At 41.8% G+C, this 57,671-nt stretch carries 64 protein-coding genes (2 of these 64 cut by a window edge); all 64 read left to right on the top strand.

The annotated features are described in order from the left end of the window. On the top strand, positions 1 to 733 hold the 3' portion of the coding sequence (rnc, locus tag ACR65F_RS00565) for a ribonuclease III (protein ID WP_039041899.1). The gene continues 35 nt to the left of window position 1, outside the view; only the last 733 of its 768 coding nucleotides appear in the window; its start codon lies off the left edge, out of view; it ends in the stop codon at positions 731 to 733. Positions 734 to 735: 2 nt separating this feature from the next. After that, positions 736 to 4,299: a chromosome segregation protein SMC gene (gene smc, locus ACR65F_RS00560; RefSeq protein WP_440502761.1), complete on the top strand. Its 3,564-nt coding sequence runs from the start codon at positions 736 to 738 to the stop codon at positions 4,297 to 4,299. 23 nt (positions 4,300 to 4,322) lie between these two features. Continuing rightward, positions 4,323 to 5,339: a signal recognition particle-docking protein FtsY gene (gene ftsY, locus ACR65F_RS00555; RefSeq protein WP_440503200.1), complete on the top strand. Its 1,017-nt coding sequence runs from the start codon at positions 4,323 to 4,325 to the stop codon at positions 5,337 to 5,339. A 63-nt stretch (positions 5,340 to 5,402) separates the two neighbouring features. Further along, complete coding sequence (locus tag ACR65F_RS00550; RefSeq protein WP_025785080.1) at positions 5,403 to 5,735, top strand: putative DNA-binding protein; 333 nt, start codon at positions 5,403 to 5,405, stop codon at positions 5,733 to 5,735. A 13-nt stretch (positions 5,736 to 5,748) separates the two neighbouring features. Next, positions 5,749 to 7,104 (top strand): signal recognition particle protein, encoded by a 1,356-nt coding sequence (gene ffh / locus ACR65F_RS00545; protein WP_039041902.1) that lies wholly within the window; start codon positions 5,749 to 5,751, stop codon positions 7,102 to 7,104. Positions 7,105 to 7,206: 102 nt separating this feature from the next. After that, the gene (rpsP, locus tag ACR65F_RS00540; RefSeq protein ID WP_039041903.1) at positions 7,207 to 7,479 is read left to right on the top strand and encodes a 30S ribosomal protein S16; all 273 of its coding nucleotides are present in this window, start codon (positions 7,207 to 7,209) and stop codon (positions 7,477 to 7,479) included. 15 nt (positions 7,480 to 7,494) lie between these two features. Next, positions 7,495 to 7,728: a KH domain-containing protein gene (locus ACR65F_RS00535; protein WP_440502759.1), complete on the top strand. Its 234-nt coding sequence runs from the start codon at positions 7,495 to 7,497 to the stop codon at positions 7,726 to 7,728. A gap of 92 nt (positions 7,729 to 7,820) precedes the next feature. Beyond that, positions 7,821 to 8,336: a ribosome maturation factor RimM gene (rimM, locus tag ACR65F_RS00530; protein WP_440502758.1), complete on the top strand. Its 516-nt coding sequence runs from the start codon at positions 7,821 to 7,823 to the stop codon at positions 8,334 to 8,336. Continuing rightward, positions 8,336 to 9,070, top strand: a complete 735-nt coding sequence (trmD, locus tag ACR65F_RS00525) for a tRNA (guanosine(37)-N1)-methyltransferase TrmD (protein WP_039041998.1) — start codon at positions 8,336 to 8,338, stop codon at positions 9,068 to 9,070. Before rimM ends, trmD begins: the two co-directional genes overlap by 1 nt. 124 nt (positions 9,071 to 9,194) lie before the next feature. Beyond that, positions 9,195 to 9,539, top strand: a complete 345-nt coding sequence (gene rplS, locus ACR65F_RS00520) for a 50S ribosomal protein L19 (protein ID WP_039041905.1) — start codon at positions 9,195 to 9,197, stop codon at positions 9,537 to 9,539. Positions 9,540 to 9,640: 101 nt separating this feature from the next. Then, complete coding sequence (gene lepB / locus ACR65F_RS00515) at positions 9,641 to 10,198, top strand: signal peptidase I (RefSeq protein ID WP_440502757.1); 558 nt, start codon at positions 9,641 to 9,643, stop codon at positions 10,196 to 10,198. Between the two features lie 17 nt (positions 10,199 to 10,215). After that, the gene (gene ylqF, locus ACR65F_RS00510) at positions 10,216 to 11,070 is read left to right on the top strand and encodes a ribosome biogenesis GTPase YlqF (RefSeq protein ID WP_039041907.1); all 855 of its coding nucleotides are present in this window, start codon (positions 10,216 to 10,218) and stop codon (positions 11,068 to 11,070) included. 103 nt (positions 11,071 to 11,173) lie between these two features. After that, positions 11,174 to 11,956 carry a ribonuclease HII gene (rnhB, locus tag ACR65F_RS00505; protein ID WP_440502756.1) on the top strand — a complete coding sequence of 261 codons (783 nt, stop codon included), beginning with the start codon at positions 11,174 to 11,176 and terminating at the stop codon, positions 11,954 to 11,956. Continuing rightward, the gene (locus ACR65F_RS00500; RefSeq protein WP_440502755.1) at positions 11,953 to 13,944 is read left to right on the top strand and encodes a TP0910 N-terminal domain-containing protein; all 1,992 of its coding nucleotides are present in this window, start codon (positions 11,953 to 11,955) and stop codon (positions 13,942 to 13,944) included. The genes rnhB and ACR65F_RS00500 overlap by 4 nt, the downstream gene beginning before the upstream one ends. Beyond that, a complete protein-coding gene (locus tag ACR65F_RS00495; RefSeq protein ID WP_440502754.1) occupies positions 13,941 to 14,222 on the top strand; it encodes an EscU/YscU/HrcU family type III secretion system export apparatus switch protein in 282 nt (93 codons plus the stop codon). Before ACR65F_RS00500 ends, ACR65F_RS00495 begins: the two co-directional genes overlap by 4 nt. Positions 14,223 to 14,350: 128 nt before the next feature. After that, the gene (gene sucC / locus ACR65F_RS00490) at positions 14,351 to 15,511 is read left to right on the top strand and encodes an ADP-forming succinate--CoA ligase subunit beta (RefSeq protein WP_440502753.1); all 1,161 of its coding nucleotides are present in this window, start codon (positions 14,351 to 14,353) and stop codon (positions 15,509 to 15,511) included. An 18-nt stretch (positions 15,512 to 15,529) separates the two neighbouring features. Then, positions 15,530 to 16,432: a succinate--CoA ligase subunit alpha gene (gene sucD / locus ACR65F_RS00485; protein ID WP_025785062.1), complete on the top strand. Its 903-nt coding sequence runs from the start codon at positions 15,530 to 15,532 to the stop codon at positions 16,430 to 16,432. 64 nt (positions 16,433 to 16,496) lie between these two features. Beyond that, the gene (gene dprA / locus ACR65F_RS00480) at positions 16,497 to 17,348 is read left to right on the top strand and encodes a DNA-processing protein DprA (protein WP_039041909.1); all 852 of its coding nucleotides are present in this window, start codon (positions 16,497 to 16,499) and stop codon (positions 17,346 to 17,348) included. Between the two features lie 120 nt (positions 17,349 to 17,468). Further along, positions 17,469 to 19,547 carry a type I DNA topoisomerase gene (gene topA, locus ACR65F_RS00475; RefSeq protein ID WP_025785060.1) on the top strand — a complete coding sequence of 693 codons (2,079 nt, stop codon included), beginning with the start codon at positions 17,469 to 17,471 and terminating at the stop codon, positions 19,545 to 19,547. A 24-nt stretch (positions 19,548 to 19,571) separates the two neighbouring features. Next, entirely contained in the window at positions 19,572 to 20,882 is a 1,311-nt protein-coding gene (gene trmFO, locus ACR65F_RS00470; protein ID WP_440502752.1) for an FADH(2)-oxidizing methylenetetrahydrofolate--tRNA-(uracil(54)-C(5))-methyltransferase TrmFO, read from the top strand. A gap of 283 nt (positions 20,883 to 21,165) precedes the next feature. Further along, complete coding sequence (xerC, locus tag ACR65F_RS00465; RefSeq protein ID WP_039041911.1) at positions 21,166 to 22,065, top strand: tyrosine recombinase XerC; 900 nt, start codon at positions 21,166 to 21,168, stop codon at positions 22,063 to 22,065. A 12-nt stretch (positions 22,066 to 22,077) separates the two neighbouring features. Continuing rightward, positions 22,078 to 22,623, top strand: a complete 546-nt coding sequence (hslV, locus tag ACR65F_RS00460) for an ATP-dependent protease subunit HslV (protein ID WP_039041912.1) — start codon at positions 22,078 to 22,080, stop codon at positions 22,621 to 22,623. After that, positions 22,620 to 24,020, top strand: coding sequence for an ATP-dependent protease ATPase subunit HslU (hslU, locus tag ACR65F_RS00455; RefSeq protein WP_440502750.1), 1,401 nt, complete (start codon positions 22,620 to 22,622; stop codon positions 24,018 to 24,020). The genes hslV and hslU overlap by 4 nt, the downstream gene beginning before the upstream one ends. Before the next feature lie 81 nt (positions 24,021 to 24,101). Beyond that, complete coding sequence (gene codY / locus ACR65F_RS00450) at positions 24,102 to 24,878, top strand: GTP-sensing pleiotropic transcriptional regulator CodY (protein ID WP_039041914.1); 777 nt, start codon at positions 24,102 to 24,104, stop codon at positions 24,876 to 24,878. A 365-nt stretch (positions 24,879 to 25,243) separates the two neighbouring features. Beyond that, positions 25,244 to 25,636, top strand: coding sequence for a flagellar basal body rod protein FlgB (gene flgB, locus ACR65F_RS00445; protein WP_440502749.1), 393 nt, complete (start codon positions 25,244 to 25,246; stop codon positions 25,634 to 25,636). Positions 25,637 to 25,638: 2 nt separating this feature from the next. After that, on the top strand, positions 25,639 to 26,100 hold the full coding sequence (gene flgC, locus ACR65F_RS00440; RefSeq protein WP_025785053.1) for a flagellar basal body rod protein FlgC: 462 nt from the start codon (positions 25,639 to 25,641) through the stop codon (positions 26,098 to 26,100). A gap of 22 nt (positions 26,101 to 26,122) precedes the next feature. Beyond that, complete coding sequence (fliE, locus tag ACR65F_RS00435; protein WP_125102060.1) at positions 26,123 to 26,425, top strand: flagellar hook-basal body complex protein FliE; 303 nt, start codon at positions 26,123 to 26,125, stop codon at positions 26,423 to 26,425. Between the two features lie 62 nt (positions 26,426 to 26,487). Further along, positions 26,488 to 28,086 carry a flagellar basal-body MS-ring/collar protein FliF gene (gene fliF / locus ACR65F_RS00430; protein ID WP_440502748.1) on the top strand — a complete coding sequence of 533 codons (1,599 nt, stop codon included), beginning with the start codon at positions 26,488 to 26,490 and terminating at the stop codon, positions 28,084 to 28,086. A gap of 13 nt (positions 28,087 to 28,099) precedes the next feature. After that, positions 28,100 to 29,113 (top strand): flagellar motor switch protein FliG, encoded by a 1,014-nt coding sequence (gene fliG / locus ACR65F_RS00425; protein ID WP_025785050.1) that lies wholly within the window; start codon positions 28,100 to 28,102, stop codon positions 29,111 to 29,113. Then, positions 29,106 to 29,879, top strand: a complete 774-nt coding sequence (fliH, locus tag ACR65F_RS00420; protein ID WP_440502747.1) for a flagellar assembly protein FliH — start codon at positions 29,106 to 29,108, stop codon at positions 29,877 to 29,879. Before fliG ends, fliH begins: the two co-directional genes overlap by 8 nt. A gap of 2 nt (positions 29,880 to 29,881) precedes the next feature. After that, the gene (gene fliI, locus ACR65F_RS00415) at positions 29,882 to 31,213 is read left to right on the top strand and encodes a flagellar protein export ATPase FliI (RefSeq protein WP_440502745.1); all 1,332 of its coding nucleotides are present in this window, start codon (positions 29,882 to 29,884) and stop codon (positions 31,211 to 31,213) included. Then, positions 31,210 to 31,662, top strand: a complete 453-nt coding sequence (fliJ, locus tag ACR65F_RS00410; protein WP_440502743.1) for a flagellar export protein FliJ — start codon at positions 31,210 to 31,212, stop codon at positions 31,660 to 31,662. The genes fliI and fliJ overlap by 4 nt, the downstream gene beginning before the upstream one ends. Positions 31,663 to 31,666: 4 nt before the next feature. Continuing rightward, a complete protein-coding gene (locus tag ACR65F_RS00405; RefSeq protein WP_440502741.1) occupies positions 31,667 to 32,272 on the top strand; it encodes a MotE family protein in 606 nt (201 codons plus the stop codon). A 45-nt stretch (positions 32,273 to 32,317) separates the two neighbouring features. Beyond that, positions 32,318 to 33,598: a flagellar hook-length control protein FliK gene (locus tag ACR65F_RS00400; RefSeq protein ID WP_440502739.1), complete on the top strand. Its 1,281-nt coding sequence runs from the start codon at positions 32,318 to 32,320 to the stop codon at positions 33,596 to 33,598. A gap of 3 nt (positions 33,599 to 33,601) precedes the next feature. Continuing rightward, positions 33,602 to 34,249, top strand: a complete 648-nt coding sequence (flgD, locus tag ACR65F_RS00395) for a flagellar hook assembly protein FlgD (protein WP_440502737.1) — start codon at positions 33,602 to 33,604, stop codon at positions 34,247 to 34,249. Between the two features lie 22 nt (positions 34,250 to 34,271). Then, positions 34,272 to 34,646, top strand: a complete 375-nt coding sequence (locus tag ACR65F_RS00390) for a TIGR02530 family flagellar biosynthesis protein (protein WP_440502736.1) — start codon at positions 34,272 to 34,274, stop codon at positions 34,644 to 34,646. Positions 34,647 to 34,746: 100 nt separating this feature from the next. Then, entirely contained in the window at positions 34,747 to 35,646 is a 900-nt protein-coding gene (gene flgG, locus ACR65F_RS00385) for a flagellar basal body rod protein FlgG (RefSeq protein WP_440502735.1), read from the top strand. Positions 35,647 to 35,723: 77 nt separating this feature from the next. Further along, a complete protein-coding gene (locus ACR65F_RS00380; RefSeq protein ID WP_440502734.1) occupies positions 35,724 to 35,945 on the top strand; it encodes a flagellar FlbD family protein in 222 nt (73 codons plus the stop codon). After that, on the top strand, positions 35,935 to 36,363 hold the full coding sequence (gene fliL, locus ACR65F_RS00375; RefSeq protein WP_125102071.1) for a flagellar basal body-associated protein FliL: 429 nt from the start codon (positions 35,935 to 35,937) through the stop codon (positions 36,361 to 36,363). The genes ACR65F_RS00380 and fliL overlap by 11 nt, the downstream gene beginning before the upstream one ends. Before the next feature lie 37 nt (positions 36,364 to 36,400). Beyond that, positions 36,401 to 37,402 carry a flagellar motor switch protein FliM gene (gene fliM, locus ACR65F_RS00370; RefSeq protein ID WP_440502732.1) on the top strand — a complete coding sequence of 334 codons (1,002 nt, stop codon included), beginning with the start codon at positions 36,401 to 36,403 and terminating at the stop codon, positions 37,400 to 37,402. Further along, on the top strand, positions 37,395 to 38,564 hold the full coding sequence (gene fliY, locus ACR65F_RS00365) for a flagellar motor switch phosphatase FliY (protein ID WP_440503199.1): 1,170 nt from the start codon (positions 37,395 to 37,397) through the stop codon (positions 38,562 to 38,564). The genes fliM and fliY overlap by 8 nt, the downstream gene beginning before the upstream one ends. Before the next feature lie 18 nt (positions 38,565 to 38,582). Next, complete coding sequence (locus ACR65F_RS00360; RefSeq protein WP_025785037.1) at positions 38,583 to 38,945, top strand: response regulator; 363 nt, start codon at positions 38,583 to 38,585, stop codon at positions 38,943 to 38,945. Then, a complete protein-coding gene (locus tag ACR65F_RS00355) occupies positions 38,926 to 39,627 on the top strand; it encodes a flagellar biosynthetic protein FliO (protein ID WP_440502730.1) in 702 nt (233 codons plus the stop codon). The genes ACR65F_RS00360 and ACR65F_RS00355 overlap by 20 nt, the downstream gene beginning before the upstream one ends. Then, positions 39,620 to 40,285, top strand: a complete 666-nt coding sequence (gene fliP, locus ACR65F_RS00350) for a flagellar type III secretion system pore protein FliP (RefSeq protein ID WP_125102073.1) — start codon at positions 39,620 to 39,622, stop codon at positions 40,283 to 40,285. The genes ACR65F_RS00355 and fliP overlap by 8 nt, the downstream gene beginning before the upstream one ends. Positions 40,286 to 40,297: 12 nt before the next feature. Continuing rightward, positions 40,298 to 40,567, top strand: a complete 270-nt coding sequence (gene fliQ / locus ACR65F_RS00345; RefSeq protein WP_025785034.1) for a flagellar biosynthesis protein FliQ — start codon at positions 40,298 to 40,300, stop codon at positions 40,565 to 40,567. A 5-nt stretch (positions 40,568 to 40,572) separates the two neighbouring features. Further along, a complete protein-coding gene (gene fliR, locus ACR65F_RS00340; protein WP_440502728.1) occupies positions 40,573 to 41,349 on the top strand; it encodes a flagellar biosynthetic protein FliR in 777 nt (258 codons plus the stop codon). A gap of 4 nt (positions 41,350 to 41,353) precedes the next feature. Further along, a complete protein-coding gene (gene flhB, locus ACR65F_RS00335; RefSeq protein WP_039041932.1) occupies positions 41,354 to 42,433 on the top strand; it encodes a flagellar biosynthesis protein FlhB in 1,080 nt (359 codons plus the stop codon). Between the two features lie 25 nt (positions 42,434 to 42,458). Next, entirely contained in the window at positions 42,459 to 44,492 is a 2,034-nt protein-coding gene (gene flhA / locus ACR65F_RS00330; RefSeq protein ID WP_440502726.1) for a flagellar biosynthesis protein FlhA, read from the top strand. Then, entirely contained in the window at positions 44,489 to 45,607 is a 1,119-nt protein-coding gene (gene flhF, locus ACR65F_RS00325) for a flagellar biosynthesis GTPase FlhF (RefSeq protein WP_440502724.1), read from the top strand. Before flhA ends, flhF begins: the two co-directional genes overlap by 4 nt. After that, positions 45,600 to 46,466 (top strand): MinD/ParA family protein, encoded by an 867-nt coding sequence (locus ACR65F_RS00320; protein WP_039041935.1) that lies wholly within the window; start codon positions 45,600 to 45,602, stop codon positions 46,464 to 46,466. Before flhF ends, ACR65F_RS00320 begins: the two co-directional genes overlap by 8 nt. Next, positions 46,463 to 47,593, top strand: coding sequence for a protein-glutamate methylesterase/protein-glutamine glutaminase (locus ACR65F_RS00315; RefSeq protein WP_440502723.1), 1,131 nt, complete (start codon positions 46,463 to 46,465; stop codon positions 47,591 to 47,593). Before ACR65F_RS00320 ends, ACR65F_RS00315 begins: the two co-directional genes overlap by 4 nt. A 12-nt stretch (positions 47,594 to 47,605) precedes the next feature. Beyond that, positions 47,606 to 49,636, top strand: coding sequence for a chemotaxis protein CheW (locus tag ACR65F_RS00310; RefSeq protein WP_440502722.1), 2,031 nt, complete (start codon positions 47,606 to 47,608; stop codon positions 49,634 to 49,636). A 15-nt stretch (positions 49,637 to 49,651) separates the two neighbouring features. Then, positions 49,652 to 50,125 carry a chemotaxis protein CheW gene (locus ACR65F_RS00305; protein WP_039041938.1) on the top strand — a complete coding sequence of 158 codons (474 nt, stop codon included), beginning with the start codon at positions 49,652 to 49,654 and terminating at the stop codon, positions 50,123 to 50,125. Next, on the top strand, positions 50,115 to 50,747 hold the full coding sequence (locus ACR65F_RS00300) for a chemotaxis protein CheC (protein ID WP_039041939.1): 633 nt from the start codon (positions 50,115 to 50,117) through the stop codon (positions 50,745 to 50,747). Before ACR65F_RS00305 ends, ACR65F_RS00300 begins: the two co-directional genes overlap by 11 nt. Before the next feature lies 1 nt (position 50,748). Beyond that, positions 50,749 to 51,243, top strand: a complete 495-nt coding sequence (locus ACR65F_RS00295; protein ID WP_231567219.1) for a chemotaxis protein CheD — start codon at positions 50,749 to 50,751, stop codon at positions 51,241 to 51,243. A 149-nt stretch (positions 51,244 to 51,392) separates the two neighbouring features. Then, positions 51,393 to 52,172, top strand: a complete 780-nt coding sequence (locus ACR65F_RS00290; RefSeq protein WP_440502719.1) for a FliA/WhiG family RNA polymerase sigma factor — start codon at positions 51,393 to 51,395, stop codon at positions 52,170 to 52,172. After that, positions 52,169 to 52,477 carry a hypothetical protein gene (locus tag ACR65F_RS00285; protein WP_440502717.1) on the top strand — a complete coding sequence of 103 codons (309 nt, stop codon included), beginning with the start codon at positions 52,169 to 52,171 and terminating at the stop codon, positions 52,475 to 52,477. The genes ACR65F_RS00290 and ACR65F_RS00285 overlap by 4 nt, the downstream gene beginning before the upstream one ends. 4 nt (positions 52,478 to 52,481) lie before the next feature. Then, entirely contained in the window at positions 52,482 to 53,000 is a 519-nt protein-coding gene (locus ACR65F_RS00280; protein ID WP_440502716.1) for a hypothetical protein, read from the top strand. Between the two features lie 141 nt (positions 53,001 to 53,141). Then, entirely contained in the window at positions 53,142 to 53,876 is a 735-nt protein-coding gene (gene rpsB / locus ACR65F_RS00275) for a 30S ribosomal protein S2 (protein ID WP_025785020.1), read from the top strand. Between the two features lie 93 nt (positions 53,877 to 53,969). Then, positions 53,970 to 54,854, top strand: coding sequence for a translation elongation factor Ts (tsf, locus tag ACR65F_RS00270; protein ID WP_039041943.1), 885 nt, complete (start codon positions 53,970 to 53,972; stop codon positions 54,852 to 54,854). Between the two features lie 80 nt (positions 54,855 to 54,934). Beyond that, the gene (gene pyrH / locus ACR65F_RS00265; protein WP_025785018.1) at positions 54,935 to 55,657 is read left to right on the top strand and encodes a UMP kinase; all 723 of its coding nucleotides are present in this window, start codon (positions 54,935 to 54,937) and stop codon (positions 55,655 to 55,657) included. Positions 55,658 to 55,659: 2 nt separating this feature from the next. After that, on the top strand, positions 55,660 to 56,217 hold the full coding sequence (gene frr, locus ACR65F_RS00260) for a ribosome recycling factor (RefSeq protein ID WP_039041944.1): 558 nt from the start codon (positions 55,660 to 55,662) through the stop codon (positions 56,215 to 56,217). 127 nt (positions 56,218 to 56,344) lie between these two features. Next, positions 56,345 to 57,139 carry an undecaprenyl pyrophosphate synthase gene (uppS, locus tag ACR65F_RS00255; protein WP_039041945.1) on the top strand — a complete coding sequence of 265 codons (795 nt, stop codon included), beginning with the start codon at positions 56,345 to 56,347 and terminating at the stop codon, positions 57,137 to 57,139. Continuing rightward, positions 57,136 to 57,671 carry the 5' portion of a phosphatidate cytidylyltransferase gene (locus ACR65F_RS00250; RefSeq protein ID WP_039041946.1) on the top strand. 259 nt of this gene lie beyond the right edge of the window, so 536 of the gene's 795 nt are visible here — the first part of the coding sequence; its start codon is at positions 57,136 to 57,138; its stop codon lies beyond the right edge, outside the window. Before uppS ends, ACR65F_RS00250 begins: the two co-directional genes overlap by 4 nt.

The following is a 57,671-nucleotide window of genomic DNA, read 5'->3' as shown; positions in this document are numbered from 1 at the left end:
TAAGACCGTGTTACCAGTAGCGGTACGGAAAAAGTTTGAGGAGCTGCAAGAACGACTTGAAGTTCGCTTTGAGAATGTATCCTTGCTGTACAACGCATTTACCCATTCATCCTATGTGAATGAGCATCGAGGTAAGAAGTACTCGGACAATGAACGGTTGGAGTTTTTAGGAGATGCTGTTCTTGAGCTGGCTGTGTCGCAATATTTATTTGCAACTGAACCGAACAAAAGTGAAGGAGAGCTAACGAAGTTGCGTGCAGCTATTGTTTGTGAACCGTCCCTTGTGACGTTCTCTACCGAACTTAACTTTGGAGAGTATATCCTTTTAGGAAAAGGCGAAGAGCTAACTGGCGGACGCACACGACCTGCTCTACTAGCAGATGTGTTTGAAGCATTTATCGGAGCCCTTTATCTCGATCAAGGATTTGAAGTGTCGATTGATTTTCTAGAACGTACGGTATTCCCGAAAATTGGACTTGGAGCTTTTTCGCATGTGATGGATTACAAAAGCCGGTTACAAGAAATTGTCCAACAGACAAATCATGGGCAGCTTAACTATCGGATTGTTGAAGAATCAGGTCCTGCACATGCGAAAAAGTTTCTCACATACGTACAACTTGGAGACACAAAACTTGGAGAAGGTATTGGGAGATCGAAAAAAGAAGCTGAACAGGAAGCGGCTCGTCAGGCGATCCAGCAGTTATTGGATGAGCATACGAAAGAGGAGAGCTGAACGTGTTTTTAAAACGTCTTGAAATTATTGGATTTAAATCATTTGCCGAAAAGGTATCCATTGAATTTGTACCTGGTGTCACGGCCGTTGTTGGCCCAAATGGTAGCGGCAAAAGTAATATTATCGATGCCATTCGATGGGTACTCGGTGAGCAATCTGCCAAATCGTTGCGAGGAGCGAAAATGCAAGATGTCATTTTTGCCGGCAGTGATTCTAGAAAACCTTTAAACTTTGCAGAAGTGACATTGGTTTTAGATAACACAACAGGGCTATTTCCGCTCGATTATACTGAAATCAGTGTAAGTAGACGAGTGTTTCGCTCGGGAGAGAGTTCCTTTCAACTGAACGGGCAGGCATGTCGTCTAAAAGACATTAACGATGTCTTCGTTGACTCAGGTCTAGGGAAAGAAGCATTCTCAATCATCTCACAAGGGCGGGTTGACGAAATATTGAATAGTCGACCTGAAGACCGGAGAAGCATATTTGACGAGGCTGCAGGCGTCTTGAAGTATCGGATGCGTAAAAAGAAAGCAGAGTTCAAGCTTATTGAAACAGATGATAATCTGGATCGTATTTTAGATATCTTAAAAGAACTCGATGATCGGATGGAACCGCTCGCTGCGAATGCCCGCGCTGCTGAGCGTCATGGGAAGCTTGTGACTGAACTGAGAGATGCCGATGTGCGTCTTCTCAATGTTGAGGCATCCTATCTGCAAACGGAACTATTGAATAATAAAACAGTTGTGGAAAGCAAGACGAAAAACAAACTTGAACTGGAAAAAGAAGCGAATATCGCTGAACAACAACTGCAACAAGCTAAATCCTCACTTTCTTTTTTAGATAAAAAGATTTCAGAGCTTCAAGAACAACATGTGGTATCAAGCTCTGAAGCTGAGAAGTGGGAAGGGCGAAGACTTCTTTCATTAGAAAAACAACGCAACGTCAAAGATCGCTCTAAGCGTCTTACAGAGGATTTGGAAAGCTTAAAGCAATTGCTTCTCCAACTGGAAGCGAAAAAAGCAGAACTCACAGAACATAATCATGAAACTGAACTTCAATTATCTAGTAAGTCGGAAGAAATGACGTCGATTTCGAGAAAATTGAAACGTTCACTTGCTGAAACCGAACAAGAAATCGAAAATCTTAAATCGACATATATTGAAGTGTTGAACGAGGAAGCCACTGTTCGCAATGAGTTGAAACATATTGAGGAACGGCTTACAGGTGAGCAGTATTCATCGGAAAAGAGTGGCAAGCAAACGGAAGCACTTCGATCTAAACTCGACACACTTCATGAACTGAGAGAACAGCAAACTGCTGAACTCGGTAAGCTTAAGCGAAACATGGAGGAAGCGACGAAACAGGTAGCAACAAATCGCACACAGCTTCAAAAAACAGAAATCCAGCTTGAAGAGACGAAAACAATGCATCAGCAAGCTGTTAATAAGCGCTACGAACTACAAGGAAGACTTCGTGCATTAAAGAGTATGGAAGCTGATTTTTCTGGGTTTTATTCGGGTGTTAAAGAAGTTCTCGTAGCTAAACAATCGGGAACACTCCAAGGAATAGAAGGCGCTGTAGCCGAACTGATATCTGTTGATAAAAAACATATCAAAGCAGTGGAGACTGCGCTCGGTGGGGCAATGCAACATATTATCGCGACAACTGAGCGAGATGCAAGAGCTGCCATCGGTTTCTTGAAAAAGAAGAATGCAGGGCGCGCAACCTTCTTGCCGCTCGATGTGATGAAGGCGCGATTTGTTCCGAAAGATGTTTTATCAAAAGTCAATCATCATCCTGACTTTGTTGGAACGGCCGATCAACTTGTAACTGTACAATCAGCTTATCGAAATGTGACGGCGAATTTGCTCGGAGCATCCATTGTTGCAAAAACACTAAATGGTGCGTCTGAAATCGCTAAACTTGCTGGCTATCGATTCCGAATTGTTACTCTCGATGGGGATGTTGTGAATGCAGGAGGTTCCCTTACAGGTGGGGGTTCAAAAGTACAATCTACCGTATTCTCCCGTAAAGCTGAACTGGAAACATTGACGAGTCAACTCGATCAGTTGAATCATTCCATCGGTGCCGCAGAAGAAAAATTAAGTGCCATCAAACTGACGATTGCTAGTGAAATGCAAAAAGCTTCGGTATCCGCGCAAAGCACGGATGAACTACAGCGTGCTATCACTCGTATTGACTCAAACCTTCAAGAGACGACTTTTGAAATTCGAACTGCTGAATCTGAATGGAAAACGATTGAAGCAGGAAGAAAAGGTTCAGAGGATACGCGTAGTTCATTGTTTGTAAAACGAGATGAACTTCAGCTGCAACGTGAACGTTTGACAGCACAGCAACAAGAAATTCAAACTTCAGTTGCATCTCTAGAACGTCTCGCTGCAGATCGTCGCAACGAAGAGCAAGCGCTTCGGGAGCGTTATAGTGAACTGCGTGAAGAAACAGCGATTTTACGTGAACAAGTCACCAATCGATCGTCTCTTGCAACCTCGGCGGAACAAGAACTCCAAGATGCAAAACGCAAATTTGTTCAAACGGAAGAAGAACTTCAATTTTTGTCAGGTCAAGAAGAAGGAGAAGTTCTAACCCCTGAAGAAATTGAACAACGAATAGCTGCAGAGACAAATATTGTAACTGAAGTGAAATCAGAATTACTCGCTAAACGGACGGAACGGGATCAACTTGCATCTTCTTGTGACGAGCAGGAGACCACACTAAAACAGATTTCTGACCAGATTCGGATGATTTCTTCAGAACTTGGCAATTTGAATGTCGTGTTTTCTAGAAATGAAGTGAAGCTGGAGTCAGTCCTTATACGTTTGCTTGAAGACTACGGACTTCACCCTGATTATGAAGTTCCTGAAGATTTCAATGCGTCCGATGTGAGATCTCGTGTGGAACAGTTGAAACGAGTGGTTGAATCCTTAGGTCCAGTGAATCCAGGAGCAGTTGAAGAGTACAAAGAAGTGCTCGAAAGACATACTTTCCTAACTGACCAACGAAACGATCTACTAGAAGCGAAAACGACGCTAGAAGAAGCGATGTCAGAAATGGATATGGAAATGAAAACGAGATTTATGTCCACGTTTGACGCCGTACAACAGCGTTTCCGTACCGTTTTCAAGGAAATGTTTGGTGGTGGGGAAGCAGATCTAGTTCTAACAGATCCGGAGAACCTACTTGAAACAGGTGTGGATATCATCGCTCGACCACCGGGGAAAAAGCTTCAGAATTTGAGCCTTCTTTCTGGAGGAGAACGTGCGTTGACAGCAATTACGTTGTTGTTTTCCATTATCGAAGTACGCCCAGTACCATTTTGTATATTGGACGAAGTCGAGGCAGCATTGGATGAAGCAAATGTCATTCGGTATAGCCGATATTTGAAAAAGTTTTCGGAGGATACTCAGTTCATCGTCATTACCCATCGAAAAGGGACGATGGAAGGAGCCGATGTCTTGTACGGAATTACGATGCAAGAATCTGGTGTATCCCGACTCATATCAGTAAAAATGTCCGAAGTTCCGGAAACCGCGTTAAGCACACCATAATTTTATAAAGGAATGTGAGAATGATGTCTTTTTTTAAGAAAATGAAAGAGAAAATCACGGGCACGAATGATTCGGTAACGGGTAAATTCAAAGAGGGTTTAACTAAAACTCGCGATTCATTCACGTCTAAAGTGAATGATTTGGTTGCCCGTTTCCGTGAAATCGACGAAGAGTTTTTCGAGGAATTAGAAGAGGTCTTGCTACAAGCAGATGTTGGATATGAAACAGTAATGGAATTGATCGACCTACTGAAAGTCGAAGTGCAACGCAAGAATATTAAAGATACAGCTGGAATTCAAACGGTTATTTCTGAAAAGCTTGTTGAAATCTATAATTCTCAAGGTGAAATTGATAATAGCTTGAATATCCAAGAAGACGGAATCACAGTCCTTCTCATGGTAGGAGTAAACGGTGTAGGAAAAACTACGACAATTGGTAAACTAGCTTCCCGTTTGAAAGCTGAAGGAAAGACCGTCATGCTTGCAGCAGGTGATACATTCCGCGCCGGGGCCATCGACCAACTTGTTGTTTGGGGTGAGCGTGCTGGAGTTGAAGTGATTCGACAGTCTGAAGGATCCGATCCTGCTGCAGTTATGTTTGATGCCGTTAGTGCTGCAAAAAAACGCAATGTGGATGTCTTGATTTGTGATACAGCTGGTAGATTACAAAACAAAGTGAACTTGATGAATGAATTGAAAAAAGTTCACCGTGTCATCGACCGTGAAATCCCGGGAGCACCTCATGAAGTGTTACTCGCACTTGACGCGACAACGGGTCAAAATGCATTGATTCAAGCAGAAACGTTTAAAGAAGCTACAGACGTGACCGGGATTGTTCTTACGAAGCTTGACGGGACTGCAAAAGGTGGAATCGTTTTAGCAATCCGTAATAAGTTGAATATTCCTGTTAAGTTTGTAGGATTAGGTGAAGGCATCGATGATTTGCAGCCATTTGATCCTGAAAAGTATGTGTACGGACTTTTTGCTGATGGGTTGGAGTTAGAAGCGGATCAGGAAGTTGAAGAGGATAAAGACAAGTAAAATACCTTGACGGACTATGAGGCAACAGCTACTATTAAGAGAAGGTCTGAGGAGGAATTGTACATGCTAGAGAAAACGACACGTGTTAACTTCCTCTTTGATTTTTATCAATCATTATTGACGGATAAGCAGCGCATTTATATGGAACTGTATTACCTAGACGATTTGTCATTAGGCGAAATTGCGGAGGAATACGAAGTGTCCAGACAAGCTGTCTATGATAATGTCCGCAGAACAGAAGCGATGCTCGAAGACTATGAAGCAAAACTTTCGTTGTTCAATAAATTTCAAGAACGATCAGAGTTAATCGAGCAGATCGAACAGCGACTTTCCACTGAAAAAGCGCTGACAGATGAAGTACAAATTTTATTACAACAAATTAAAGAACACGACTAAGGGGGCTCTATGCATGGCTTTTGAAGGATTAGCGCAGCGCCTGCAAGGGACGCTTCAGAAAATCACAGGCAAGGGTAAAATTAGTGAAGCTGATGTAAAAGAAATGATGAGAGAAGTCCGCTTTGCGTTAATCGAAGCGGATGTCAATTTGAAAGTCGTAAAAGAGTTTGTGAAGACAGTTAGTGAGCGTTCGGTCGGTCAAGACGTCATGAAGAGTCTGACACCTGGTCAACAAGTCGTGAAAATCGTAAAAGATGAACTCACAAAGTTGATGGGAGAAGAGCAAACGGCTATTCAGTTTGCCCGTAAGTCGCCAACTGTCATTATGATGGTTGGTTTACAAGGTGCCGGTAAAACAACGACATCTGGGAAACTTGCAAATTCGTTGCGAAAGCGGAACAACAAATCTCCATTACTCGTCGCAGCAGACGTTTATCGACCTGCAGCCATTCAGCAGCTGGAAACGATAGGGAAGCAATTGACGATTCCTGTTTTTTCTATGGGAACTGATATCTCACCTGTGGAAATTGTTCGTCAAGCACTCAAAAAAGCAGATGAGGATCACAATGACGTCGTGATCATTGATACGGCAGGACGATTGCATATTGATGAAACTCTTATGCAAGAGTTGAAAGATATTCGTGAACTTTCATCGCCTGATGAAGTCTTCCTCGTTGTAGACTCAATGACTGGTCAAGATGCTGTAAACGTGGCGAAAAACTTTGACGATGCGATTGGTATTACAGGTGTCGCTCTTACAAAACTTGATGGAGATACACGTGGTGGTGCGGCACTTTCAATTCGTGCAGTTACTCAAAAGCCCATCAAATATGTCGGTATGGGTGAAAAAATGGATGCGCTTGAGCCATTCCATCCTGAACGTATGGCCTCCCGGATTCTCGGCATGGGTGATGTGATGTCTCTCATTGAAAAAGCTCAGGAAAATGTCGATGAAGACAAAGCGAAAGAACTTGAACAAAAGCTTCGCACACAAACCTTCACTTTGGATGATTTCCTAGATCAGTTGCAACAAGTGAAGCAAATGGGTCCACTTGATGAGATTTTAAAAATGATGCCTGGATTCAACAAAATTAAAGGTCTTGACAATGCAAAAGTCGATGAGAGCCAAATGGGGAAAGTGGAAGCAGTCATCTACTCGATGACAACGCAAGAACGCACCACACCTGAGATGATTAACGCGAGCCGGAAAAAACGAATTGCGAAAGGATCAGGTACTTCAATCCAAGAAGTCAACCGATTACTGAAGCAGTTTGAAGAAATGAAAAAGATGGTCAAGCAGATGACCGGTGCACAACAACGTGGTAAAAAGAAGATGAAAATGCCGGGAATGGATGCTTTTTTTAAGTAATTTTATTCGAAAAACAAGGTGTTAAGAAAAAACACTTTACAAACAACAAAAAGCTTGATAATATACTATCTTGTGTGAAACTATTCGGAGGTGCAACTAAAAATGTCAGTAAAAATTCGTCTTAAACGTATGGGTGCAAAGAAATCACCTTTCTATCGTATCGTAGTAGCAGATTCACGAGCTCCTCGTGATGGCCGTCAAATCGAAACAGTTGGAACTTACAACCCGCTTACAAAGCCGGCTGAAGTGAAAATTGACGAAGCAAAAGTTTTGGATTGGATGCAGAAAGGCGCTAAGCCATCTGATACAGTTCGTAACTTGTTCTCAGAACAAGGCATCATGGAGAAATTCCATAACGCAAAACTTAGCAAGTAATCAGGAGGTGCGCTAATGGAGCAGCTGATTAAGACAATCGTAAAACCGTTAGTCGATTATCCCGAAGCGATTCACGTCGAACAGGATGAACAAACGAATCGGGTTGCCTACAAACTTTCTGTCCACCCTGAAGACATGGGGAAGATCATTGGAAAGCAAGGACGTGTCGCAGATGCGATACGGACAATTGTTACATCAGCTGCAGGCAGCCACCGAGGTAAACGAGTTTACCTGGATATCGCTGACTAACACTGCGTAAAGGGAGGAGCCTCGGTTCCTCTCTTTTTCTATATCAATGAATTTTTAACTTCATATAAACGAACAAAGGAAGTGAATGGATTATGCAATGGTTTAACGTCGGGCAACTCGTCAATACGCACGGAATACAAGGTGAGGTACGAGTCACTCCTCGGACAGACTTCCCGGAAGAACGATTTGCGGTCGGTAGTGAACTATCCCTGTTCATGCCAAACGAAACTACACCCATCAAGCTTAAAATCTCAGGAGCGCGCATTCACAAAAACTTCTACTTGCTCACTTTTGAAAACCACTTCAATCTTAGCCACGTAGAAAAATACAAAACCGGGATGCTGAAAATATCAGAGAAGCAACTTGGTGAACTTGAGGAAAACGAATTCTATTATCACGAAATCAAAGGATGCGATGTTGTCACTCTCGAAGGGGACTCAATCGGCAAGGTTACAGATATATTAGAAACCAGCGCAAACGATGTGTGGACAGTTACACCAGCCCAAGGTAAACCACACTACATTCCTTATATCGAAGATATCGTCAAAGAGATCGATATCGAAAATAAGAAAATTACGATTGAGGTCATGGAAGGGCTTCTTTCATGATGAATATCAATATTCTCTCGTTATTTCCAGAAATGTTCGAAGGGGTCCTTCATACTTCGATTCTGAAGAAAGCCCAAGAGAACAAAGCTGTCTCATTTTCAGTTACTGATTTCAGAAACTACTCCGAGAATAAGCATCACAAAGTGGACGATTATCCGTATGGTGGAGGCGCCGGAATGGTATTGAAGCCAGAACCGCTCTTCAATGCGGTTGAAGCTGTCACAAAGGATGCTACAAAGCCGCCTCGAGTCATTCTGATGTGTCCCCAGGGAGAACGTTTCACCCAGGCTAAAGCTGAGGAGCTGGCGTCAGAGGAGAACCTTGTTTTCATCTGTGGCCATTATGAAGGATATGATGAGCGGATCCGAGAGCATCTTGTGACAGACGAACTTTCAATCGGAGATTTTGTGCTAACTGGTGGTGAAATTGCGTCGATGGCGATTATAGATAGTGTAGTACGTTTGCTGCCAGGAGTGCTAGGGAATAACGTGTCATCTGTGGAAGATTCTTTCTCAACAGGGTTGCTAGAGCATCCACACTATACACGCCCAGCGACCTATAAGGGCCATTCAGTGCCAGATGTATTACTATCAGGAAATCATGGTGAAATTGACAAGTGGCGTACGGAGCAATCACTTAAACGTACACTCGAGCGTCGTCCTGATTTGTTAGATAAAATTTCGTTGACATCGGAGCAGGAAAAGATGTTGAAGCGACTGAAATCTAGCCGGTGACTGTTGCACACAACCTCGGTTTATGCTAATATGATATACGTGCTTCTATGTAAGCACATACTTAACTGATGTTCCGCTGCGGTCATGCATCGCAAGAGCCTCTAAGGATAGGAGAGAAAAAATCATGCAACAACTAATTGCAGATATTACAAAAGATCAGCTTAAAAGCGATCTACCGGCATTCCGTCCGGGAGACACAGTGCGTTTGCACGTAAAAATCGTTGAGGGAACACGTGAGCGTATTCAGCTATTTGAAGGTGTCGTTATTAAGCGTCGTGGAGGCGGAATCAGTGAGTCATTCACAGTTCGCAAAATCTCTAACGGTGTTGGCGTGGAGCGTACATTCCCTGTACACACACCAAAAATCGTAAAATTAGAAGTTACTCGTCGTGGTAAAGTACGTCGTGCGAAGTTGTACTACCTTCGCAACCTACGCGGAAAAGCTGCACGTATCAAAGAACTTCGATAAGCATAGAAAGATCAGGAGACCGTTTATACGGCCTCCTTTCTTTTTGCCTCTAAGTGGAATTGAAGGTACAATGGGTTTAATAGACTACAGGGGGCAATGGCATGAACGAAAAGAAAAAGAAAAATGAAACCTTTGAATGGGTGAAAGCGCTACTTATTGCATTTGGAATTGCAGCGATCATTCGTGTTTTTCTCTTCACGCCGATTGTTGTAGATGGAGTCTCCATGATGCCGACACTGGAAGACGGCGACAAAATGATTGTGAACAAAATCAGTTATTCGATTGGCAAGCCGGAACGTTTCGATATTGTTGTATTCCATGCACCTGAACAAAAAGATTATATTAAACGCGTCATTGGGCTTCCCGGCGATACCGTAGAATATAAAGATGATGTTCTTTATATAAATGATCAAGCGTATCCGGAACCTTATCTGGATGCATATAAAAAAGAGATTACAGAAGGCACGCTAACTGAAGACTTTACGTTGGAAGAGAAGATTCAACAGCAAACCGTTCCTGAAGGGCATGTGTTTGTAATGGGGGATAATCGAAGAAAAAGTAATGACTCGCGACATATTGGTGAAATCAATATAGATGAAATTATAGGAACGACAAAATTTGTTTTCTGGCCGATGGATGATATTGGGCTAGTGGATTGAGAAAGTAGGGGGAGCAGATGACCATTCAATGGTTTCCCGGTCACATGGCGAAAGCCCGAAGAGAAGTAACCGAACAGTTGAAACTTGTAGATATTGTATTTGAACTTGTAGATGCACGACTTCCATTATCTTCTCGGAATCCGATGATCGATGAAGTCATTCATCAAAAACCAAGAATACTAATTCTAAACAAAATGGATTTGGCGGATGAACATGAAACTGCTAAATGGATCCGATATTTTGATGAGCAAGGCATTCGTGCAGTCGCAATTAACTCTTTTGAAGGCAAAGGGCTGCAGGCAGTAACGAAGGTAGCTAAAGAAGTATTAGCGCCTAAAATTGAGCGGATGAAAAAGCGCGGGATCCGACCAGGTGCAATTCGCGCGATGATCGTCGGAATTCCGAACGTTGGAAAATCAACGCTGATCAATCGACTTGCTCATAAGAATATAGCTAAAACAGGAAATAAGCCAGGTGTCACTAAAGCTCAGCAATGGATTAAGTATGAAAAAGAATTAGAACTGCTTGATACGCCGGGAATTCTATGGCCGAAGTTTGAAGATCCTGAGATAGGTCAAAAGCTCGCGCTGACGGGCGCAATTAAAGACACGATTGTAAATATGGAAGATCTAGCGATGTACGGTTTAAGATTTTTGTCTAATCGTTATTCAGGACGATTAGAAGAACGGTATGGCTTCGCTACAGTAGAGGACAATACGGCCGAACTGTTTGAAGCAGTAGGTGCACGTCGAAAAGCCTATACGACTGGTGGAGAAATCGACTACGATAAAGTTGCAGAGCTAATTATACAAGATGTCAGAACAGGTAATTTTGGAAGGTTAACATTCGACTGGACAGAAGAACAGGAGTGACCTAGCCGGAGCCGGCAACCGGCTTCGGCTTTTGTATATCTAAAAATTAGTGGAGTGACCGATAAAAGAAGTAAGGAATTGAAGAAGGATGGAAGGTGAGCGTGTGAAAACAATACAATCGATTAAATTACTACTCAAAGAAACGAACGAGCTTGAGCCGTGGATGGCGGAGTTGTCAAAGGATGAACGTAAAGGAGTACAACAAGCGCTCATTAGCTGGAATAGAGCGTATGACAAACGCTGCGCTTCTAAGGCTAGCCACATAGAGAAACAGCAATTTGATGCTTCGTATGCACCGTTTGAAGGAGCTCAAGTAGCGGGGACGGACGAAGCTGGCAGAGGCCCTTTAGCAGGTCCAGTTGTGACAGCAGCTGTCATTCTGCCACTTGAAGCAGACGAGCTGATCGGATTGGATGACTCTAAACAGATCCCCAAGAAAGAACGCGAACGCCTTGCAGAAATTATCAAACGAATCGCGGTAGCTTGGTCTGTGCATGTGCAATCTGCGAAACGGATTGATGACATCAATATTTATGCAGCGACACGCGAATCGATGGAACAGGCAATCTCCACATTGTCTATTGAACCCGATCAAGTCCTTGCGGATGCGATGCCACTAACAGTAAAATGTCCATCTGCCTCCATTGTGAAAGGAGATGCTCAAAGTTTAGCGATAGCTGCTGCATCCATACTTGCGAAAACGACAAGAGATCAGTTGATGGATGAATTACACGAGGAATATCCAATGTATCGTTTTGATAAACATGCAGGTTATGGTACGCCAGAACACCTGGATGCGCTCAAAGATTATGGTCCGAGCATTCACCATCGGAAAACATTTGAACCGATCAAGACAATGATCGCAAGAAAGGCGGCTGACAGATGAACAATCCGTCAATAACCCCAAACCTCAAACCAGCCAATTTAGGAAATGTACAATCGTCACAGTCCGCTCAACTAAGAGAAGGGCAACTTTTCCATGGGACGATCAAACAACTATATCCAGGTGAAATGGCGGAAGTCCAAATCGGCAACCAAAAGCTTAATGCAAAATTAGAAGTCCCACTAAAGGCGGGAGACTCTTATTATTTTCAAGTGAAGGCAACTGAACCAGAATTACAGTTGAAACTGGTCTCCGGACCACATGCGCAAGGGGAGAGTCAAAGCGCGAAAATCGGCAGTTTGCTCGATACTTTACAACTTACTAAGACGCCAGAAATGCGTAAACTTGTGGACTTTTTCATGAAACAGCAAATTCCTATCACGCGAGAATCATTGATTGCGGGTGAAGCACTTCTGAAGCAAACGTCACCTGGACAACAGCAGGAAGCGCTTCAATCGATAGGGAAGTTGGTGTCCCTCAAGTTACCTATAACACCCCAACTGTTTCATGCGATGATGGGCATTGAAACGAAAGCGGGGCTTCAAGGCGTCCTTGATGCACTTCAGCAGGCAGTCAGCGCGGATAGCAAAATCCCCGCCACTCAAAAGACGGATATTCAAACGATTCTTCAGCAAATAAAACGGCCGTTATTGGAAGCCAATGGAGGCAAACTGTTGGCACAAACACTTTCGACTGCACTGGACAAAACAGCTCCTCCCGAACTTAGGTTCCAAGCGGTCCAACTTCTAAAGTCAGCAGGGATCTTACCTGCACAAACATCTCTTGCCAATCTTCCAACCATGTTAGCAAAGCTTGTCAATTCATCTCAAAACACCCAAGTTCAAATGCAGACTGTTGAAAAACAAGTGGCGCAACAAACCAATACTACTTCTAGTGCCACTGGACAATCGGAAAATGCTCCTAAAATGGACGCGAAGCAGTTGTTAACAGCGCTTCAACAAGCAACAGCTGGTGCAACTAAGCTCCCTGTAGGAGCATCCGCAGAACTCCAACGAATCACTCAACAAACGGATTTACCTACAGGTGTGAAAACCCAGTTAACGAATTTTTTATCAGCTCATTCTCAAACTAATGAAACTGCAAGCGCCTTACTTGCGAAGTTTAGTGAGACATTATTCAATGTAGCTACAAAACAAATGCTACCTAGCCAAAATCCCGCTCAGTCTTCTGCGAATTCAAATTCCACTCCATTACAAACGGGGATGCCGGCTCTGTTACAATCAGTACTTGATGCTCAAGGGGGGCTAGACAAACTCCCTGCACTTGTTAAACAAGCTATGCAATCGAATGCCCCTGTCATTCAATCCTTCTTAGCTGCAGCAGAAGCGGCAACAAGTGAAGAACTTTCAGGCAGTACTATTAAACAAGCAATACAATCTGTATTAGTAAAGCTGGGTGTTCACTACGAAGCAGGTCTCGCATCAAAAGAACTTCACATTTCACAAATTCAAGATTCCCTAAAACCTCAGCTTGTTGCACTTTTACAAGAAGGTATGGCAGGAACAGCTCTACGCGAAGCAGCAGAAACAGTCGTTTCAAGATTGAATGGGCAACCTCTACAATCCACAGAATCTGGTGTACAACAGCAGATAATCATGCAAGTACCACTTCACTTGCAGGGGAAGAGAATTGACACAACGATTGAGTGGAACGGGCGGATGAAAGAAGATGGGAAGATTGATCCGGATCATGCACGTGTCTTGTTTTACTTAGATTTAGAGGCTCTTCACAAAACAGTGGTCGATATGCAAGTACAAAACAAAGTAGTGACATTAACGATTTTCAATGAAGATCCTACATTGAAAATGCTAGGAGCGGTCCTTGAGGATAGACTAGCAGAAGGATTAGATGCGGAAGGATATCGTCTTTCCGCTGTCCGTTTTAAACAATTCCAAGAAGAAGTGATTACTCCGACTAAGTCTAGCATATCTGCGGATAGCGGAACGCAAGGAGTCGATTTCCGGATATGAGTGAAAATCGATATAAGCGCCGTGAAGCAATCGCGTTGACCTATTTGCCTGAGCTCAACGAAGCACCGAAAGTGACGGCAAAAGGAAAAGGTCAAATTGCGGAGAATATACTCGAGAAAGCTCGAGAACATGGGGTTCCTATACAAGAAGATCCAAGTCTAGTGGAATTACTCGGTCAGTTAGAAGTAAATGAGACAATTCCTGACCAGCTATATCAAGCGGTGTCGGAAGTTCTGGCCTATGTTTACAGATTAGATCGTTCAAAAAGCGGAAAATAAACAGTTTAAGACTGTAGTAGAACAGAAATTTCGCACTTTACGAGTACAAATATGGACATAGTATGACAAGTTTACTACAATAGAGTACGCAGTAAAGAATAGTTATCAGTTTGATTGGAGGATATAAGATGAATATCCATGAATATCAAGGGAAACAACTGCTTCGTGATTATGGAGTTGCAGCTTCAAAAGGGATTGCAGCATTTTCTCCAGAAGAGGCAGTAAAAGCAGCGAAAGAACTTGGCACTGAAGTATTTGTCGTAAAAGCGCAAATTCATGCAGGTGGTCGAGGTAAAGCGGGCGGCGTCAAAATTGCTAAAAATCTTGACGAAGTACGTACTTACGCAAAAGAACTTCTTGGCAAAACGTTGGTGACTCACCAAACGGGTCCTGAAGGGAAAGAGGTCAAGCGTTTACTTATTGAAGAAGGCGCTGACATCAAAAAAGAATACTACATCAGTCTTGTTGTAGACCGTGCTACGGATCGTGTTACACTTATGGGATCTGAAGAAGGCGGAATGGATATTGAAGAAGTTGCAGAAGCGACTCCTGAAAAGATCTTCCATGAAGTCATCGACCCAGTCTCTGGATTGACTGGATTCCAAGCACGCCGTATGGCATTCAACATGAATATTCCTGCACATCTTGTGAACAAAGCAGCGAAATTCATGACAGGTCTTTACCAAGTATTCGTTGAAAAAGATGCTTCTATCGTAGAAATCAACCCACTCGTTGTCACAGGTGATGATCAAGTGCTTGCACTTGATGCTAAATTTAACTTTGACGACAACGCATTGTTCCGTCACAAGGACATCGTTGAGTTGCGCGACTTCGAAGAAGAAGACGCAAAAGAAATCGAAGCTTCCAAGTATGACTTGAGCTATATTTCTCTAGACGGGAACATTGGTTGTATGGTCAATGGTGCTGGACTTGCTATGGCTACAATGGATACGATCAATTACTACGGCGGATCACCCGCAAACTTCCTTGACGTTGGGGGCGGCGCGACTGCTGAAAAAGTAACTGAAGCGTTCAAAATCATCCTTTCAGATGAGCATGTTAAAGGAATTTTCGTTAACATCTTTGGCGGAATTATGAAATGTGATGTTATCGCTGAGGGTGTTATCACTGCAGCGAAAGAAGTCGGCCTTGAAGTACCACTAGTTGTTCGCCTTGAGGGAACAAACGTGGAAAGAGGTAAAGCATTGCTGAACGAATCAGGACTTAATATCATTGCAGCTGGCTCAATGGCAGACGGCGCGCAAAAGATTGTTGAAATCGTAGGCTAAGAAAGGCAGGGACAAACGATGAGTATTTATATCGATAAAAATACAAAAGTAGTCGTCCAAGGTATCACTGGCGGGACTGCAAAATTTCATACCCAGCAAATGCTTGAATACGGAACGAAAATCGTTGCCGGTGTAACACCAGGCAAAGGCGGCACGGAAGTTGATGGCGTTCCTGTATTCAATACAATGGAAGAAGCTGTCAAAGAAACCGGCGCAAATGTTTCCGTAATCTACGTACCAGCACCTTTCGCAGCAGATGCAATCATGGAAGCGGTAGACGCTGAACTTGATATGGCAATCTGTATTACAGAGCACATTCCTGTTCTTGATATGGTGAAAGTTGTACGTTACATGGACGGTAAAAAGACACGTCTTGTTGGACCGAACTGTCCTGGTGTCATTACACCTGAAGAATGTAAAATCGGTATCATGCCTGGATACATTCATACAAAAGGCCACGTAGGCGTAATTTCACGCTCTGGTACATTGACGTACGAAGCGGTTCACCAACTATCTGAAGCAGGTATCGGTCAAACGACAGCTGTTGGTATTGGTGGAGACCCAGTCAATGGAACAAACTTCATCGACGTGTTGAAAGAATTCAACGAAGACGAAGATACGTACGCAGTTGTTATGATTGGTGAAATCGGCGGAACTGCTGAAGAAGAAGCAGCTGAGTGGATCAAAGCCAACATGAAGAAACCGGTTGTAGGATTCATCGGTGGACAAACGGCACCTCCAGGAAAGCGTATGGGCCATGCTGGTGCCATCATTTCTGGCGGTAAAGGAACTGCTGACGAAAAGATCAAAGCACTCAATAACGCTGGCGTAGAGGTTGCAGAAACGCCATCTGTTATCGGAGAGACATTGATTAAAGTAATTAAAGAAAAAGGGCTATACGAAAAGTGTAAAACCCACTAATATAGAAGATGCAGCGTATTCAATGGATACGCTGCATCTTTTCTATACAAAGAGGAGAGATTTAATGAAGCTTTCTGCACAAGAACATCAGCTTTTGAAACTTCACTATGCGTTGCCTGTCCCTTATCCCCAACTTGCTAGATTGCTTGAAAATAACCTTGACCATAAATGCGTACCTAATTTATCACAAAAACAACGGACAAACCTGAACCTGAAACTTGCCCAACTAACCCCACTCCCTCTCTTAGATTTGCTACTCGAAAAAGGAATCATCCCCATTCCTTATACACATCCTGATTATCCCGAACGACTAAAACAGTTAATAGATCCACCTGCCGTACTTTATACGAAAGGTAATCAGAGTTTACTGAAAAAACCAAGTAAAGTTGGAATAATTGGTTCTCGCAAAGCTGGGAAATACTCGGTCTGTGCTATGGACATGATTGTCCCACCACTCGTCCAACATGGATCTGTAATTGTTTCAGGACTTGCGAAAGGTGCAGACACAATGGCTCATCAAGCTGCTATAAAATTTGGTGGTCAGACATTAGCGGTACTTGGACACGGGTTCCTTCATCTGTATCCGAAAGAAAATGCGGAGCTTGCAGCAACTATGGCAAAAGAGCACCTTTTAATAACTGAGTATCCGCCATACCATCCACCTGCTAAATGGACATTCCCAATGAGGAACCGGATTATAAGTGGACTGTCCAACTCCATTGTCATTACGGAATCCGCAGTGAAGAGCGGAACGATGAGTACAATTGAGCATGCTCTCGATCATGGAAAAGAAATATTTGCAGTCCCTGGACCAATAGACTCGCCATTGTCATTAGGGCCGAACAAATTATTAGATGAAGGAGCACGACCGATTTGGAGTGGCTTTCAAATCATAGAATCTCTTGTCGAATCTTGACGAGAGAAATGTCTTTTTACTAAAATAGTTGCTTTTCCATGAAAACTGTTATACATTTTGCAACAGATATTCTTTTAGATGAATAAATACAAAGAACCTCTTTAAGGGGGGCACATTAGAATGGCAGATTACCTAGTAATCGTGGAATCACCAGCAAAAGCAAAGACAATTGAACGCTATTTAGGAAAGAAATACAAAGTGCGCGCATCCCTTGGCCACTTAAGAGACTTGCCTCGCAGTCAAATGGGCGTCGATGTAGAAAACAACTATGAACCGAAGTATATTACGATTCGGGGAAAAGGCCCGATCCTACAAGATTTGAAAAAAGAAGCAAAAAAAGCGAAAAAAATCTTTCTCGCGGCTGACCCCGACAGAGAAGGGGAAGCAATTGCCTGGCATCTTGCGCATCAGCTTGGTGTGGATGATCATTCCGACTGTCGCGTCGTCTTTAACGAAATTACAAAAGATGCAATTAAAGAGTCGTTTAAAAATCCACGTCCAATCAATACGGATTTAGTAGATGCCCAACAAGCCCGTCGTATTCTTGATAGGCTCGTTGGCTATAATATCAGTCCGATTCTATGGAAGAAAGTCAAGAAAGGTTTGTCAGCAGGTCGTGTTCAATCTGTTGCCTTGAAGCTCATTATTGATCGCGAAGAAGAAATTAAATCCTTCGAACCTGAAGAGTATTGGTCAATCGGTGCTGGATTCAGTAAAAAAGAAGGTGATTTTGAGGCTTCTTTCTATGGAACAGCTGGTAAGAAAGTCAAACTGACAGACAAAAGTCAAGTAGACGAGATTCTCTCTAACTTGGATGGAGATGACTTTAAGGTACACCAAGTCGTGAAGAAAGAACGTAAACGTAATCCTGCTGTGCCATTTACAACGTCTTCACTACAGCAAGAGGCAGCACGTAAGTTGAACTTCCGTGCGAAGAAAACGATGATGATTGCCCAGCAATTGTACGAAGGGATTACAATCGGTAAAGAAGGAATCGTCGGACTCATTACGTATATGCGAACGGATTCGACGAGAACATCCGAGACGGCTCAAGCTGAAGCGAAATCGCATATTGAGACGATGTATGGTGAAGAGTTTACACGTAAAACAAAAGCGGCTAGCAAGTCTTCAGCTGCGAAGACACAAGACGCTCACGAAGCCGTCCGTCCAACATCTGTCCTACGTACACCTGAAGCGATGAAAGCGTTTTTATCAAAAGATCAGTTGAAATTATACAAACTCATTTGGTCGCGTTTTCTCGCAAGTCAAATGGCACCTGCCATTCTTGATACGGTGACTGTAGATTTACTTAATAATGATGTACAGTTCAGAGCAACAGGATCCCAAGTGAAGTTCCAAGGATTCATGAAAGTGTATATTGAGAGTCATGATGATAAGGAAGAAGAAAAGGATAATGTCCTTCCTCCGCTTACTGAAGGGGAAACGGTCAAGTGTGCTTCGATTGATCCGAAACAACATTTCACTCAGCCGCCTCCACGTTATTCCGAGGCACGCCTTGTGAAAACTTTGGAAGAGCTAGGGATAGGACGACCATCGACGTATGCGCCAACATTGGATACTATTCAAAAAAGAGGCTATGTCACTTTAGATGCAAAACGATTTGTTCCAACTGAATTAGGTGGAATTGTCAATGCTGCGGTCAACCAATATTTCTCAGACATCACCAATGCGGAGTTTACGGCTAAAATGGAACAAAGTCTGGATCATATAGAAGTGGGAGAAATCCCCTGGGTAACGGTCATTGATGAGTTTTACAAAGACTTTGAAAAGCATTTGAAAGTCGCAGATGAAGAAATGGAAAAAATCGAAATTAAAGATGAGCCTGCCGGAGAAGATTGTGAAAAGTGTGGGTCTCCAATGGTCTATAAAATGGGTCGTTATGGCAAGTTCATGGCCTGCTCAAACTTCCCGGATTGTCGTAATACAAAAGCGATCATTAAACCGATAGGCGTGACTTGTCCGCTTTGCAAAGAAGGGGAAGTCGTCGAACGGAAGAGTAAGAAAAACCGGATTTTCTATGGTTGTGATCGATATCCTGAATGCGAATATATTTCTTGGGATAAACCAATTTCGAGACCATGTCCGAAATGTGAAAGTACACTTGTTGAAAAACGACTAAAAAAAGGATTGCAGATCCAATGTACGGAATGTGATTATAAAGAGAAACCACAAGAATAATTTAGCTAGAGAGAAGGGTTCAATGTGACACCAATTGTAAATGTCATCGGTGCAGGACTTGCGGGAAGTGAAGCGGCTTGGCAAATTGCAAGTAGAGGGGTACAGGTCCGTTTATATGAAATGCGACCTGTACAACAAACTCCGGCGCACCATACAGACAAATTCGCAGAACTCGTTTGCAGTAACTCGTTACGTGCAAACTCACTGACGAATGCTGTAGGCGTCATCAAAGAAGAAATGCGACGTCTTGACTCGATCATTATTGCAGCAGCGGATGCTTGCTCCGTTCCTGCTGGTGGAGCGCTTGCTGTCGATCGTCATGAGTTCTCCGCGCATGTAACGGAAAAAGTACGCAATCATCCACTAGTGGAAGTTGTAAATGAAGAAGTGACGGAGATTCCTGAAGGCATAACAGTGATTGCGACAGGTCCACTCACTTCTCCCGCTCTGGCTGAAAAAGTTCGACAGCTTACTGGTGAAGAGTATCTATACTTTTATGATGCGGCAGCACCTATCGTCGAGAAAGACTCTATCGATATGGACAAAGTGTACTTGAAATCACGTTACGACAAAGGAGAAGCTGCTTATCTCAATTGTCCGATGAATGAAGAGGAATTTGCTGTATTTTACAATGCATTAGTCAATGCGGAAGTAGCGGAACTTAAAGAATTTGAAAAAGAAGTGTACTTCGAGAGTTGTATGCCTGTTGAAGTTCTTGCAAGTCGAGGTGAGAAGACACTACTGTTTGGTCCGATGAAGCCAGTTGGATTGGAAGATCCGAAAACCGGTAAACGTCCAAAAGCCGTCGTACAGCTTCGCCAAGATGATGCAGCTGGAACTCTTTATAACATTGTCGGATTCCAGACGCACATGAAATGGGGCGCACAAAAAGAAGTATTGCGACTCATACCAGGTCTTGAAAATGTTGAAATTGTACGTTACGGTGTGATGCATCGGAACACGTTCATCAATTCACCGAGAGTGTTGCAACCAACCTATCAGCTAAAAGCCAATCCGAATTTATTCTTCGCGGGTCAAATGACAGGCGTTGAAGGGTATGTGGAGTCTGCGGGAGCAGGTTTAGTTGCAGGTATGAACGCAGCAAGACTTGCTTTAGGTGAAGAACTCTATGTTCTACCGCATCAGACAGCATTAGGTAGTATGGCAAGATATATTACTGAAGCTGATTCAAAGAACTTCCAGCCAATGAACGTGAACTTTGGATTATTCCCAGATTTAGGAGAACGTGTCCGTTCTAAACTAGAGCGAGCTGAAAGACATGCGAATCGGGCACTCGAAGCGCTGGATACGTTTAAGAGCGATAACCAACTATAAGAAATGTGTAAAGAAGGAAGGTATTACCTTTCTTCTTATTTTTATTGAACAAATGTGAGAGATTTGTGAACTTTTGGTGGCGATGTTGAAAAATAATGTCTAGAGGTCTGACTTCTTAAGGGCTCATAGTTGAAGAGATACGTGTAAATCGTGTATAGTAAATCGTGGATGAATTTGAATTTAAGGAGTAATCAGCATTTTCAATTAGTTTGGGTAATCGAATACGCTAGTTGCCAAGCGTTTAAATGATGATTATTTATTCATTTTTCGGGAGGTGTGTTTTATGGATGAAAAGACGCTCCAAATGCGTAACGAGTATATCATGTACGTCCGTTTGGAAAAGAACTATTCAGTCCACACTGTATCCGAGTATGAAAAAGATGTAGATGAATTTCTTGAGTTCTTAAAAACTGAAGGTATTCTTACGATAGAGAGCATTACATATCAAGAAGCACGGCTTTTTGCGTCGCGTCTGTATGAGCGCGAATTATCGAGAGCAACCATTTCGAGAAAGATTTCTTCAGTTCGTTCATTCTTTCGATTTGCCAATTCCCGATATGACATTAATGACACGGCATTCCGTTTACTACACCACCCTAAAAAGGAAGAACGGCTTCCTGCTTTTTTTTATGTGGAGGAACTTGAGAAGCTTTTTGTTGCGTGTCTTGGAGAAAAACCTAGAGACCTGCGAGATCGAGCTTTACTTGAACTTCTCTACGCTACAGGAATTCGCGTAAGTGAACTTACATCAATCTGTTTAAGTGATATCGACAACGATCTTGGTATTGTTCGCGTTATGGGTAAAGGCCGAAAAGAGCGCTACGTTCCATTCGGCAGCTTTGCGCAGTCGGCGATCGAGCGATACATAGAAAATAGCCGATCTTTCCTTATGAAAAGTACTAAACACGATCGATTATTTGTTAATTTACGAGGCGGCCCTCTTACTGAACGGGGTGTCAGGCATGTGCTAGATGCCATTGTTGAGCGAGCATCCATCCAGTCAAAAGTTTATCCCCATATGTTGCGTCATACGTTTGCGACCCATTTACTATCTGCTGGAGCGGATATGAGAACTGTCCAAGAACTACTAGGACACAGTGATCTGTCTTCGACACAAATATATACCCATACAACGAAAGAGCATTTAAGAAGAACCTATATGAATACGCATCCGCGTGCTTAGGAGGAAATTTAAATGGAATTTCATGCAACTACGATTTTTGCCATTCGGCATAAGGGAGTTTGTGCAATGTCTGGTGATGGTCAAGTGACCATGGGAGAAAGTGTAGTTATGAAACATACCGCAAAAAAAGTCCGCAGATTATTTAACGGGAACGTACTCGCAGGATTTGCAGGGTCTGTTGCCGATGCATTTACACTGTTCGATCTATTTGAAGATAAATTGACAGAGTACAACGGTAATCTGCAGCGGGCGTCTGTGGAACTTGCAAAAGAATGGCGAGGCGACCAGATACTTCGCAAACTAGAGGCAATGCTACTTGTGATGAACGACGAGAGTCTCCTACTAGTATCAGGAACAGGTGAAGTGATCGAGCCTGATGATGGCATTCTTGCGATTGGATCAGGTGGAAACTATGCATTAGCAGCTGGACGTTCACTTGCAAAATATGCGGGGGAGTCCTTGACTGCTGAACAGATTGCTCGCGCAGCACTTGAAACGGCTTCTGAAATTTGTGTATTTACAAACGACAAGATTATCGTGGAGGTGCTGGGGGAATGACTTCACAACAACTAACGCCAAAAGAAATGATTGCATTTTTAAATCGTTACATTGTTGGGCAAGATAAGGCGAAGCGAGCAGTGGCGGTTGCGGTACGAAATCGCTATAGACGTAACTTGTTGACTGACGAAGAAAAAAACGAAATCATCCCGAAAAACATTTTGATGATTGGACCAACCGGAGTAGGGAAAACGGAAATCGCCCGTCGCATTGCAAAACTCGTGGATGCGCCTTTTGTAAAAGTCGAAGCAACGAAGTTTACAGAGGTTGGTTACGTTGGACGAGACGTTGAATCTATGGTGCGTGACCTCGTTGAAACGGGTGTCCGGATTATCAAGGAAAAACAGCGTGCTCAAGTGAAAGGTCAAGCAGCGGTTCAAGCGGAAGAACGCTTAGTGGAATTGCTCGTTCCTTCAAAGAAAAAGAAGGGATCTATGCAAAATCCGTTTGAAATGCTGTTTGGTGGGCAAAAGAATGAGAGTGACGCTGAAGAGCATGAAGAAGTTACAGAGATGACACGTAAGCGTAGTGAAATTGCTGACTTGCTGAAACAAGGAAAGCTTGAAGAAGAGCAAGTGACTGTTGAAGTCGCTTCCCAACAGCCTTCCATGTTTGATGCGCTTCAAGGTTCTGGAATGGAACAGATGGGGTCGAATATGCAAGATGCTCTTTCTTCGCTTATGCCGAAAAAAACAACAACAAGAAAACTTTCTGTAAAAGATGCAAGAAGAGTATTAGAAGCCGAAGAAGCGGACAAACTAATTGATCATGACGAAATTGCACGCCAGGCAGTCCAGTTAACGGAGCAATCTGGAATTATCTTCATTGATGAAATGGATAAAATCGCAAGCAAGAGTGGCGGCTCTTCTAGTGCTGACGTCTCCCGTGAAGGGGTTCAACGTGATATTTTACCTATTGTAGAAGGCTCAACTGTGAATACGAAGTATGGTGCGGTGAAAACCGATTATATTTTATTTATAGCTGCGGGTGCTTTCCATATGGCAAAGCCGTCTGATATTATACCGGAATTACAAGGGCGATTCCCGATTCGTGTTGAATTAGACAAATTAACCAAAGAGGATTTTATCAGGATTTTGAAAGAGCCAGATTTCTCCCTTCTTCGACAATACGAGAAACTTCTGGCAACAGAGGACGTCCTGTTAGAGTTCGCAGATGATGCTATCAATCGAATCGCTGAAATTGCATTCGATGTGAATGATAACACGGAAAACATCGGTGCAAGACGACTTCATACAATTGTCGAACGTCTACTTGAGGAACTTTCGTTTGAAGCATCAGATATTGGTCCAACAAGCATTAAAATTACACCTGCTTATGTCGATGAAAAGTTGCAAGGTATCGTCAAGGACAAAGATTTGTCACATTTCATCTTGTGACAAAGTCAAAATAGTTTAATTAACAATTAAAAACCTTTAGAATATTCTTATCAGTTCCGAAATAATGAGGAGGAAAATATAATGACACTGTTAGTAAAAACGAGAAAGATTAATGCTATGCTTCAAGAAACTGCAGGTAAGCAAGTGAACTTCAAACAAATGGCTGAGCAACTTAGTGAAGTAATTGACTGTAACGCATTCATCGTGAGTCGAAAAGGAAAGCTACTTGGGCTTGAAATCCATCACCAAATTGAAAACGAGCGCATGAAACAAATGTTTGAAGATCGTAAATTCCCTGAAGACTACACAAAACAGCTTTTTGAAATTCGTGAAACATCACCAAACATTGGAATTGATAGCGAATATACAGTATTCCCTGTTGAAAACCAGGAACTCTTTAAAGCTGGATTAACAACAATCGTTCCAATCATCGGTGGTGGCGAACGTCTTGGAACACTTATTCTTGCTCGTTTGAGCGATGAATTTAAAGAAGACGACCTTATCCTTGCTGAATACGGTGCAACTGTTGTCGGAATGGAAATTCTTCGAGAGAAATCTGAAGAAATCGAAACAGAAGCTCGCAGTAAAGCGGTCGTTCAAATGGCTATCAACTCACTATCATACAGTGAACATGAAGCAATTGAGCATATCTTCAATGAGTTAGATGGAAATGAAGGACTTCTGGTTGCTTCTAAAATTGCTGACCGCGTTGGAATTACACGCTCAGTTATCGTAAACGCACTTCGTAAGCTTGAAAGTGCTGGAGTAATTGAATCACGTTCACTAGGAATGAAAGGCACATATATCAAAGTGTTGAACAGCAAATTCCTAGAAGAGCTTGAGAAACAAAAATCATAACCTGTCAAGTTAAAAAGAAATTCAAAACGAGTAAAAGCGATTGCCGCTTTTCACTCGTTTTTTTTATGTAAATAATACATATCTACTGGTTACATTAGACAAACATTAAGAGATATATGGAATTTATTTATTAATATAAAAATATTCAGATTTATATCATTCGGATAAAGGGGACATTAGAACTAATAAAAAGGGTATTTACTGTGAACGAATGCGAAATTGTAAGCAAAACTTCTGGGATTTTTATATAATTTGTATAGACAAAATGGTTCACTATCCGATACAATGAGTATTAATTGTTGGATTTTAATAGATTATGTCGAATTTAATAGATTTCTTGATAAATAACGAAGGAGGAGTATAATATGGACCTTTTTGGAGGTGCGATTTCCGCTTTAGAAAAAGGACTCAATTTCTCATCTGACAAATCTAAAGCAATATCGCAAAACGTAGCGAATGTTGACACGCCAAATTATAAAGTGAAAACAGTGGACTTTAAAACTTACTTAAACGATGCAAAGACGGCTCAGTTTGAAGCCTATCGAACGGATCAGAGACACCTACAGTTTGCTCCAACTTCAACTGGTGGGGCAAAGCATACCTATACAAATTTTAGTTATAACCAAAATGGTAACGGTGTGGATATGGATAAAGAACAGGCGGATCTAGCTGCGAACCAGATCTATTACAACGCTCTTGCTGATAGAATTAGCAGCAAGTTCAATTCACTTAATAATGTTATCAAGGGAGGACGATAATCATGTCGATCTTCCATAGCTTGAATTCTTCAGCTTCTGCTTTAACGGCTCAACGGCTTCGTATGGACGTTATTTCTTCCAATATGGCGAATGTTGATACAACTCGAGGTAAGCTAGTTGACGGTGAGTGGCAACCCTATCAAAGGAAATCTGTATCCTTTCAACCGAAACAAGGACAGTTTTCAAACTTCTTAAATGCCGCGATGGGCACTCGTGACAGAGGTGGGATCGGCAATGGGGTCACTGTATCGAAAATTCAAGAAGATACAGAAACTCCTTTTAAGCAAGTCTTTGATCCTACACATCCAGACGCAAATGCAGAAGGGTACGTAGAAATGCCTAACGTCGATCCATTACGAGAAACAATCGATATGATGTCTGCGACTCGTTCGTATGAGGCAAACATTACGGTTCTTAATTCAAACAAAGCGATGTTAATGAAAGCACTTGAAATCGGAAAATAAGAGTATGAAAGGATGAGTGCATATGGCAATTTCTTCAATCATGGCACTGGCACCAGGCCTTTCGCCTGATGCAACGAAAACCTCGCCTACCACATTTGAATCACAACAAAACTTCGGTAGTTTTTTAAAAGATGCTATCCAAGATGTGAATTCTGCTCAAGTTCAGTCTGATGTCATGACTGAAAAGCTGGTTCGTGGTGAGGATGTAGATCTGCATAATGTGATGATTACTGCACAAAAAGCTTCTGTAGCATTGAATGCCACTATGGAAATTCGTAATAAAGTAATTGAAGCCTATCAAGAAGTTATGCGCATGCCAGTGTAAGAAAAATATGGCGTTATTCATTAGAATGAGTACGGATGACGTTTGCCGACCGGAGGATCAGAATGAAAGAGAGATTGACAAAGATCAAAAACGACTTACAAGCGTTTTGGTCGAACCGGACAAAAAAACAGAAAATCTTGTACATTAGCATTGCTGCTTCAATTCTCGTTGTTGCAGCACTTCTTACTTTCTTCCTATCTCGTACGACGTTTGTTCCGTTATACAAAGACCTATCTCGGTCGGATATTGGTAGAATAAAAGAAGAGTTAGATGCACAAGCAGTGCCGAACCAAATCGCACCAGGTGGTACCTCTATACTAGTACCTGCAGAGCGTGTGGATGATTTACTTGTTTCGATAGAGTCTCAAGGACTAGCGAATTCTGGAAGAATTGACTACTCGTTTTTCTCTGAAAATGCAGGCTTTGGAACCACTGATAACGAGTTTAATATGATTAAGCTTGCAACGATGCAAAATGAACTTGCGAAACTAATCACTGGAATTGAAGGTGTGAAAGACGCGAAAGTCATGATTACCCTTCCTACTCAAGGGGTCTTCGTTAACGAAGATGTTCAAGCAGCCAGTGCTTCCGTTGTCCTACAGACAGAACCTGGTCAGCAGTTCAGTGAACAACAGATCAAAGGGCTGTACAACTTGATCTCTAAAAGTATTCCAAACTTAGCTCCAGAAGATATCGTAGTGATGAACCAGTACTTCGAGTACTATGATTTGAACCAAGAGAATAATCAGTTCGGTTCAAATGTTGCCGATCAGATGACAATCAAGAAATCCATTGAACGTGATCTGCAACGTCAAGTTCAAATGATGCTAGGATCCATGATGGGTCAAGATAAAGTCGTAGTATCGGTAACGACGGATATCGATTTCCAACAAGAAAAACGTGAAGAAAATCTTGTTACACCGGTTGACGAAGAAAGCATGGAAGGAATAGCACTTAGTGTACAACGTATAACAGAAACATTTACGGGCGATGGTGCTGTACCAGGTGGTATCCCTGAAGGAGAAGATCCGACCGATAACCGAACAACAATTGTTGAAGGATCCACTGGAAGTGGAGATTATGAACGAGTGGAAGAGACAATTAATAACGAAGTGAATCGTATTCGTAAAAATATTGTCGAAAGTCCTTATAAAATTCGAGATATCGGTTTACAAGTAATGGTTGAACCACCAACTGCAGATGATCCTGGATCTTTAGAACCGGGTGTTGAAGATGACATCAAACAAATTCTTGAAACGATTGTACGCACGTCAATCGACAAAGTTTCTGCAGGAGAACTGACTGAAGAACAATTAGCAGAGAAAATTGCAGTATCGATCCAGCCGATTCGCGGTAAACAAGCTGATTTCGATGCAGAACGTACTATTATCCCTTGGTGGGTTTATGTTGTAGGTGGAGTGCTTGTCCTCGTAATAATTGTGTTAGTTATTCTTTATATTAGAAAACGACGGAAAGATGAGGCACAAGCGTTAGAAGAAGCACGGGCGCTGGAGGAGCAATTGGAAGCGATTGAGGTTAGTGACATCAATGGTGAAGTTGAAACTGAAGGAACCATGCGAAGAAAACAACTCGAAAAAATGGCGAAAGAAAAACCGGAAGAATTCGCGAAATTGCTACGTACTTGGATAGCAGAGGACTAAGGAGAGGTCAGACATGGTAAAAAAAGATAAAGATATGTCCGGGAAGCAGAAGGCAGCTCTCCTTTTGATCTCTCTCGGTCCTGAAGTATCCGCTGCGATTTACAAGCATTTAACGGAAGAAGAAATTGAGCGATTGACACTCGAAATCTCTGGAGTTCGAAAAGTCGAGTCTTCAGTCAAGGAAGAAATCATTGAAGAATTTCATAACATCGCCCTTGCTCAAGATTATATTTCTCAAGGCGGTATTGGATATGCGAAAACAGTTCTCGAGAAAGCATTAGGCAAAGAGCACGCTCAGGCAGTTATTAACCGATTGACGTCTTCTCTACAAGTTCGTCCGTTTGATTTTGCTAGAAGGACTGAGCCAAGCCAGATTTTAAATTTCATTCAAAATGAACATCCACAAACGATTGCACTCATTTTGTCCTACTTGGAATCGGAGCAGGCAGGTATGATTCTTTCCTCCTTACCGCAAGAAGTGCAAGCAGATATCGCTAAACGTATCGCGACGATGGAATCTACTTCACCTGAAGTAATCAGTGAAATTGAGGCTGTACTTGAACGGAAGCTTTCTTCGACTGTTACTCAAGATTACTCGGATACAGGTGGCGTAGATGCAGTAGTTGAAGTTCTCAATGGAGTGGATAGAGCCACTGAGAAAACCATCCTTGATGCACTCGAAATCCAGGATCCGGAACTTGCGGAAGAAATCAAAAAACGGATGTTTGTCTTCGAAGATATTATTACTCTTGATAACCGCTCAATTCAACGTGTCATCCGTGACTGTGAAAATGAAGATCTCATTCTTTCTATGAAAGTATCCAGTGAAGAAGTTAAAGACATACTCTTCAAAAATATGTCTCAGCGTATGGCAGAGTCGTTCAAAGAAGAGATGGATGTCATGGGACCAGTCAGACTTCGCGATGTTGAAGAAGCGCAATCTCGTATTGTTGCGACAATACGTCGCCTAGAAGATGCAGGCGAAATTATTATTGCACGCGGTGGAGGAGATGATGTGATTGTCTAATATCTACAGACCTGGTTCCAACCAAATGGCAGGTGTGAAGAAGATTGGAATTCGCAGTCTCCAGACTGTTACGGACACCGTAGAAGCCGCAACGGCTCCGCAGATGAATTTAGCAGAGATTATTATGGAGCGAGACCGTCTAATGAATGACGCACGTACTCAAGCGAGTATTGAAAAAGCAGCAATTGAACAAATGCGTGAGACAGCTCATGATGATATTGATGCTATGAGAAATGCTTGGGAAGCTGAAAAAGCGGCTCTCCAGCAACAAGCATATGAAGAAGCGTTCCAAGTAGGATTTGAAGAAGGAACGAAAAAGAGTATTTCAGATATGCAAGGTACAATCAACCAAGTCAATGAAACGATCGAAATCGCACAAAAGAATGGTCAGTCCTACTTGGATCATCAAGAGCGATTGATCTTAGAAATTGCAATGAAATCTGCCGAACGCATTCTCGGTCAGGCGCTAGAGGAAAACACGGAGTTGTATGTATCCATTGTGAAACGAGGCTTGAAAGAGGCTCGTGAAATGCGTGAAGTGAAAGTGTATGTATCTCCTGAATACTATAAACTCGTTTCAGATAGCCGAGAAGAATTAGCTTCGATTTTTCCACCTGACGTACCGATGCTTATTTTTGTGAATGATGAGTTCGAAAGTACAGAGTGTTACATCGAAACGAATCATGGCAGAATCGTCGTGAGTGTTGATGAACAGTTAAATGAGATGAAAGAGCGCCTTGTGGAACTATTGGAAAGCGAGGGCTGATCATGAATAAAGCTGAAGAACTTTCGAATAAAATATCTAGTGTCAAAACGTTTAAGAAGTATGGTCGTGTCGCGAGGGTCGTCGGTTTAATGATTGAGTCTAAAGGTCCAGAAAGTTCAATTGGTGATTTATGTATTATTCATTTAAATCCGACTAGCACGTCAGAATCGAAAATTTTAGCCGAAGTGGTTGGTTTCCGTGAAGAAATAGTCATGTTAATGCCTTTTACAAATGTAACGGAGATTTCGAGTGGTTGCTTAGTGGAAGGAACGGGGAAGCCGCTTGAAGTAAAGGTCGGTATGAATTTGATCGGTAAAGTACTAGATTCGATGGGGAACCCCATTGACCAATCGTCACTACCAAAAGGGCTTGCAACAGTTCGAACGGAGCAAAATCCTCCTAACGTTTTAACTCGACCGACTATTAATGACAAATTAGCAGTCGGCGTTAAAGCAATTGACGGAATGTTGACAGTAGGTAGTGGTCAGCGAGTAGGGATTTTTGCTGGTTCCGGGGTAGGTAAAAGTACACTACTCGGTATGATTGCACGAAATACTACAGCGGATCTAAACGTCATCGCACTCATCGGGGAGCGTGGTAGGGAAGTTCGCGAATTTATCGATAGAGACTTAGGTCCTGAAGGATTAAGTCGGACGATAGTCGTTGCTGCAACTTCTGACCAGCCTGCGCTTATGCGTATAAAAGGCGCATTTACGGCGACAGCCATCGCAGAATACTTCAGAAATAAGGGCATGAATGTCATGCTCATGATGGACTCCGTGACACGGGTTGCCATGGCTCAACGAGAAATTGGACTGGCTGTCGGAGAACCGCCTGCAACACGAGGTTACACACCTTCCGTTTTTGCAATTTTACCTAAGCTGCTTGAACGAAGTGGTACAAACGAATTCGGAGCGATAACTGCGTTCTATACAGTATTGGTCGATGGCGATGATATGAATGAGCCAATCGCGGATGCGGTTCGCGGAATTTTGGATGGTCACATTGTATTAGATAGGACACTCGCGAACAAAGGCCAATATCCTGCTATTAACGTATTGAAGAGTGTCAGTCGACTCATGAATCACATTGCTGATCCCGAGCATGTCAAAGCTGCAGAGAAACTACGTGAATTGTACTATACGTATGATAAGTCAGAAGACCTTATCAATATAGGTGCATATAAACGAGGGACTTCAAAAGAAATCGACCAAGCGATCGAATACGAACCGCTCATTACAAAATTCCTGAAACAAGGATACAAAGACAATATTTCGATGGAAGAAAGTATTGAAGAACTGATTGCGCTCGCTAGCGGGGGCGGTCATACGTGAAATCCTATCACTATCGATTCGAGAAAGTCTTAACGTTTCGGGAGCAGGAAAAGAATGAGACGGAGTCTGCATATAAGGAATCCATTGAATCATTTGAAACAATTGCTACTGAACTTTACGATCTTTTGAAAAAGAAAGAGAATGTTTTAGTGGAGCAACAAGAAAAAATGACAAAAGGATTTGCGGTGAATGAAATTCATCACTATGCTAGATTCATTGAAAGCCTAGAAATGAAAATTAACTCTGTGCAAAAACAAGTCATACAAGCACGAAGTAAGATGAACTGGTATGAAGAGCGTTTGCTTGATAAAACGATAGAAGTGAAGAAATACGAAAAGATGCGGGAAAAAGATCGGGACGCTTTTCAGGATGAAATGGAACATAAAGAAGCAGAACGATTGGATGAGCTATCGACACTGAAATTCCGCAAAAATGAAAATGGGTGGTAAGCCGGTGAAACGAAAAAAGAATAAGACCCCAGACTCGTTTAAAGAAGAGCGTAAGGCAGGTAGTTTCTTTCAGATGTTGCTTGCGTGGTTTGTGATTCCGCTTATTTTTGCGATTGCTGTACTGCTCATTATTGCGAAAGTTGCAGATGTAAATGTAGTTGAAAAAGCAAAGGAATGGACAGCTTCTGTGCCTGTGCTTGAACAGAAAAAACAAGACTCTTCAACAAAAAAAGACAAAAAAATATTAGAAGAGCGTGTCGTTGCTATGAAAGAAGAGTTGAAACAAAAAGAAAAACAACTTATGGGTATTCAAGAAGACTTGAAAAAGTCCAACGCGAAAAACGAAGAACTTGTCTTAGCGCAAGAAAAGTTGCAAGCGGAAATTTTAGTTTTACAGAGAACAAATGATGAATCAAAAAAAGAAGTTGGACAGCTTGTCTCAACTTTTGAACAAATGTCTGCAAAATCAGCTGCTCCTGTTATTACAGAGATGGACGATGCCCAGGCTCTTCAACTTTTGTCCCAAATGAAAGCAAATACGCTAGCTGCTATTCTCGAAAAAATGTCTGCAAAAGATGCCGCTAAATATACTGCTCTTTTAGCAAAATGATGATATAATCATAAAGTAATAGATTTTATCTAAGGAGGTGAAAAAATGAATGTTGGTTCAATGCCAATGGCAATGATATCACCAACTGCTGTTGCTGGAAATGCAATTCAATCTTCTGGAGATTCAGGTGGGATATTTGGATCAGTGCTAGCTGGAATGACGAAAAGTGTTGAAACAGCGAAAACTTCTCCTTCGAGCGATCAGTTAGGCTCATTAACTGAAACAATAGGCAATATCTTTTCTGCAACAAATGTCGAAGAACTAGCTGCGGCGCTAGAAGAACTAACTGGAATTCCACAAGAAGATATTTTTAATGGTCTTGGTAAGCTGGGACAAGCTAGTCCTCTTGAAGAATGGGCAAAGGCTTTAGAAATTGACCCAACAGAGCTTATGGGAACAATCAGTTCATTGTTAGAAGAAGCAGGTGTATCGAAAGAAGAATTGGCGGAGGTTATGTATTCTAACGATCTCTGGACTCTTTTAAATGTCGTAACCGAACATGCATCAAAACTATCTAGTTCACTAGAAAGTATGCTGAATAGCAAGGATCAATTAGTTCAACAACAAGCTACAAATGTTTTAGCTTTACTAAAAACTGTTGAAACTGTGCTGCCGACAAAAGACTTGCTCGGATGGCAACAAGCTAGTTTGGTGCAGTTGAGTGGACAGTTGAAAGGTATTCATGACAGTGAAGCCAGTCCAAATGCAATTGTTAAGAGACATGAGACTCAAGTTCAAACAGCTTTTGTGAATACGATGGTAAATGTGACAAAGAGTAGTCAAGAACAGGCATCTAATGAAGGAAAAAGCGAGCAAAATCAATCGCAGCTTCTTCAAAATACCGCGGTTCAACCGATAGTATCTAGGAATGTTTTTTCATTAGAGACTCCAGAAGCACGACAAACCAGTCAATCTGAAGCGTTGCTTGCAAAATTACAAGGACTTTTTAAACAAACGAACTTTGGTCAACAAGGTGGCACAAATCGTTTGTTAGTCAAGCTGAATCCAGAACAACTTGGTCAAATTCGTATTGAGCTCATTCAGATTAACGGTGTTATGACTGCGAGGATCCTTGCTTCGACAGCACTCGGAAAAGAGATGCTCGACAGCCAACTACATCAGTTGAGACAGTCATTCAACCAGCAAAACATTCAAGTAGATCGGATTGATGTAACGCAAGCTGTTCAAGATCCCGCGCGTAATGATCGTGGTCAGAACTTTAACCATCAACAGTTCAAAGGGAATGACGGCGAGCAAGAGCAACAAGAGCAAGAACATGATGAACAACAATCATTCCAAGAATATTTGCTTGATGTGGAGGTGTGAAAAATGGTGGATGGACAAAAATCGATAACTGATTCAATGTATCTTGTAAATAAGCAGAGGGATGAACGAAAGACTGGGCAAGGAACATTAGGGAAAGACGATTTTATGAAGCTACTGATTGCACAGTTGCAAAACCAAGATCCTACAAATCCGATGAAAGATAATGAGTTTATTGCCCAAATGGCGCAATTTTCGGCTCTGGAACAAACAATGAATCTCACGAAAGCTTTTGAGAAATTTGCAGAATCCCAAAACCAAAGCCAATTGATCCAATATAATTCCTTTGTTGGAAAAGAGATTAAGTGGCATAAAGTTGCTGAAGAACCTGATGAAGACGGTAAGCCTGTCATTACAGAAGGTACAGGGACAATAACATCAATTAAATATGTAAATGGATCTGTAGTATTCACAATGGATGATGGACAAGAATTGTCGCCTGGGAATATTTCAGAAGTACTATCAGGTGGAATGAATTCCAATAGTCTAGTAGAAGCTAGCATGCTAATAGGAAAAACAGTCGGTTATCTAGATGGAGAAACTGAAAAGACAGGAACTGTTACATCAGTTTCTAATAAAGATGGAAAACTTTTGTATATTCTCGATAACGGAGAAAAGATTGAAGGTAACAAATTCACTTCAATAAGCAAATAACTAGTTAGAACGGAGCGATTGTATGGAACAGCTCAACATTCAGCGTCTCCAATCGCAGCCGCACATACGACCCGGACAATTGAAACTGTCCGTACCCAAACAGTCATTCGTCGAACAACTGAACAACGCGCTTACACCACAACCGCTGAAAGTCAGTAAACATGCGACAGAACGTCTGACGGATCGGAATATCTCGATTTCTGAAGCTGAATGGGCTCATGTCACGGACAAAGTAAACGAGGCAAAAGCGAAAGGAATTCGCGACTCACTCGTACTGATGGACCAAGCTGCACTGATTGTCAGTGCTAAAAACTCTACAGTCATTACTGCGATGGATCGTAAAGAAGCAAAAGATCAGCTTTTCACGAACATTGACGGAACGATTATCCTAAGCTAACAAACGAACAACTGGCAGGACCTCGTGAAATGAGGATGCCGCAGCACTGCCGACCGACAGAGGCAGATGCACTTTACAATCCGAGAGGGGAAAACACATTATGTTACGCTCAATGTACTCAGGAATTTCAGGACTCAAAAACTTTCAAACTAAACTAGATGTAATTGGTAACAATATCGCCAATGTCAATACGTATGGCTTTAAGAAAGGTCGTACGATTTTCAGTGACTTGTATTCTCAAACTGTTTCAGGCGCATCTGCTGCAACTGCCACTCGAGGTGGAGTCAATCCAAAACAAGTCGGATTAGGATCACAGCTGGCTGCAATTGATACACTTCATACTCCTGGTTCAACACAATTTACAGGTAATACATTAGATTTGGCAATTGAGGGTGATGGATTCTTTATTGTGAAGGATACTGGTCCCAATCCAAACGATGCTTATACTAGAGCTGGTAACTTTTATATGGATAAAAGTGGGGCTATCGTAGACAGTAATGGTAAATATCTTTATGGGGCAGCTGCAAACCCAGCTGTTAATACATTTCCAGATGCTGAGAATGGTCCAGCTATAACTTATGATGCAGCGGGTAACCCGATAGCTGGTACTGGATCTGTGTTGAATGCACCTATTAGAATCCCAACAGATGCACAATCAATGTCAGTGGGGAATGATGGTAAAGTGGTGTTTGTAGATGCAGCTGGAGAACTTAAATATGCGGGACAACTGATCTTAGCTAAATTCCCTAACTCTGGTGGACTAGAAAAGCAAGGTAACAACTATTTCGTAGCAAGTCCCAATTCCGGAACACCACTACTATCAACTGCGACTGACAAAGGAATGGGGACGGTGAAATCCGGTTCCCTAGAAATGTCCAACGTCGACCTGTCTGAAGAATTCACCGACATGATCGTTGCACAACGTGGATTCCAAGCGAACACACGAATCATCACAACATCCGATGAAATCCTTCAAGAACTCGTTAACTTGAAGCGATAATCAATATAGCATACATCACCACATAATTTGTTCGTTAAAGGAGGGTCGGGCCGGCTCTTGTGCCTGGCCCTTTACATATGATTCAAGTAACACGCTTAAACGGAGCTGCATTCCATTTGAATGCTCTCTACATAGAAAAAGTAGAATCGTTTCCCGATACGACGATCACGTTAACGACGGGAACAAAATACGTTGTTCTTGATCCTATCGATATCGTGAATGAACGTATCATTAACTTCTATCAATCTGTTCAACTACTGTCGAACCCACATTTGCGAGGTGAAAAAGATGAAGAATAAAGTATTGACAATTTCTCTAATCATTTTAGTTTGTATTACTCTCGTCGGTGTTGTGGGACTCATTTTAACGATGCAACTGAACAAAGGTGATGCTGCGGATAAAGAACCTTCCATTGATGAGATTATCGAATCATCCGTAGACATTCCAGAAATCACAACTAATTTGAGTGGAAGACAATTTATCCGAATTTCGTTGAAAATCCAAACTAGCAATAAAAAATCAGCAGAGGAACTTACGAAACGTGACTTCCAAGTGAATAACATCGTCATCCAGGAGCTTTCCGAAAAGACAGCTAAAGATTTCGAGGGGAAAACAGGGAAGCAAGCTTTTGAAGATGCCATAAAAGCTCAGCTGAATCCTCTCATGAAAGAAGGAAAGATTGAGAAGGTATATATCGTTTCCTATATTATTCAGTAATGGTTCGAACAATTCAGAGTGAGAAGGAGGTGGCCAAATGTCGGGAGATATTTTATCTCAAAATGAGATAGACGCACTACTGTCCGCCATTTCAACAGGGGAAATGACAGCGGACGAAATTAAAAAAGAAGATGAAACTAAAAAAGTAAAAGTATATGACTTCAAGCGGGCATTACGATTTTCTAAAGACCAGATTCGTAGTTTGACGAGAATTCATGAAAACTTTGCACGATTGCTCACTACTTATTTTTCAGCTAAATTACGTACTTATATTCAAATCAATGTGGCGTCAGTTGACCAAATTCCTTTTGAGGAGTTCATTCGGTCGATCCCGAACATGACGCTCCTCAATATTTTTGAAGTCCCACCACTTGAAGGGAACATCATCATGGAGGTCAACCCGAATGTCGCATATTCTATGCTGGAACGACTTATGGGTGGCTATGGTGAGAGTTCAGGGAAAATTGATAACATGACAGAGATTGAAACGAAAATCCTGACAGGGCTATTCGAGCGTTCCTTTGACAACTTACGTGAAGCTTGGTCGAATATTGCCGACATCGATCCGTTTCTAGCTGAAATGGAAGTGAATCCGCAATTTCTTCAGATGATTTCTCCGAATGAGACGGTTGTTGTCATTTCTTTCAATATTGTAATCGGCGAATCAAGTGGAATGATTAACATCTGTATTCCTCATGTTGTTCTCGAGCCAATCGTACCGAACCTTTCTGTAAGATATTGGATGCAGACGAATAAGAAAGAACCGACACCTGAGCAAGCTATTGTGTTGGAAAAGAGAATTAAAAAGGCTGACCTACCGGTTGTTGCGAAACTCGGTGAAGGAGCTATGACAATTGAAGACTTATTGTATTTACAACTTGGCGATTGTATCGAACTGGATACCGCATACGACGCGCCACTTACTATAGAAGTAAGCGGCATTCCTAAATTTACCGCACAACCTGGCCATTTGAGAAATCGTATGGCTGTCCAAATACTTGATACCCTGATTGGAGGGGATGACGAAGATGATGAGTGACAATATCCTTTCACAGGAAGAAATAGAAGCTCTATTACGTGGAGAATCCATAGATACTGGAGCTGAAGCGGAGCAGGAGATACAAGGTATTTCAACAGACGATTATCTCGATGAAATGGAGCAAGATGCTCTAGGGGAAATTGGGAATATTTCATTTGGAAGTTCAGCAACAGCGTTATCTAGTTTGCTAGGTCAAAAAGTTGAAATCACGACACCTGCGATTTCTGTAATTGATCGAAATGATCTTGAAACAGAATTTGTTCATCCATACGTCGCAGTAGGCGTTGAATATACAGTTGGACTAAGCGGAACAAATTTACTTGTCATCAAACAAAGTGATGCTGCTATTATTGCTGATCTGATGCTTGGTGGAGATGGGCTATCACCGGATGAAGAGTTGGGCGAGATTCATCTAAGTGCTGTACAAGAAGCGATGAACCAAATGATGGGCTCAGCTGCAACTTCGATGTCGACAGTGTTCAATAAAAAAGTAGATATCTCACCTCCGACGATTGAGTTACTAGATGTCCAAAAAGATAAAGGCACAGGAAGCATTCCAAATGAGGATTTACTCATACGTGTATCGTTCAACTTAAAAGTGGGTACTCTCATTGATTCGAATATTATGCAACTGTTTCCTTTAGGTCTCGGTAAAGAGCTAGTTTCGTCTTTAGTCGGAAATTCGACGGCAGAAGCAGCACCAACAGTTGCAGAACCTGCACCGCAGGCGGCACCACAACCTGAACAGCCTCAGCAGGTTCAGCAGCAACAAACTGCACAACAACATTCAGGCTATAACGAAACACAGCAATTGCCACCACGACAGCAACAAAATCAGCATGCGAATGTACAGCAAGCGCAGTTTGCGAGTTTCGAATCACCATCTTTGAGTCAAAACGAAACTTCTAATTTAAATTTATTGTTAGACATTCCGTTGAAAGTTACAGTTGAGTTGGGTCGTACGAAGCGATCTGTTAAGGAAATATTGGAAATGTCGAGTGGTTCTATTATTGAACTCGACAAACTAGCAGGAGAGCCTGTCGATATTCTCGTGAATAACAGACACATTGCAAAAGGTGAAGTTGTTGTTATAGACGAAAACTTCGGAGTTCGGATTACGGACATCTTAAGTCAAACAGAACGGTTAAATAATTTACGATAAACCTTGGAGGTCATGGAAATGTCAAAACGTATTTTAATAGTGGACGATGCAGCATTTATGCGAATGATGGTAAAAGATATTCTATCAAAAAACAATTTCGAAGTGGTTGGAGAAGCTGCAGATGGTGTTCAAGCAGTCGAAAAGTATTTCGAATTAAAACCAGACCTTGTAACAATGGATATTACTATGCCGGAAATGGACGGAATCGCAGCGTTAAAGGCGATCAAAGAAAAAGATCCGAATGCGACAATTATTATGTGTTCAGCAATGGGGCAGCAAGCAATGGTAATTGACGCGATTCAAGCAGGAGCAAAAGACTTCATTGTGAAGCCATTCCAGGCAGACCGGGTTGTTGAAGCAATTGAAAAAGCACTTAGCTAAATTTCAGACGTTTGCAGTCATTTCTATGCTGTTGCTTGTAACACTTTGCATAGTTTCTAGTGTGACTCCTTTGACTGTCCAGGCAGCAACAGATTCATCGGTTACAGACTACCTTAATAAAAATAACGAAAAAGATGGATCACCTGCTACAGAAAGCAAGACTCCTGAAGAAGCAGATTTGAGTCGCGATCCGTCACCGGTCGGTTTAACTGCATGGGATTATATTAAGACACTTTTAGCTCTTGCGTTTGTCATTGCCTTGATTTATGGCATGGTGAAGTTCATCAACACGAGAAATCGTGTGACCCAACATGGCAAGCTCATGCAAAACATGGGTGGCTTGTCACTTGGCCAGCAGAAGTCGATTCAATTAGTGAAAATTGGTGAGCAGTACTTCCTGATTGGTGTTGGCGATGATGTACGGCTGCTAAAAGAACTTTCGAATCCAGAGGAAATTGCGCAGCTGGCTGCCTATTACTTTGAAGAAGATGAAGTCCTTCAACAAAGTCTCGTAATGAAACTTGTGAATGGATTGAAAAATCGAAAGACCAACCCTTATCAAAAACAAGAAGAACCAGACGATTTCGGTAAACTGTTTAAACATAAGTTGACTGAAGTCGAGAACGAGAGGAAACGTCAGCTCAATCAGCTGACGGAGAAGGAGCGCAATCGGAATGAATGACTTTATGCAATTTTTTTCGGATAGTGATCCGGGTGCAATATCTACGTCCGTAAAGATGCTTCTTCTATTGACCGTTCTATCCTTAGCTCCAGCGATTCTGATCCTGATGACATCGTTCGCCAGGATCATTATTGTTTTATCGTTTGTTCGTTCGGCGTTGGCAACCCAACAAATGCCACCAAACCAAGTTCTTATAGGACTAGCTCTGTTTTTAACTTTTTTCATAATGGCGCCTACATTTCAACAAGTGAACGATGAAGCTTTGAAACCGTTGTTTGCAGAAGAAATATCATTAGATGATGCCTATGAAAAAGCTAGTGTACCTTTCAAAGAATTTATGGGAAAACATACGCGGCAAAAAGATTTGGAGTTATTTTTAAGATATAACAACGCAGATCGACCTGAAACGATGGAGGACATTCCATTAACAATGATGGTTCCTGCTTTTGCATTAAGTGAGATAAAGACAGCCTTCCAGATGGGATTCATGATCTTTATTCCATTTCTGGTCATTGATATGATTGTTGCTAGTATTCTAATGTCAATGGGTATGATGATGCTACCACCGGTAATGATTTCATTGCCATTTAAAATATTGTTATTCGTACTAGTGGATGGCTGGTATCTGATAGTTAAATCACTGCTGCAAAGCTTTTAGGAGGGGTTCAGATTGACAGGTGAAATGATCATTGCTGTCGCCGAGCGATCGGTGTGGGTGATTTTAATGACAGCAGGACCCCTGCTGATTGTTGCATTAGTAACCGGGTTAGCGGTCAGTATTTTCCAAGCGACTACTCAAATTCAAGAACAGACCCTTGCATTTGTACCGAAAATTGTTGCGGTACTCGTCGCTCTTGTTTTTTTCGGACCTTGGATGTTGTCCAAAGTAACGGCTTATGCGGCTGATATCTTTGATAATTTATCCCGGTATATAGGGTAGCTCAAATGGATGCATTCATGCCGTTTGTTGCAACCTATTTATTAGTTTTGACCCGGATATCTGCGTTTTTTGTGACACTTCCGTTATTTTCGTACAAAGCTATACCGCCCGTAATGAGAATCGTATTTGCTGCTCTACTTGCATGGATGCTTGTATTTACTCTGAACGTACCAGATCTTGAAATCAATGGAGCTTATATTCTGCTCGTTCTGAAAGAAGCATTAATAGGATTAACGATTGGGATTATCGCCTTTATCGTAATGGCAGCAATTCAAGTAGCAGGAGGTCTCATTGACTTTCAAATGGGATTCGCAATTGCCAACGTCATTGATCCTCAAACTGGAACGCAATCACCTTTGATGGGTCAATTCTTCAACTCACTAGCGTTGCTATTGCTTCTCGCAGTAAATGGACATCATGTTTTGTTGGATGGTGTGTTTTATAGTTATCAGTTTCTTCCAATCGACCAATTATGGCCATCATTTGGAAGTGAGCGTGTCGCTGAACATGTATTGAAAACGATGGCTGCTGTGTTTGGGATTTCCTTTCAAATGGCCATTCCCATAGTCGCTACATTGTTCCTGGTCGATTTAGCCCTTGGCATTACTGCACGAACAGTGCCACAACTTAACATTTTCGTAATTGGTTTCCCGATTAAGATAGGGGTGGGGTTCCTTGTGCTTTTCATCATGGGAGGCGTCATTGTAGCGATGATGCAAAAGATATTTGAAGTGATGGCAGTAAGTATGAGAGATTTGATGGTGTTGTTAGGAGGGGGATAAGTACATGTTGCGCTTGGATCTTCAGTTTTTCGCAGGTGAGAAAACGGAAAAAGCGACACCGAAAAAGCGAGAAGATTCTCGAAAAAAAGGTCAAGTCTTAAAGAGTCAAGATGTGACTAGTGCAATTGTGCTGCTTTCAGTATTCCTCTTTTTATTTTTTGCAGCAGGATTCATGAAAGATCGTTTTTATAAGTTTTTCAAGGAAACATTTCATACATACATAACGATGGAAAAGCTAGATATTGATCAGACCATGATAATCTACATGGAAGTCATTAAAGAAATGGCATTCATTATGTTGCCTGTCATGCTGGTTGCGATGGTAGCTGCAATCGCGGGTAATTTGATACAGTTTGGACTGCTATTCACGGGAGAGCCGTTGAAATTCGATTTGAAGAAAATCGACCCGATTAAAGGACTTAAACGAATTTTTTCTATAAAAGCAATCGTCGAGTTACTTAAATCATTGTTAAAGATTTCATTTATCGGTGGTGTTACATCAATAATTCTTTATTTTAATATTGATAAAGTATTGAATTTAGCGTTTAAAACACCGTCAGCTGTCATGAAGACCGTCGGTGAACTTGTTGCTTTGATGGGAATCACAGCTTCGTTTGTCTTGTTGTTTATTTCCATCCTCGATTTTCTTTACCAGAAATATGACTATGAAAAAAACTTAAAAATGTCGAAACAAGACATTAAAGATGAATATAAGAACTCAGAAGGCGATCCGTTGATAAAATCTAAGATCAAACAGCGTCAGCGTGAAATGGCCATGCGGAGAATGATGCAAGAAGTTCCGCAAGCTGATGTGGTCATTACGAACCCGACGCACTACGCGATCGCGATTAAGTATACAGATGGAGAAATGGATGCGCCTGTAGTTGTTGCTAAAGGTGTCGACTTCATTGCCCAAAAGATCAAACTCATAGCGAAAGAGAACGAAATTGTGACTGTCGAAAATCGACCGCTTGCTCGTGCGCTCTATACAGATACAGAGATCGGGGATCGAATTCCCGATCAATTTTTTAAAGCAGTTGCTGAAGTACTGGCGTATGTATACCGGATTCAGCGCAAAATTTAAATGAACAACAGAAAGTGGGGATGACATGCAGTTTAAAGATATCGGTGTACTCGCATCCGTAATTATGATTGTTGCGATGCTTGTCATTCCGTTGCCTCACTGGTTGCTCAGCTTCCTGATTATTATTAATATCACTCTCGCGCTGTTAGTGCTTCTCACAGCAATGAATATGCAAGAAGCGCTTCAGTTTTCAATATTTCCTTCATTGCTCCTTTTACTGACACTCTTTCGACTTGGTCTTAACGTATCTACTACTCGTGCGATTTTGAGTGACGGAAGTGCAGGGGGAGTCGTTGACACGTTCGGTTCGTTCGTAACCGGAGGCAACGTAATAGTAGGACTTGTCGTGTTCGTGATTTTGATCATTATTCAATTTATCGTTATTACTAAAGGATCGGAGCGTGTTTCGGAAGTTGCCGCTCGATTCACACTGGATGCAATGCCAGGGAAACAAATGAGTATTGACGCAGATTTGAACGCAGGAATGATTTCTGACACACAAGCAAGAGAACGCCGGGAAAAAGTGAGTAACGAAGCGGACTTTTATGGTGCCATGGATGGTGCAACAAAGTTCGTAAAAGGAGACGCAATAGCAGGGATTATCATAGTTATGATCAACTTGCTTGTTGGGATGATTATCGGGGTTGTCCAACTCGGTCTACCGTTTGCAGAAGCGGCAACAACGTTTTCTAAACTAACAGTCGGTGACGGAATCGTTTCCCAAATTCCAGCATTGCTCATTTCAACCGCAACCGGAATTGTGGTTACACGAGCTGCTTCAGAAGGCAACTTAGGAACAGATATTACGAGTCAGTTACTTGGGCAACCTAAGTTATTATACGTAGCAGCCGTAACGATTCTTTTGTTAGGACTTGCAACACCTATCAATGATATTTTAACAATTCCAGTTGCAATTGCTCTTGCGGTAAGTGCATTCATGATGTCACGACCTAAAGACGAAGATCCGGATGAATTACTGGAACTTGAAGAAAGCGAACAAACTGAAGGCCTAAAGAGTCCGGAAAACGTTGTGAACTTATTGAATGTAGATCCCGTAGAGTTCGAATTCGGCTATGGACTCATCCCTCTTGTCGATGCTTCCCAAGGAGGGGATTTGCTCGATCGTGTTGTCATGATCAGAAGACAGCTCGCCCTAGAACTTGGGCTGGTCATTCCAGTTGTACGGATTCGTGACAACATTCAGCTTCAGCCGAATGAGTACAGGATAAAAATTAAAGGTAGTGAAATGGCAAGAGGAGAGTTGTTGCTCGATCACTATTTAGCAATGAGTCCTGGTGGTGATGATTCAATCTCAGGAATAGACACTGTAGAACCTTCTTTCGGTCTTCCAGCAAAATGGATTACTGAAGAAGTAAAAGAGGATGCGGAAATCTTAGGATATACCGTAGTAGATCCTCCTAGTGTCGTTTCAACCCACTTGACAGAAATCATTCGTGCAAATGCCTCAGATTTGATTGGTCGTCAAGAGACGAAGCAACTGATCGATCATGTGCATGAGTCCTATCCGATTCTTGTGGATGAACTTACACCAACGCCGCTATCTGTAGGTGAGATTCAAAAAGTGTTGGCGAAGTTGTTGAGTGAGCATGTATCGATCCGGAACTTGCCAATTATCTTTGAAACACTAGCGGATTCTTCAAAATATACGGCTGACGTAGATTTGTTGACGGAGTATGCTAGACAGTCACTCGCGCGGCAAATCACTGAACAATATACGCCTCAAGGACAAGCATTGAAAGTCATGACTGTCTCTGGAAAAGTTGAAAAACTGATTGCAGATAGTGTCCAACAAACTGAACAGGGAAACTACTTAACGATTGACCCTCAAAACTCGCAGGCAATCTTGGAATCGATTGCTAGTGAAGTGGAACGTGTTGCGTTACTGGACCAATCGCCTGTCATACTCTGTTCACCAGCAGTCAGAATGTACCTGAGACAAATTACGGAACGCTATTTCCCGCAAATCCCAATCTTGTCTTATAATGAATTGGAAGCTTCTGTGGAAGTACAGAGTGTAGGGGTGGTGGATGTCGCATGAAAATGAAAAAGTATACAGCAGATACAATGGTCCAAGCGATGGAGAAAATCCGTCAAGACTTTGGTGACGACTCGGTTATTCTGAGTTCTACCATTGTCCAATCTAAAGGGTTTTTAGGACTATTTAAAAAGAAAAGCGTAGAAGTCGTTGCAGGATATGACGAACCGATTATCGTTAAAGAAAAAACAGTTCCATCGTTCTCGTCGCAACTGAAAACTGAATATGCACAAGAAGACGTGATGGATGATTTGAAAAAAGAAATGAAGGAAATGAAACAACTTCTTAAGACGAATCATGCTCCGCTTGAATTTAACCAATACCCTGAAGAAATGCAGTCATTGTTGACGAGATTGAGCGCGCAAGAGTTGAATAATGGGACAATCCAAAAAATTGCCAGTGAGATTTTTGGACGTATGAAAGCTGAAAAAGTTGATTTTACAGTTGATGAACAGAAAAAAATCGCGCGTGAAATTTTGAAAGATGAGCTTGCAGACTTGCCGTTCGGTGGTGTTCATTTTAAAAAGAAATATGTGAACGTACTTGGACCGACAGGAGTCGGAAAAACAACGACAATCGCTAAAATTGCAGCGCGTTCACTCATTGAGAATAAACGCAAAGTAGGATTCATAACTACAGACACGTATAGAATTGCCGCAATCGAACAATTACGAACCTATGCTAATTTGCTTCAATCACCAGTTGAAGTAGCTTATAATGATACCGACTTCAAACAGGCATTAGAGAATCTGTCTTCGAAAGATGTTGTGTTCATTGACACAGCAGGTCGTAATTATAAAGAGAAAAAGTTTGTAGATGATTTGAAACAACTTATCGATTTTGAATTGGAAATGGAATCGTATTTAGTTCTTTCTACTACAACGAAAGAGTCAGATATGCGGTCGATCGTCGACCAATTCTTAGAATTTCCGATTTCTCAATTTATCTTTACAAAATTGGATGAAACAGAAACTATCGGACCAGTGTTCAATATGTTGATAGATTATAATATGGGAATTGCATATGTAACAGATGGTCAAGAAGTGCCAGAAGACCTGGAAGAAGCAACGGTTGAAAAGATATTGACTCTCTTACTTGAGGAGGGAGCACATGCGTGATCAGGCGGAAGCGCTTCGACTGAAGATGATGAAAGCAGAAGGAACCGCAGCCCGTTCCATTGCTGTAATTAGTGGAAAAGGTGGAGTTGGAAAAACGAATTTCACAACTAATTTTGCAAGTAGCCTACAATCTCAAGGAAAGAGCGTCATCATCGTAGACATGGACATCGGCATGGGGAATGTCCATATCTTACTCGGTGAATCAGCTCAATATGGTTTGAAGGAATATTTAACGGGAGACCGTACTTTGGTAGAAGTAATTGCTGAAAGTGCAGACGGATTAAGTTTTATTTCTGGAGGATCTGGTCTGGAAACTGTATTGGAATGGACAGAAAGTCGCTTTGAAAGGCTCATTGAAGCCTTTGAAACACTACAACAGCAGTACGATTATATATTGTTCGATATGGGTGCTGGGGCTTCGGAAAGTTCAATTGAACTGATTGTAGCAGTAGATGAAATCATTGTAATTGCGACATCCGAACCGACATCCATTACAGATGCATACTCAATGATGAAATTCATTTGTCTGAGAGATTCAGAAAAAAAGTTCTTCATTGTAAATAATCGAGTACAGCCAAAAGAAGATGGAAATGAAGCTGTAACTCGCTTGCAGTTTGCTATGAGGAAGTTTTTGAATAAGGAAACGACTTTGTTAGGAGCACTTCCTGAAGATGCTGCCGTCCATAAATCAGTTGTTGCACAACAACCTTTCGTAAAACTTTACCCGAATGCCACGATTTCTCGTAGAATGAATGCAATTGCTACTAACTATATTTCATCAGGAACCGATATAGATAGTAAAGAGGGCAGTACGTTTCTTGGACAACTCAAAAAAATATTTGCGAGGGGACGTGGATGACTGTGGATACGAACGTTTCCAAGAGAGTACTGATTGCAGATGACTCTGCATTTATGCGCAAATTAATATCTGAAATCATCTCATCTCATCCCTCCCTTGAAGTGGTCGGTACGGCAAGAAACGGACAAGAAGCAGTAGATAAGGCACGTCTGTTAAAGCCTGATGTGATGACGCTTGATATTGAAATGCCAGTCCTTGATGGCTTAGGTGCACTCCAGCAAATCATGAAGGAGAATCCATTGCCAGTTGTTATGCTGTCTAGTACGACGAAAGAAGGCGCCGAAAATACTATTCGTGCTATGGAATATGGGGCAGTGGACTTCATCACAAAGCCTGGAGGCGCAATCTCACTCAATTTACGTGATAGTGAAAAGATTATTATAGAAAAAGTGTTTGATGCATCTCAAATCGATATGGTTAAAATCTTACCCCGCAGAGCGAATGCAACACCATCTAACTCTACAGTAGCAACGACTGGAACAAAATTGGTGGTTAAACCAAAACGTTCGTTTGTTTCTCCTACTGAAGGAGCACTCCCACGCTCTGCGGTAAAGCAATTCATAATTATAGGTACATCGACAGGGGGTCCAAGAGCCCTTCAACAAGTGCTCGTCTCGCTTCCTAAAAATGTCGGTGTCCCAATTTTAATTGTTCAACACATGCCAGCAGGATTTACAAAATCCCTTGCGGATCGCTTAAACAGTTTGTGTAATATTTCAGTAAAAGAAGCTGAAAATGGAGAGCTTATTGAGAAAAATACAGCGTATATTGCACCAGGCGGTAAGCATCTGAAAGTAGCACGTGTAGGAGTTAGCTACGCCATTCGTCTTGATGACCAAGATGCACCTCGGATGGGACATCGTCCAGCTGTCGATGTCTTACTGGAATCAGTTTCAGAGTTATCGGAATTACAATTTGTAACAGCAATTATGACCGGAATGGGCCATGACGGACTTCAAGGCATGAAAATACTCAAAGAACATTGCACGACGTTTACGATTGCTGAGTCTGAAGAAACAGCTGTTGTCTATGGCATGCCAAGAGCTATACAAGAAGCAGGACTCGCAAACATCTCAGCACATGTACAAGATATCGGTAAGTTACTTACAGAGCATGTAAAGTCTTAAGGAGGCATTTTGATGGATACAAATCAGTACTTGGAAATGTTCCTGGAAGAGAGTAAAGAGCATCTCCAGGCGTGTAACGAACAATTACTAGAACTTGAGAAAAACCCAGATGATCTTGCGATTGTCAACGAAATATTCAGAGCGGCCCATACTCTAAAAGGGATGTCTGCAACGATGGGGTATGAAGATATTGCGAATCTGACGCATAAGATGGAAAACGTACTTGATGCAATTCGGAATTCTAAAATCCGTGTTACTTCTGAAATTTTAGATGTCGTGTTTGAGTCTTCGGATGCACTTGAAGAAATGGTTATCGATATCGAAGAAGGCGGAAGCGGAAAAAAAGATGTCGAGAAATTAGTGACGATGCTAAACCAAATTGAAGCGGGTAAATCGCCACTAGCTGTTGTAGAAGAAAAAACGGTGAAAACAGTGTCTGAAGAGGAATCTGGTGGACTTGTTTACGATGACTTTGAACAAACTGTAGTTTCACAGTCTATTGAACAAGGCTTTAATGCATTCGAACTAAAAGTAATTCTACGTGATGATTGCCTACTCAAAGCGGCTCGTGTATTCATGGTGTTCGAAATTCTTGAAAAAGCAGGAGAAATCATTAAAACTTTCCCGACTGTCGAGCGGTTGGAGAATGAAGAGTTCGATAGCCAATTTACGGTCGTGATCATTACGAAAGAAGACGCGGAAGAGTTAAAAGCAAAAGTACAGAAAGTATCTGAAATTGAACAGGTTGAAATTCGGTCAGTCCAATTTCACTCGGCAGCTTTTGAGGTAGCTACAACAATGGAAGCACCAGTTGCTGGGCCAGTTGTACAATCTGCTCAGCAGACTGCAAAAAAAGAACCTACCGCTACCAAGCGTTCTAGCAGTGCTCATTCTGCAAACAAGACGATCCGTGTCAATATTGATCGTTTGGATGTACTTATGAATCTGTTTGAGGAATTAGTTATAGATAGAGGGCGCCTCCAGTCCATCGCAACAGAATTACAAAATGCTGAGCTGAATGAAACGACGGAACGGATGACTCGAATTTCCGGAGACTTGCAAAATATCATTTTAAATATGCGTATGGTGCCAGTTGAGACTGTGTTTAATCGTTTCCCTAAAATGGTTCGTCAGTTAGCGCGGGATCTCGATAAGAAAATCAACCTTGAAATCATCGGGGCTGAAACAGAGTTGGACCGAACAGTTATTGATGAAATCGGAGATCCTCTAGTCCACCTCATCCGAAATGCGTTGGATCACGGAGTGGAAAATCCAGCAGATCGCATTGCAGCAGGTAAACCGGAAGAAGGAACTGTAACGTTACGCGCTTATCATTCCGGTAATCATGTGTTCATTGAATTAGAAGATGATGGTGCAGGGGTGAATCGTGCGCGTGTTCTAAAAAAAGCAATTGAGCGCGGTATCGTTACTGAAGAGATTGCTGAAACCTTGACAGATAAGCAAGTTGCAGAACTTATTTTGTCATCAGGCTTTTCAACTGCTGAAAAGCTGACAGACGTTTCTGGACGAGGTGTAGGTCTGGATGTTGTGAAGAGCACGATTGAATCACTAGGTGGACATATTTCAATCGAATCTAAAGAAGGCCAAGGTTCGTTATTCCAAGTACAGCTACCACTTACACTTTCAATCATTTCGGTTATGCTCGTACAAATGCAAAAAGAGATTTTTGCTGTTCCGTTGTCATCCATTATTGAAACAGCAATTATCCAAAATAGTGATATTTTGAATGCCCATAATCAGCGGGTCATCGATTTCCGAGGTAAAATTGTTCCACTTGTGGATCTTCGTGAGATTTTCGATACGGGTCTTCCAGAAGAACCTGAAGAACTCAAGTCGGTCGTCATCGTTCGTAAAGGTGAGAGTTTGGCAGCGCTTGTCGTTGACTCGTTCATCGGACAACAAGAAATTGTACTGAAATCACTCGGTAACTACTTACAGAGCGTTTTCGCACTATCTGGAGCTACAATCCTCGGAAACGGTCAAGTTGCACTAATTGTAGACTGCAATGCGCTCATCAAATAAGTAGGAGGGAATCCAATGACAGCTGTAACTGAAAATAATGTAATGAAAACAATCGTATTTCGATTGCTCGACAAAGAGTATGCCATTGAAGTGGATGTCGTTCAGTCCATTGAAAAATTATTACTCATGACAATTACGCGAATTCCCGGTGTACCTTCATATGTTAAAGGGGTCATCAATTTACGAGGGATGGTAACGCCTATTGTCGATTTACGGAATCGATTTGACTTGCCAGAAATGGAGTACAATGACAATACGCGCATCATAATCGTCAATCTTGAAAACTTTGATGTAGGTCTCATTGTAGACGATGCCAATGATGTAATTGATATACCTGTGAATGCATTGGAATCCCAGCCAGAAGTTGTCGGGTCTGTAGAATCGGAATTTGTGGCAGGTGTTGCAAAGATTGAGAAACGACTCCTCGTTATGCTCAACTTGGACAATGTGCTACGTCCGATTAGGAACGTGAATGCGGATGAAAACTGAACTCAACATATCTGATATGCATTTAGATGTTCTCAAAGAAATCGGCAATATTGGAGCAGCTCATGCGGCAACATCTCTGTCCGAGCTTCTTCAACGGAAAATCGACATGCACGTCCCGAAAGTTGCACTTGTGTCATTTGACGACATGTTCGAACTTGCGGGAGGAAGTGAGAATGTAGTTGTTGGGATTTTCTTGAGAATAGAAGGGGATTTATCTGGAAGCATGTTCTTTGTTCTTCCGATTGATTCCGCTAACCGTTTTATTCGGCGTTTAATCGGAGATCCTCAATTTGACTTTTCAACTCCGGAATCGATTGGTGAAATTGGTATTTCTGCGATGCAAGAACTAGGAAATATCTTGTCCGGCTCCTATTTGTCTGCATTGTCGGATTTCACAGGACTGAAGATTTATCCGACGGTTCCGTCATTAAGTGTCGATATGGTAGGTGCGATTGTGAGCTTTGGACTAATCGAAGTGTCACACTACAGTGATGAAGTCATTGTAATCGATACAAAGATTGTTGAAGAAGATGAAAACGATAAGAGTGTAGACGGGCACTTCTTTTTACTCCCAGATCCCCCTTCTTACATCACAATTTTTAAATCACTAGGTGTGATGTAATATGGAAATGGTGAAAACAGTAGTAAGAGTTGGGATTGCAGACATGAACATTGTTCGAGAGCCAGACACGATTCGAACATCAGGTCTCGGTTCATGCGTTGGTGTTGTGTTGTATGATGAACGACGAAAGATTGCTGGCATGGTGCACGTCATGTTACCTGACAGTTCTCTTGGCAAAGGGGATTCCATTAATGTTGCAAAATTTGCAGATACGGGTATTTATTCCCTAATGGAGCAATTGAAAGTAGAAGGTGTCCGTCCTATGTCTTTGAAAGCGAAGATTGCTGGAGGTTCTCAAATGTTCCAGTTCGGTTCAGGAGATACAGTACGTATCGGTCCTCGTAATGTGGAAGCGGTAAAAAAAGAGCTTGCTAGACTTTCCATACCGTTAGTAGCAGAAGATACGGGTGGATCCAATGGCCGTACAATAGAGTTCGATCCTGCAGTCGGTACATTGCAAGTACGTACGGTGAACACTGGAACTATGGAAATATAAACGAACGCACAGTGGTTTCAGTTAGTGAAACTGCTGTTTTTTTTATGAAAAAATGATAGATGTTCACTGTCTTTACTACCTATACTTTGCTATAATAACTAGTATGATAGTGTCGAAATATACAATGTTGCACGGAAGCGAGGGATTCTATGTCGAAAAAAGACATTACGGAAGAGACATATTGGGACCTGTGGTTAAACAAACGTGATCCTGATGCTGGAGATGCGCTCGTCCGTAAATATATGCCGCTCGTAAATTATCACGTCCAGCGCATAGGTTCTGGATTACCGCGTAATGTTTCCAGAGATGACGTCAAAAGCCTTGGTTACCAAGGATTATTTGACGCTCTTACAAAATTCGATCCAAGTAGAGACTTGAAATTTGATACATACGCTTCGTTCCGAATCCGTGGTAGCATCCTTGATGGATTACGGAAAGAGGATTGGCTACCGCGCTCGTCGAGAGAAAAGTCGAAAAAGTTAGAAGAACAAATCAGTAAAATTGAACAGAAACTGATGCGGACAGTGACACCCGAAGAAATTGCTGAGCATACAGGGATAGATGTGTCTGAAGTTTATCTGACCGTCCAGGAGCATTACTTTTCCAGTGTCCTTTCTATCGATGAACGAATGAATGATGATGAAGACGATTCAGGGAAAAGCTTTGTTTTAAAAGATGAAAAAACAGTGACTCCTGAGCAGCATTCGGTAAAACGCGAACTGTTAGGTGAAATGATACAGAAAATCAAAGACTTGAATGACAACGAACAACTTGTACTTAGTCTGTTTTATTCCGAAGAGATGACGCTTACTGAAATTGGAGAAATTCTCAACCTATCAACTTCACGTATTTCACAAATTCATTCGAAAGCACTTTTTAAGCTAAGAAAGTTATTGCTGCCTGAAGTGCTGGATCGGGGGGTATTATGAGTCTAAAGTCGATAGAACTACAAATTGCAATCCCGAAAACTTTTGATGCAGGAAAACTGACAGAACAAAAGAATCAGCAGACTATGCTTAATCATCAGCAAGCAGCAGCTCAAACTGATCAACAAGTGATGAAAAACCGTAATACAGTAATCGAATCGGCTGAGTCTGAAAAAACCAAGAACGCAAGAAATTCTTCGAATGAAGAAAAGTCTGAGGACAATGAGCAGCAGGAAGATTCTCAACAGAAGGAACATATACACGTAAGCCATCCTTATAAAGGCGGCTTCGTAGACTATACAGGGTGATGAAATGACGGCATTTTGGATTGCGGCACTTTTTGTATTGCAACTTGGTGGATTTTATATGATTGCTTTGTTGTATTTGCGAATGTCAAGATTGGATAAAACCGAGAAGAAACAACAGCAACTCATGAAAGAAATGGAAGATAGTCTGGCGCTCTATATTACTGAAGTCAAAGAAGAAAACGATCGTTTAATCGAACAACTTACAAAAATACAGAAAAATCCTCGAAATAATGAAAGTAAAGTTGAAGCGAAGAAATCGTCGGTCCCACATGACGATGAAGTGGCTGCGGCGTCTGTTTATTTTAACCCTAAGCCACCGACTTCTAAAGTTTTGGATTCCTATCGATCCCAGCAGCAACCTAATGAGACGAGCGCTGCAAAGACTCGCCCGGAGCCGAAACAAGAAACTGAATTTGAAACGGTTTACCGATTACACGATGAAGGACTTACGCTAAATGAAATTGCGAGCCAATTAAAAAAAGGTAAAACAGAAGTAGAGCTTATATTAAAGTTCAAAAGATAATTGTTGCGAAAGCAATGAGGCTTGTGCTATATTAGAAAGTGGTATTACTACACACGTGTATGGACGTACTGAGACGGTGCCGAAAGGTCGCTCAGCGGATGAAGTATGCGGAGGAATCCAACCAAACAGGAGGAAATAATTATGTCAGTAATTTCAATGAAACAATTGCTTGAAGCTGGTGTGCACTTCGGACACCAAACACGTCGCTGGAACCCGAAAATGAAGAAATTCATTTTTGTTGAGCGTAACGGAATCTACATCATCGATCTTCAAAAAACAGTTAAAAAGCTTGAAGAAGCTTATAACTTCATGCGCCAAGTTGGTGCTGACGGCGGAAAAGTACTTTTCGTTGGTACAAAGAAACAAGCACAAGATGCTATTAAAGAAGAAGCAGAACGTGCAGGCATGTACTACATCAACCAACGTTGGTTGGGAGGTACTTTGACTAACTTCGGTACTATCCAGAAGCGTATCAGCCGTATGAAACAAATTGAGAAAATGGAAGAGGATGGCACTTTCGCTGTGCTTCCTAAGAAAGAAGTTTCTCAACTTAAAAAAGAACACGAACGTCTTATCAAGTTCCTTGGCGGAATTCGTGATATGAAATCAATCCCAGACGTAATCTACGTAGTAGATCCACGTAAAGAGCGCATCGCTGTTGCGGAAGCTCATAAATTGAATATTCCACTCGTTGGTATCGTTGATACAAACTGCGATCCAGATGAGATTGACTACGTTATCCCTGCTAACGACGATGCAATCCGTGCGGTACGCCTTTTGACAAGCAAAATGGCAGACGCATTGCTTGAATCTAGACAAGGTGAAGACGAAGAAGCTGCTCAAGCAGAACAAACAGAAGCAGTTACTGCAGAGTAACTGAAAAATCAAAGACGATAAGCGGCCAATCCCCTTATCGTCTTTTTTAGAGAAACAAACCAAAATCAATAGCTTTTATAGGAGGAATACAACATGGCAGTTACAGCACAAATGGTAAAAGAACTTCGTGAAAAAACAGGCGCAGGTATGATGGATTGTAAAAAAGCACTTACAGAAGTCAATGGTGATATGGATGCAGCACTAGACTTCTTACGTGAAAAAGGTCTTTCTAGCGCAGCTAAAAAGGCAGATCGCATTGCTGCTGAAGGAACGACAACAATTGAAGTTTCCGGAAACGAAGCAATTATCCTTGAAATCAATGCTGAAACTGACTTCGTTGCTAAAAACGAAGGGTTCCAAACATTGGTTAAAGAAATCTCAGCTCACCTATTAAAAACTAAGCCTGAATCTGTAGAAGCAGCATTGACTACAACTATGGACAATGGACTTGTTGTAGCGGATTATATTTCAAACGCTATCGCTAAAATTGGTGAAAAGATCAGTCTTCGCCGTTTTGAAATCCGTACTAAAACAGATAATGACGCTTTCGGCGCTTACCTTCACATGGGTGGACGTATTTCCGTTCTTACAGTACTTGAAGGCTCTAAAGATGACGAAGCTGCAAAAGACGTAGCAATGCACATCGCTGCTATGAACCCTAAATACGTTTCACATGACCAAATTTCTGAAGAAGAAGTTGAGCATGAGCGTAAAATCCTTACTGAACAAGCTCTTAACGAAGGCAAGCCAGAAAACATCGTTGCTAAAATGGTTGAAGGACGTCTTCGTAAGTATTTCGAAGAAATCTGTGTACTTGATCAGCCATTCGTTAAGAACTCTGACCAAAAAGTTGGAGAATTCGTTACTTCTACTGGTGGAAAGCTAACAGAATTCATTCGTTACGAAGTAGGCGAAGGAATTGAAAAGCGCGAAGACAACTTTGCTGACGAAGTAATGAGCCAAGTTAACAAAGGATAATTAATTTAACTCATACTAATGGTAGGGGACACATTTTGTGTTCCCTATTTTTAAGAAAACCAAGAAGATGGGGGATACATATGAACACACCTACTTATAAACGGATCGTGTTAAAACTAAGCGGGGAAGCTCTCGCTGGAGAACAAGGATTTGGTCTTTCCCCGGAAATTATTAAATCCGTTGCGATTCAAGTGAAAGAAGTGCTGGATCTTGGCGTGGAAGTAACTGTTGTTGTCGGTGGCGGAAATATTTGGCGCGGCAAAGTCGGTAGTGAAATGGGTATGGATCGAACGACTGCGGACTATATGGGAATGCTAGCAACGGTCATGAACGCATTAGCACTTCAAGACGCGATTGAAAAGTTAGGTGCAGAGTCTCGTGTCATGTCCTCAATCGACATGCGTCAAGTAGCAGAACCTTACATTCGTCGGAAAGCTATCCGACATCTTGAAAAGAAACGTGTGGTCATTTTTGCAGCAGGTACTGGAAATCCATATTTCTCAACAGATACAACGGCAGCACTTCGTGCAGCTGAAATCGAAGCAGATGTCATTTTAATGGGGAAAAACAATGTGGATGGCGTTTATTCCGCAGACCCAATGATCGATACAACTGCAGTGAAATATGATCAGTTGACCTACCTAGATGTAATTAGCAAAGGTCTGCAAGTGATGGATGCCACAGCTTCAACACTCTGTATGGACAATGATATCCCACTCGTAGTATTCTCGATTATGGAAGAAGGAAATATAAAAAAGGCTGTATGTGGAGAAACAATCGGTACAGTCGTCGGGAGGAACTAAACATGCCAAAAGCAGTTATGGATCAGACAACCGAAAGAATGGAAAAAGCAATCAGCTCACTTGGAAGAGATTTGGCTTCAATTCGAGCAGGACGGGCAAACGCTTCGTTATTAGACCGAATTACTGTTGAGTACTACGGTGCACCAACACCACTTAATCAGATGGCAGGAGTCTCTGTGCCAGAAGCGCGTCTTATGGTCATTCAGCCGTACGATAAAACAACTTTAGGTGATATCGAAAAAGCAATTTTGAAGTCGGATATTGGTATCACACCTTCTAATGACGGAAACGTTATTCGCTTAGCAGTCCCTGCTTTAACAGAAGAGCGCCGTAAAGATCTTGTCAAAGAAGTGAAAAAAGACGCTGAAGAGTCTAAAATAGCAATCCGCAATATTCGTCGTGATGCTAACGAAGAGTTGAAAAAACTCGAAAAAGATGGCGAAATTACGGAAGATGAATTGCGTCGTAATAATGACGAAGTCCAAAAGCTAACCGATACGTACATCTCTAAAATCGATAGCATTGCAGGGGACAAAGAAAACGAAATTATGGAAATCTAAACATGAACTTTCTTTTTCGAAGGACGTCCTAACGTTAGGACGTCCTTTTTAACATGCAAGTTTTCCTTTATTTTGTTAGGATAAAGAGGATGAATGATTTGAAACGTCGTCGAGTGGAGGAAAAATGATGTTCGATAAACTACTACGAAAGAAGACGACGGCTGTCCCGTCGACATTACAAGAGCGGCTCGCCATTGTAAAAGAAAAGCCGATGCCTACACATGTCGCCATTATTATGGATGGGAATGGGAGGTGGGCAAAACAACGGAAACTTCCTAGAATTGCAGGTCATCATGAAGGTATGAAAACCGTTCGTAAAACCACTCTTTTTGCCAACGAACTAGGTATTCGTGTATTGACGTTATATGCGTTCTCAACAGAAAATTGGAAACGCCCTAAACGGGAGATTGATTTTCTGATGAAGCTGCCAGGTGAATTTTTGAGCACGTATTTACCTGAGTTAGTTGAAAACAACGTGAAAGTAGAAATGATTGGCAGTGCTGAGTTATTGCCCATCCATACAAAAGAAGCGATTCAAAAAGCGATGAAGGCTACAGTGCATAATGATGGAATGATTTTGAATTTCGCGATGAACTATGGAAGTCGTTTTGAAATAGCCGAAGCTGTAAAAAAATTAGCCAATCAGCTTTCTGAGAACACGATTCAACTTGATGACCTTACTGAAGAGGCGGTATCCGGCGCAATGATGACCTCTCACCTCCCAGATCCAGATCTTCTCATACGGACGAGTGGTGAAGTTCGGTTATCCAATTTCATGCTCTGGCAGTTAGCCTATGCTGAGCTCGCATTTACGGATGTACTCTGGCCAGACTTCAATGAAGAGAGTATGCTTAACATTATAGAGGATTATCAAAAACGAAGTAGACGGTTTGGAAGTCTTGAAGGGGATGAAATCAAGTGAAGCAACGGATACTAACTGCTCTCGTAGCAGCTGCAGTATTCATTCCATTTGTTGTTGTTGGAGGGATTCCATTCACCATTTTGGTCTATGCAATTGCAACAATCGGACTGTATGAACTGTTGAAGATGCAATCCATAAAATTACTTTCTATTGAAGGCGTACTAGCATGGATATTGTCAGCCATTCTGTTATTGCCCAACCAACTAGCGCTACGTTGGTTAGGATCAGTTGGTTATACAAAATTAGAAGCTGCTTTTATCATTATATTGCTCTTATTGATCTATACTGTACTTGTGAAGAATCGTTTTACGTTTGCTCATGCATCCTTTTTAGTGATGTCAGCATTTTATGTAGGCATGGGATTTTATTATCTCACAGCTACTCGTGATGCTGGTTTAGTGTTTATCATCTATGCACTTGTCATTGTATGGACGACAGATTCGGGCGCGTATTTCATTGGTCGCAAACTAGGAAAGAATAAGCTGTGGCCAGATATTTCTCCAAACAAGACGGTTGAAGGTTTTGTAGGAGG

The sequence above is a fragment of the Sporosarcina sp. SAFN-010 genome, assembly GCF_059415065.1.
This window is presented reverse-complemented; position numbering and strand designations above follow the sequence as displayed.

Excerpts from the sequence above, each read along its gene's own strand:
- flgC (WP_025785053.1), top strand. The coding sequence starts at position 25,639 with ATGTCGATCTTCCATAGCTTGAATTCTTCAGCTTCTGCTTTAACGGCT.
- ACR65F_RS00290 (WP_440502719.1), top strand. The coding sequence starts at position 51,393 with ATGTCGAAAAAAGACATTACGGAAGAGACATATTGGGACCTGTGGTTA.
- ACR65F_RS00280 (WP_440502716.1), top strand. The coding sequence starts at position 52,482 with ATGACGGCATTTTGGATTGCGGCACTTTTTGTATTGCAACTTGGTGGA.
- trmD (WP_039041998.1), top strand. The coding sequence starts at position 8,336 with ATGAATATCAATATTCTCTCGTTATTTCCAGAAATGTTCGAAGGGGTC.
- ACR65F_RS00320 (WP_039041935.1), top strand. The coding sequence starts at position 45,600 with ATGCGTGATCAGGCGGAAGCGCTTCGACTGAAGATGATGAAAGCAGAA.
- fliE (WP_125102060.1), top strand. The coding sequence starts at position 26,123 with ATGGCAATTTCTTCAATCATGGCACTGGCACCAGGCCTTTCGCCTGAT.
- hslU (WP_440502750.1), top strand. The coding sequence starts at position 22,620 with ATGACTTCACAACAACTAACGCCAAAAGAAATGATTGCATTTTTAAAT.
- ACR65F_RS00380 (WP_440502734.1), top strand. The coding sequence starts at position 35,724 with ATGATTCAAGTAACACGCTTAAACGGAGCTGCATTCCATTTGAATGCT.
- frr (WP_039041944.1), top strand. The coding sequence starts at position 55,660 with ATGCCAAAAGCAGTTATGGATCAGACAACCGAAAGAATGGAAAAAGCA.
- fliM (WP_440502732.1), top strand. The coding sequence starts at position 36,401 with ATGTCGGGAGATATTTTATCTCAAAATGAGATAGACGCACTACTGTCC.
- pyrH (WP_025785018.1), top strand. The coding sequence starts at position 54,935 with ATGAACACACCTACTTATAAACGGATCGTGTTAAAACTAAGCGGGGAA.
- ACR65F_RS00300 (WP_039041939.1), top strand. The coding sequence starts at position 50,115 with ATGAAAACTGAACTCAACATATCTGATATGCATTTAGATGTTCTCAAA.
- rpsB (WP_025785020.1), top strand. The coding sequence starts at position 53,142 with ATGTCAGTAATTTCAATGAAACAATTGCTTGAAGCTGGTGTGCACTTC.
- fliY (WP_440503199.1), top strand. The coding sequence starts at position 37,395 with ATGAGTGACAATATCCTTTCACAGGAAGAAATAGAAGCTCTATTACGT.
- ACR65F_RS00360 (WP_025785037.1), top strand. The coding sequence starts at position 38,583 with ATGTCAAAACGTATTTTAATAGTGGACGATGCAGCATTTATGCGAATG.
- topA (WP_025785060.1), top strand. The coding sequence starts at position 17,469 with ATGGCAGATTACCTAGTAATCGTGGAATCACCAGCAAAAGCAAAGACA.
- rpsP (WP_039041903.1), top strand. The coding sequence starts at position 7,207 with ATGTCAGTAAAAATTCGTCTTAAACGTATGGGTGCAAAGAAATCACCT.
- ACR65F_RS00295 (WP_231567219.1), top strand. The coding sequence starts at position 50,749 with ATGGAAATGGTGAAAACAGTAGTAAGAGTTGGGATTGCAGACATGAAC.
- hslV (WP_039041912.1), top strand. The coding sequence starts at position 22,078 with ATGGAATTTCATGCAACTACGATTTTTGCCATTCGGCATAAGGGAGTT.
- flhF (WP_440502724.1), top strand. The coding sequence starts at position 44,489 with ATGAAAATGAAAAAGTATACAGCAGATACAATGGTCCAAGCGATGGAG.
- dprA (WP_039041909.1), top strand. The coding sequence starts at position 16,497 with ATGAAGCTTTCTGCACAAGAACATCAGCTTTTGAAACTTCACTATGCG.
- tsf (WP_039041943.1), top strand. The coding sequence starts at position 53,970 with ATGGCAGTTACAGCACAAATGGTAAAAGAACTTCGTGAAAAAACAGGC.
- ACR65F_RS00305 (WP_039041938.1), top strand. The coding sequence starts at position 49,652 with ATGACAGCTGTAACTGAAAATAATGTAATGAAAACAATCGTATTTCGA.
- ACR65F_RS00495 (WP_440502754.1), top strand. The coding sequence starts at position 13,941 with ATGAGTGAAAATCGATATAAGCGCCGTGAAGCAATCGCGTTGACCTAT.
- rimM (WP_440502758.1), top strand. The coding sequence starts at position 7,821 with ATGCAATGGTTTAACGTCGGGCAACTCGTCAATACGCACGGAATACAA.
- ACR65F_RS00310 (WP_440502722.1), top strand. The coding sequence starts at position 47,606 with ATGGATACAAATCAGTACTTGGAAATGTTCCTGGAAGAGAGTAAAGAG.
- uppS (WP_039041945.1), top strand. The coding sequence starts at position 56,345 with ATGTTCGATAAACTACTACGAAAGAAGACGACGGCTGTCCCGTCGACA.
- ftsY (WP_440503200.1), top strand. The coding sequence starts at position 4,323 with ATGTCTTTTTTTAAGAAAATGAAAGAGAAAATCACGGGCACGAATGAT.
- xerC (WP_039041911.1), top strand. The coding sequence starts at position 21,166 with ATGGATGAAAAGACGCTCCAAATGCGTAACGAGTATATCATGTACGTC.
- fliR (WP_440502728.1), top strand. The coding sequence starts at position 40,573 with ATGGATGCATTCATGCCGTTTGTTGCAACCTATTTATTAGTTTTGACC.
- flgD (WP_440502737.1), top strand. The coding sequence starts at position 33,602 with ATGGTGGATGGACAAAAATCGATAACTGATTCAATGTATCTTGTAAAT.
- flhA (WP_440502726.1), top strand. The coding sequence starts at position 42,459 with ATGCAGTTTAAAGATATCGGTGTACTCGCATCCGTAATTATGATTGTT.
- codY (WP_039041914.1), top strand. The coding sequence starts at position 24,102 with ATGACACTGTTAGTAAAAACGAGAAAGATTAATGCTATGCTTCAAGAA.
- ffh (WP_039041902.1), top strand. The coding sequence starts at position 5,749 with ATGGCTTTTGAAGGATTAGCGCAGCGCCTGCAAGGGACGCTTCAGAAA.
- ACR65F_RS00315 (WP_440502723.1), top strand. The coding sequence starts at position 46,463 with ATGACTGTGGATACGAACGTTTCCAAGAGAGTACTGATTGCAGATGAC.
- flgG (WP_440502735.1), top strand. The coding sequence starts at position 34,747 with ATGTTACGCTCAATGTACTCAGGAATTTCAGGACTCAAAAACTTTCAA.
- ACR65F_RS00400 (WP_440502739.1), top strand. The coding sequence starts at position 32,318 with ATGAATGTTGGTTCAATGCCAATGGCAATGATATCACCAACTGCTGTT.
- sucC (WP_440502753.1), top strand. The coding sequence starts at position 14,351 with ATGAATATCCATGAATATCAAGGGAAACAACTGCTTCGTGATTATGGA.
- ACR65F_RS00285 (WP_440502717.1), top strand. The coding sequence starts at position 52,169 with ATGAGTCTAAAGTCGATAGAACTACAAATTGCAATCCCGAAAACTTTT.
- ACR65F_RS00500 (WP_440502755.1), top strand. The coding sequence starts at position 11,953 with ATGAACAATCCGTCAATAACCCCAAACCTCAAACCAGCCAATTTAGGA.
- fliI (WP_440502745.1), top strand. The coding sequence starts at position 29,882 with ATGAATAAAGCTGAAGAACTTTCGAATAAAATATCTAGTGTCAAAACG.
- ACR65F_RS00535 (WP_440502759.1), top strand. The coding sequence starts at position 7,495 with ATGGAGCAGCTGATTAAGACAATCGTAAAACCGTTAGTCGATTATCCC.
- flgB (WP_440502749.1), top strand. The coding sequence starts at position 25,244 with ATGGACCTTTTTGGAGGTGCGATTTCCGCTTTAGAAAAAGGACTCAAT.
- fliL (WP_125102071.1), top strand. The coding sequence starts at position 35,935 with ATGAAGAATAAAGTATTGACAATTTCTCTAATCATTTTAGTTTGTATT.
- flhB (WP_039041932.1), top strand. The coding sequence starts at position 41,354 with ATGTTGCGCTTGGATCTTCAGTTTTTCGCAGGTGAGAAAACGGAAAAA.
- fliF (WP_440502748.1), top strand. The coding sequence starts at position 26,488 with ATGAAAGAGAGATTGACAAAGATCAAAAACGACTTACAAGCGTTTTGG.
- fliP (WP_125102073.1), top strand. The coding sequence starts at position 39,620 with ATGAATGACTTTATGCAATTTTTTTCGGATAGTGATCCGGGTGCAATA.
- ACR65F_RS00390 (WP_440502736.1), top strand. The coding sequence starts at position 34,272 with ATGGAACAGCTCAACATTCAGCGTCTCCAATCGCAGCCGCACATACGA.
- fliG (WP_025785050.1), top strand. The coding sequence starts at position 28,100 with ATGGTAAAAAAAGATAAAGATATGTCCGGGAAGCAGAAGGCAGCTCTC.
- ylqF (WP_039041907.1), top strand. The coding sequence starts at position 10,216 with ATGACCATTCAATGGTTTCCCGGTCACATGGCGAAAGCCCGAAGAGAA.
- rplS (WP_039041905.1), top strand. The coding sequence starts at position 9,195 with ATGCAACAACTAATTGCAGATATTACAAAAGATCAGCTTAAAAGCGAT.
- ACR65F_RS00550 (WP_025785080.1), top strand. The coding sequence starts at position 5,403 with ATGCTAGAGAAAACGACACGTGTTAACTTCCTCTTTGATTTTTATCAA.
- lepB (WP_440502757.1), top strand. The coding sequence starts at position 9,641 with ATGAACGAAAAGAAAAAGAAAAATGAAACCTTTGAATGGGTGAAAGCG.
- sucD (WP_025785062.1), top strand. The coding sequence starts at position 15,530 with ATGAGTATTTATATCGATAAAAATACAAAAGTAGTCGTCCAAGGTATC.